Origin of the sequence: Streptomyces sp. NBC_00354 (assembly GCF_036106915.1) — a bacterium.
In the GTDB taxonomy this organism is placed as follows: Bacteria; Actinomycetota; Actinomycetes; order Streptomycetales; family Streptomycetaceae; genus Streptomyces.
This window is the reverse complement of the sequence record NZ_CP107983.1, coordinates 7,834,493-7,892,163: the sequence shown is the minus strand read 5'-3', so window position 1 is coordinate 7,892,163 and position 57,671 is coordinate 7,834,493. Positions and strand designations below refer to the sequence as shown.

Below are 57,671 nucleotides of genomic sequence, written 5' to 3'. Positions count from 1 at the left end.
CCGGAACACCGTGCGGCGCACGTCGGTCACCCCCACGTACGGCAGCACACAGGCGGCCCAGACCCGCGCCAGCGGGTCGCCGAACTCGCCCGTCTCCCGCTCCTCGGGTGTGTCCGAGGTGTTCAGCACCAGCGCCCGGCCGGCCCGGAGCAGGCCCGCCGGCTCGCCGTCGGCCCGCCCCAGCTTGTACGCCACCCCGGGCACCAGCACCCGCTGCACCCAGCCGGCCATTACGGCCGGCGGCATGCCCCACCAGTTGGGGTGGACGAAGACGAGCGCGTCGAGCGTCGCGACTTCGGCGCGGTGCTGCGCCACCAGCGGATCGGTCGACGCCCCCGCCGCGTCGACCGTCTCGGTCTCCTCGGCGGTCAGCACCGGAGGGAAACCCTGCGCGCAAAGGTCGTGCGCGGACACCTCGCACCCCTCGGCCGCCAAGGTGTCCGTCACCGCCTCGAACAGCGCGTGGTTGAAGCTCCCCGCCCGGGGGTGCGCCAGGTAGACCCCGACCTTCACATCCGTCAACTCCCCTCATCTGTAGGGCGATCCATCGTGCGACTCCAGTGCGGAACGGTATCGGCACCGCGGGCGAGTCACCGTCGGGGGGTGGTCAGCCGTCGAAGTGGGTCCGGTCGATGGCGAGGCCGGCCTGTGGCCGAGGCGGAGGCGGAGGCGGTACCAACCGGTAACGAACTGCTCCAGTGCCGCCGCGTGGTCTCCGTTGGCCTGCGCGAGCCACTTCAGGGCCCGGAGGTCCGTCGGGGGAAGCGGTGGGCGGGACCCGGTCGAGAAGCACCAGCCTGGCTTCTATCAAGATCGGCACCCGGCGTCAAGCCACGTATTCGAGTGGCGTGACGCACACGCCCCCACACGGTTTATTGGAAGTACGCCCCAACCGGGGAAACCCCGGGAGAAACAAAAGGCCAACCAAATCCCCCGGCCAAATCCGCAGGGCGATACACAAAACCTTATTCGTTGCCGAATGGAGAATTGCCATGTTCGAGCGTTTCCCGACCCGCCGCATCGTCCTCGCCGGAGCCTCCCTCGCCCTCCTCGGCGGCGGCATAGCGCTCCCCGCCACCGCCATGGCCGCACCCACCACCGCCCCGCAGGCCATCACCCTCCCCCAGGACAGCGCCGACGGCATCGGCACCGGCGGCGACGCCAACGCCGAGAACACCACCGTCGGCGGAACCGCCACCGGCGGCAACGCCAGCACCGGAGTCGGCAGCTGCAAGGGCAAGTGCGTCATCACCACCGGCAACGCCACCGGCGGCAACGCCAGCGCCGACGCCATCAACACCGGCGACGCCACCGCCGTAGGCGGCGACGGCACCGGCAAGGGTGGCCAGGTCAACAAGCAGACCATCAAGAACCAGGTCAAGAAGGACCTCAAGGCCAAGCTCGGCAAGTGACCACCACCCCCACACCACCCCACACAGCAGACGCCGGAGAGGCCCACAGCCCCTCCGGCATCCGCATGCCACGCCGCCGGGACGCGCGACCGCCCACCGTGGGGCCGCAGCTCCGCCGACAGCCTCCACCGGACACAGGCCCATCTCACCGCATCCCGACGAGGGCCCGGCTCCGACGGGGCGAAGCCGTCGGAGTGCGTACTCCGACGGCCAACAGAGGACTCGAACAACCTCGTTGGTGACACGGCAACGAGCAGTCATGGCAGGCCGTCACCGCTGAGCTGATGAAGCCCTGGGCGACGACAGTTGCGAGCCTCTCGTGTACCTCGTCCGGTCCTTCTGACCCCCGCAAGCGTGCGCGACTGCGGCTCCGCCGTCCGGACCGCCCGCCCCGCAGGGTGCCCGGTGCCACGGGTGGGCGCATGCTGGTTGGGGTGGGGCGGTGGGGGCTCCGGACGGGACGTGTCGATGAGCTTGGGCAAGGCGGAAACCGTGTCGTCCGGCCGCCGGCTGTTCTCCGGCCGCGATCGTGCGGTCATCGCGGCCGCATCGCTGTCCATGCTCCTGGTCCAGATGGACTGGTTCGCCCTCAACCTGATGCTGCCGGTGATCGCCCGGGAATTCTCCACACCGACCACGAATCTGCAGTGGCTGGTCAGCGGCTACATGCTGACCCTGGGCGCACTGATGATCACGGGCGGGAGGGCCGCCGACGTCCACGGGCGGCGCACGGTCATCGTGTGGGGCCTCATCGGCTTCGCCGTGGTGTCCGTCGTGTGCAGTGCCGCACAGAACGAGGTCTGGCTGGTCGTGGCGCGGGTGGTGCAGGGTGCCACAGCCGCGTTGATCTTCCCGGTGGCCGTGGCGGTCGTCAGCGGCTACTTCCGCGACGACCGCCAGGGCCGCGCGGTGGGCACGGTGCTGGCCTTCAGCGCGATCGGCGTCGCCCTCGGCCCGTTCGTGGGCGGCGTATTCGCCGAGCACGTCAGCTGGCGGGCGGTGTTCCTGCTGAACGTGCCGGTCTGCGCCGTCGCGGCCTTTCTGATGCTGCGGTTCGTCACCGACACCCGCGATGAAGAGGCCGGCAACGGCCTGGACCTGCCCGGAGCCGTCACCGTGGCGGGCGGTCTTACGGCGGTCATGATCGCCGTCGACCAGGGTGGCCACTGGGGCTGGGCCTCAGCGGCGACGCTGGCCTGCCTCGCCGCCGGAGCGGTGCTGCTGATCCTGTTCGTCGCGATCGAACGCCGGACCGCCGAACCGCTGATGGACCTGTCCCTGCTGCACAACGTGCCGTTCGTGACGGTCACCCTGGCGGGTTGCGTGTCCAACATCGGGTACTGCCTCGTGGCGGTCCTCTCCGCGCTCTACCTCCAGCAGGTCCGCGGCCTCTCCCCGCTGGACGCGGGGCTGGTCTTCCTCGCGCTGTCCGTCGGCGCCGGGGCCGCCAGCTATTGGTCCGGCCACCTCGCCCAGCGATGGCGGCCGGAAGCGCTGATGGCCGCCGGGCTCCTGCTGAGCGGGGCCAGCATTCTGGCGCTGACCTGGGCGGACCCGCTCGCCCTCTACACCGCCGTGTTCGCCGTCGTGGGCATCGGGCTCGGACTCGGCTGGGCGCTGACGAGCGTGGCCACCCAGTCGTACGTCCCCTCGAGCCGCCTCGCCGCCGCCTCCGGACTGGTGCTGACCTCTCTCGTCCTGGTGGGCGCGGTGGCCGTGGCGGTGGCTGCGACCGTACTCGAGGTTCTGAGCGGCTCGGAGCAGCAGGCGGCTTCGGACGGATCGGCCATCGAAAGCGTGCTGAGGGGCGCGGCGCTGCTGTCGCTCGTGGGCGCGGTCTCCCTGCTCCCGCTGATCCGCGCGCCGCGGAAACCCGGTCCGGCGCCGAGGGGCAACCTGCCCTCGCTCTGACGCCCCGCCGACGAGTGGTGAGGCGAGGTGCCGCCACTGCACCGCACCCGCCTTAGAACACCAGAACCGTGGACGTGAGCAGGTACGAAGAAACGGTAGGAGCGGCTGTTACACGACCCTGAACCCATTCGGCGCAGGATCGAAGGGCACCCCGACGAAAGGGCATTCACCAGCGAAGGCTTCCGTCCCCAAGCCTCCCACGGCCCGCTGCGCACGCTCCCGCAGTTCGCGTCAGCGCAGCCATGACACATGTCCGCTACAAGCAAGAGTCACTGGTATATCCGCATTGTGCAACACGCTCCGAATTAGTGGCTTTTGGTGGTGCTTCGGGGCCAGAGTGTGGCTCCTCGGCAGGACGCCGGGAACTGTTCGGAGCCCACCCGCCTCGTACGAGCCGGGACGGGCCGCTGTCTGTTGAAGGGGTCATCTTCATGTCTGCTTCTCTCGCCACCCGCCGCGTCGTCGCGACGTTCCTGGCCACAGGCGCCCTGGTCGGCGCCGCCGCCCTCCCGGCTGCCGCCGCCGACGACCACCACCGGCGTGACCACCGGGCCCCGCACTCCTCGATCGTCATCGGCGACGTCCAGTACGACAGCCCCGGCCGCAACGACCGCTCCGCCCGTGCCCTGAACGGGGAATGGGTCGAGGTGAAGAACACCGGCCGCCACAGCGTCAACCTGCGCGGCTTCACCCTCTCCGACCGGCAGGGCAACCGCTACCGCTTCAACGACTTCCGCCTGGACGGCCGTTCCAGCGTCAAGGTCCACACGGGCAAGGGTCGCGACACCCGCCACGACGTCTACCAGGACCGCCGCGACCAGGTGTGGGACGAGCGCGACAGCGCCACGCTCCGCGACAACCGCGGCAACGTCGTCGACAGCGACTCCTGGAACGGCCGCCGCCACCACCGCAACGGCTGACGCGGACCTGCTGCCCCTGAGGGGCTGACGGGGCCGCCAGTGTGAGCTGCCGGCCTACCGCGAACGGCGTGTCACGGCGATCCAGCCGCGACACGCCGTTCGCGCGTGCGCGCATCCTGCGGCCGTACTCGCTCCGGCTCCGGGGCCGCCCGTACCGTCAGCTGCGGCCCGGCGTCGCTTCCCACCCCGCACGAGCTCGCGGGGGGACGAGGGGATCGTCGCGGTGCACGTCGGCGGCCTGGCGGCCTCCTACCGGTCTGCCTGCGGTATCCGGACGACCACAATCCCCGTCTCCAGATCCACCGTTGTCCGATGCGGCGGTGCGCCGTCTTCCTCGTCGTCCCGCAGGACCAGTGCCGACTGCCGCTCCTTGAGCTCGTTCTGCTTCCCGGGCGAGAAACTCGCGTGGAGCTGCTCGAACCCGGTCGCTGATATCTGGCCCTGCCGGACGCTGTTCCGCCACGGCAGCGCCCCGGCCCGCCCGGCGCGGAGCAGCACCTGGTCTGCGAAGGCCAGGGCGGTCAGCACGACGACCAGGCCGGGCAAGGTCACGAAGACGGCGAATTCCATGCCCCCAGTATCCGGACCGGGATGTGATGCCGACAGGCCGGAGAGCGGGATCCCTCCTGGCGGTGGAGCAGGTCCCCGGTGTGCCCGTAGCCGTCGAGCGTCAGCAGCCGGGCGCGCCGCCGGCCCCACGGTTCACCACCCCTGAGGGTCTGCTCCCGAGCCGCGCCTCGCGATGGCGTCGGCACACCGGTCATCGCATCCCGGGGTGCACAAGTTCTGTCCGTGACCGGCCGTTGCGTCGAGGGGTGGCTGCAGACGCGTGAAGCCGGTTTCGGCTGAGGTCGGTTGAGCGGGTGAAGGCCGTCGCGGGTTCGGTGCGGATTACATCACCACCACCGACCGGCAGAAGGCCCTCACGTACGCGCCTATGCACTTCTGACCACCGAGGACCACGGTCCCGAGTTGGCGGTGCCGGCCGATGCTGTATCCCCAGGCGCCTGGGCCGCCGGGTCATCCGGACTGCTCCTCGTTGCCCTGCTGGCTGCTGCCCTGCTGGTCGTTGCCCTGCTGGTTGCCCTGCTCGTTGTTGCCCTGCTGGTTGTTGCCCTGCTGGTTGTTGCCCTGTTCGTTGGAAGGATTCTGGCCCGACTCCTTCTCGGAGTTCTGGCCTGTCCCCTTCTCGGAGTTCTGGCCTGTCCCGGTCTCAGAATTCTGGTTCGTGCCCTTCTCGGGGACCTTCTCCGTCTCCTGCTTAGGAGCCTCGTTCGTGCCCTTCTCGGGGACCTTCTCCGTCTCCTGCTTAGGGACCTCGTTCTTACCCTTCTCGGGGACCTTCTCCGTCTCCTGCTTAGGGACCTCGTTCTTACCCTTCTCGGGGACCTTCTCCGTCTCCTGCTTAGGGACCTCGTTCTTACCCTTCTCGGGGACCTTCTCCGTCTCCTGCTTAGGGACCTCGTTCTTACCCTTCTCGGGGACCTTCTCCGTCTCCTGCTTAGGGACCTCGTTCTTACCCTTCTCGGGGACCTTCTCCGTCTCCTGCTTAGGGACCTCGTTCTTACCCTTCTCGGGGACCTTCTCCGTCTCCTGCTTAGGAGCCTCGTTCTTACCCTTCTCGGGGACCTTCTCCGTCTCCTGCTTAGGGACCTCGTTCTTACCCTTCTCGGGGACCTTCTCCGTCTCCTGCTTAGGGACCTCGTTCTTACCCTTCTCGGGGACCTTCTCCGTCTCCTGCTTAGGGACCTCGTTCTTACCCTTCTCGGGGACCTTCTCCGTCTCCTGCTTAGGAGCCTCGTTCTTACCCTTCTCGGGGACCTTCTCCGTCTCCTGCTTAGGAGCCTCGTTCTTACCCTTCTCGGGGACCTTCTCCGTCTCCTGCTTAGGGACCTCGTTCTTACCCTTCTCGGGGACCTTCTCCGTCTCCTGCTTAGGGACCTCGTTCTTACCCTTCTCGGGGACCTTCTCCGTCTCCTGCTTAGGGACCTCGTTCTTACCCTTCTCGGGGACCTTCTCCGTCTCCTGCTTAGGGACCTCGTTCTTACCCTTCTCGGGGACCTTCTCCGTCTCCTGCCCAGGAACCTTCCCCGTCTCCTGCTTAGGAGCCTCGTCCTTACCCTTCCCAGGAACCTTCTCCGACTCCTGCCCAGGAACCTTCCCCGTCTCCTGCTTAGGAGCCTCGTCCTTACCCTTCCCAGGAACCTTCTCCGACTCCTGCCCAGGAACCTTCCCCGTCTCCTGCTTAGGAGCCTCGCCCTTACCCTTCCCAGGAACCTGGTTCGTGCCCTCCTCCGGGTTCTGGCCCGTCTGGGTTCCCTTGTCCGTTTCCCTTTCTTGCTGCCTGCCCTTGTCCGTCTCGGGGAGCTTCTGCACTGGTCCCGAATCGGTCGGGGGCAGGACCGGGTACGCCGCGTCGCGGGTTTGGCCCTTCGGGGGCGGGACGTCGTGGTCGTGCTTGCCCTGCACGTCGCCGCTGGACCGCTCGTACCAGCCCTTGCGGTCGTGATCGAACATCATGACCGTCTTCACCGGCTTCTCGGCGGGCTTGACCGCAACGAGGTCGGAGGACTGGAACGACGACCACTGCTTGCCGCTGTACGTCTGCTTGCCCTTGACGGCGACCGGCGGGGCCAGGGGGTTGCCGCAGGCGCAACGGACGCGAGGTACGCCGCGGTTGTCGACCAGGACGGGTGTGCCGGCCTGCAGCACCGCCTGATAGCTGGTGGGCGCGGCGTCCTTGTACCCGTGGTTGGTGACCCGGGTGTCCCAGCCGAGCCGGGCGGGAGTCAGCGACCGCAGGTACGAGGGGATGTCGGGCTGCTCGATCCTCAGGGGGGCGGCGAAGGCCTTCCCCTTGTCCTTGTGCTGCGAGAGGAACTGGATCTGCTTTTCGACGTCACAGCTCGCGAGGTTCCGCGTGCCGCCGTAGAGCCCCGGGTACGCACCGTTGACCTCGAGGGTGCGCGCACCGGCCGTGCCGTCCTTCGACCGAGCAGCAGCTACGGGTACGACTCCGGCGTCCGTGGATTCCGCGGACGTCGAGGGGGTGAACGGGTCGGGGCCGGCCGCCGAGGCGGGCTGCAGGAAGACCTCTCCGCCGACCGCCTTGTTTCCGCCCATGACGGTGAAGGCGAGGACCACTGCCGTGGCCATGGCCACGGCGGTGCCGGCACTCAGCAGGGTTCTGCGCGACCGCCACCCGTGAGCCGACTCCTCGCGGCGCCGGCCGGGCTCACCCGGCTCGCCACTGACGGTCGGCGGCCCAGGGGGCCCAGGGGGTGGCGGAGGCCCCGGCGGCGGAGCGTGCTCGTCTGTCGGCCGACCGGACAGCGGACCGGACGGGGGCCCGGTGGGGCGCTCGGACGAAGGAGGTAGGGAACTCACGACACACTCCCCCCGACGTGGGACATCGGGAAAACAATGGTCATTCGCATGTGCTCGCTCCTAATCGCCAGTATGACCTCCGAGTCCCGGAGGCGTGAATATTGGAAATTTCGCCCCCGCGAAAAAAGGTGAAGAGGCGGCCGGACGGGCCCGTCACTTCCCCGTGTTGACGCGGGTGGGGCCAGCCGGTGTGCGTGAGCCCTTGTCTTGAGTAAGCCCTCGACTTCGGATCGCGTCACGTTCCGAGTTTTCGTGACTTGACGACTGGCGATGGTGGTCCCGGTGGCTGGCAGACACGGCCGCTCTTGCCCTCTCCAGCGCCTGGGACATGACGGGGAGCAGGGTTTCGCCACACCGGCGGAGAGGCGCGGACGGCCCTGGAACGTGCAGCGTCGCAGAACGTGCAGCGTCAGCTGCACGAGTCGTGCAGCCGCAACAGGCTCTGACGGCCTGCGTAGCGCCACCCCACACAGCAGTAGCCGGAGAGGCTGTGGCCTCTCCGGCTACTGCTGTGTGGGGTGGTTCCCGGTGTGGAGGATTGTCAGACCTCACTGGCCGAGCTTCTGCTTCAGGTTCTCCTTGACCTGCAGCTTGATGTTCTGCTTGTTCACCTGGCCGCCCTTGCCCGTGCCGTCGCCGCCCACGGCGGTCGCATCGCCCGTGTTGATGGCATCGGCACTGGCGTCACCGCCACGTGCATTACCGGTGGTGATCACACACTTGCCCTTGCAGTTGCCGACTCCGGTGGAGGCAGAGCCGCCCTTGGCGGTACCGCCGACGGTGGTGTTCTCGGCGTTGGCGTCGCCGCCGGTACCGATGCCGTCGGCGCTGTCGTCCTGGAGGAGGTTGACGGCCTGCTGCGGGGCGGCGGTCGGTGCGGCCATGGCGGTCGCCGGCAGTGCGATGCCACCACCGACCAGTGCGACGGAAGCTCCGGCCAGGAAGATGCGACGGGTCCAAAAACGCTCAGACATGATGATTCTCCATTCGGTTTCAACAGGGTTTGTTTTCCGCCCCGCAGAAAAGGCCGGGATCATGTTCCGGCCTCGTGTTCTCCGGGAGTTCCCCGGTGAGGGCGTACTCCAAATAAACCCTGCAGGGGCGCGTGCGTCACGCCACTCGAATACGTGGCTTGACCCCTGGAACCGATCTTGGTAGAAGCTGCCGTCGGCCGGTGCGGCCCGGCCCGGCCCACGACTGTCCGTGCCGCAACGGGGCGGCATTGAACGCGTTCAAAGACTCTGACAGTATTGCCTGCGGGAACCCTCCGGAGCAGGGGACAAGGATCTGTCTGCCCGCGTGCACGGTTGCCTTGATACCCGGAGGTCAGCGCAACGTGATCATCGCCTTCTTCGTCTTCCTGCTGCTGGGCCTGATCGCGACCGCCACGCCGGGCGCGGCCCTCGGATACGCATTCGTCGCGGTGAGCGGCAGGCTCTCACGCGGGGCCAGGATCACGTGGCTGCTGGTCCTGGCGGCAGCGTCGTCAGCGGTGTGGTTCGACTGGGTGGGGGCCGCCAACATCTGGCGGCCCTCCATCATGGTGGTGTCGTTCACCGCGACCCTCGTCTCGGGAATCACCTTCCTCGCGCGCGAAGCACGCATGCGGCGCACACCCCGGTACCCCATGCCGGTGTGGCCCGCCTGGACTCCACCGACCGACTCGAGGTGAGCGCCGCGCGCCCAGGCGGGATCCGGGGTGTGCGCGCGTGGCAGCCCCCGGGTCCTGCTACTTCAGGCCGATCTCGTCACACGCGGCCCTGAACTTGTCGGTGCAGATCTCGTCGACCGTGTAGACGCCGTCGTCGATCACGGTGGACTTCACATTGCTCCTGGTCAGCGCGACGCCCGGGACGAGGACCGAGGGCACGCCCTTGGTGGTCGGGCTGTTGACGATCTGGTTGATGATTCCGTCGATCTTCTCGCCCTTGGCGAGGGCGACGGCCATCTCCGCGGCGGCGGCAGCCTCCGGCGCGTACCGCTTGTAGACGGACATGTACTGGTCGCCCGCGACGATCCGCTGCACACCGGCCAGTTCGGCATCCTGGCCCGTGACCGGGGGCAGGTTGGAGATTCCGGCTGCCTTGAGGGCGGCAATGATACCGCCGGCCATTCCGTCGTTGGCGGAGTAGACGCCGACGATCTTTCCCTTGCCGAGCGCCGACAGAGCGGCCGCCATGTTCGTGTTGGCGTTCTCCGGCTTCCAGTCGACGGTGTCGTACTCCTTGCCGACATTCACCTTGCCGTCGAGGACGGAGTGCGCACCGGACTTGAACTGCTTGGCGTTCGGGTCGGTGACCGAGCCGTTCATCATGACGATGTGGCCGTCCTTGGCCTTGTCGCCCAGCGCATCCAGCAGTGCCTTGCCCTGGACCTTGCCGACGTCTTCGTTGTCGAAGGAGGTGTAGGCGTCTATTGGACCTTCCGCCAGGCGGTCGTAGGCGATGACCGGAATGCCGGCGTCCTTGGCCTTCTTCACCGAGCCTGCGATGGCCTTGGCGTCCACCGCGTCGATGATGAGGACGTGCACCTTGTCGGCAATCATCGCTTCGACCTGGGAGTTCTGGGCGGCCGCGTCCTGCTTGGCGTTGGCATAAACCACTTTGCCCTTGCCTCGCGTGAATTTGCCGACTTCCTTCTCGATCAGCGGCTTGTCGAACTTCTCGTAGCGCGCCGTCTGGTCCTCGGGAAGCAGGAGGCCGACCTTGATCGCGTCACCCGAGGCCGAGGCCCCGGGTCTCGCGTCGGCGTCCTCATCCGTACTGCCGCAGGCAGTGAGGGAGACAGCGATCGCGGAAGCAGCGACTGCAGCGGCGACTCGACCCAGATATGTGTTCACGATGTAAACCTCCCTGACGAGGCCCTGTACTGGCGGCCGAGGTAGACGCAGTCAACTCGGCGTCGACACCACCGTCAAGAAGTGAACTATTAACGAGATGGCAACGTTGCCATCACGCTCCGCATCCTCACAATCCAGGAATTAGTACGTCTTTTCAGCACGATTGACCCTCCGATAGAAGTTCAACTTTTGAAGAGTGCACCCGGACTCCCACCACCTGCCGGTACTTGAACATCAGGGTCGGCCTGTAGAGGCGGTGTGAAAATCCGCCCTCAGGCCCCACCGATCGGCGACGCCGCATGCCGGAGCGGAACCGAACGTGACACCGTGGACACGTCTTGCAGTCGGCCATCACAGCTTGGAGGTATCCCGTGATGTACGCACGCCAGAAGAGGGTCCGGTCGGTGGCACCCACGCGGCGCCGATTGGCGACGGTCGCAGCGGCCCTCGCCGCAGCCTGTGCTTCGGCGTTGGTGACCGCCGCACCGGCGAGCGCCGAGGTCAAGTCCACGTGCGGGACCTATATCTGCGTGGCCACCGCCTATCAGGGGCGCGACTACGTCCAGGACATCACCGTCACCACCAGGGACGGACTGCCGGGGACGCTGCGCGCCTTCGTGGGCGACTACCGGGGGAGCAGGGCCGGCGTGTCGCGGGCCCGGTTCGTCATCAACCGAGAGTTCAGGGCGTATCCGCGGCTGGCCGTCTGCGGTGGCCTGGACCGCAGTGGCAGGGTGATCGAGAACCACTGCGTGATGATCCCCTGACCGTTCCCGGTGCCGGCGGCTCCGCTCCCCGCCATCCCGGTCGTTCCTCGCCCGGGCCCCGGCTGAAGCCGGGGCCCGCTCGACCCGTCGAAGATCATCGGGTGCAGAATGGCCGGTATGTCGATGACAAACACTCCCAAGACGGCATCGATCGACGACGCTTCACCGATCGGCCGCACCCTGGCCCGCGCCTTCGACGACGACCCGATGATGCGCTGGTTCTTCCCCGACGACGCCACACGCGAGGCGGGGCTGGGCCGCTACTTCAGCACGATCTTCACCCGGCAGTACGGCCGGCACGGCGTATGCGAACGCACCGAGGCGGCGGCAGCTTTCTGGGTGCCGCCGGGCGCACAGGACAAGGCCGTTCCCGACGCGGAGACCATCCAGGAGCTCGAGGAGATCCTGGGCGACCGGGCTCCGGTGTTCCGCGAAGCCGTGGCGGCGGCCGCCGGGCACGGACCCCAGGAGCCGCACTGGTACCTGGCCGTGGTCGGCGCAGACCCTGCCGCGCAGGGCCAGGGACACGGAGCCGCCCTCCTCCGCTCGGGCCTCGCCCAGGCCGACGCGGCCGGCCTGCCGACGTACCTGGAGTCCTCCAAGCCGTCCAACCTCCCCGTCTACGAGCACTTCGGCTTCACGGTGCTCGGCGAGTTCCGGCTCCCGGGCGGCGGACCGACCCTGTGGCCGATGCGCCGCGAGCCGCGCCACCCTGCCGGCGCCTGAAACCTTCCCAGCGGCCCGCGAAGATCGTGGGGGCCGGGCCGCGCGGTGAGTGCGCGGGGCTGGACGAATTCATCCGGAACAGCAGGAGTTCTCGGACGAGTACCAGCTCTGACCCCGCAGCCGGCCGGAGCCGAGGGCCGGGCCTCTGGGACCCGGCCCTCGGTACGTGCTGCGTCACATCTCCGCGACGGCCTCCAGCGGGCTCAGGGCGGCTGCCCGGCGGGCCGGGACGGCCGCCGCGATCGCGCCGATCGTGAGGGACAGCAGGCACACGAGGAGCAGCGTCCCCCAGGGCAGGGCCAGGGAGTACTGCGTCATCGCGCCGTTGGCCAGAGCGCCGACCGTCCAGGCTCCGAACAGCCCGCCTGCCAAGCCCAGGAGTGTGCCGAAGGCGGCGACGGTCACCGACTCCAGGCGGATCATCCGCCGGATGCCGCTGCGGTCCATGCCGATGGCGCGCAGTACGCCGATCTCGCGGGTGCGTTCCGAGACCGACATGGCCAGGGTGTTGACGATGCCGAGTGCGGAGATCACGGCCCCGATGGCGAGCAGCCCGTACATCAGGGTCAGCAGGTTGCCCAGGGAACCGGCGGCCTCCTGGACGAGTTCCTTCCGGTCCTTCACCTGCACCAGCGGGCTGTTGCCCACGGCGGTGCGCAGCCGGTCCTCGGTGGCCACGGATACCGCGCCGCTGTCGGTGCGGACGAGGATCCGCTGGATCGTGCCGGTCTTGAAGCTGTGCTGCTGGACCTCGGCGCGGTCGCCCAGTACCTCCCCGGCGGTGGGGTTGTCCTCGTAGACACCGACGACGGTGTACTGCTCGAGCTCCTGGCTGCGGCCGATGCGGGCGTCGAGTCGGCTGCCGGTGCTCAGGTGCTGTTCGCGGGCGGTGGTGCCGGAGACGGCGATCCGGCCCGGTCCGAGGTCTTTCAGTGAGCCGCTGACGAAGGCGAGCTTCATGACGGCGTTCACGGAGCCGCGGTCGACGCCGGCGATCGCCTGGACACCGCCGCCCACGGTGAACACGACGGAGTCCGCAACGGCGGCCGCCGTCTTCACCCCGGGGGTGTCGGCCACCCGCTTCTCGGCGGCCGGGTCGATGGACGTCATCGTCGTACGGCTGCTGATCACGTAGTCGGCGCCGAGGCCGGCCGCGGCCTGCCGGTCGAGGGCCTGCGCGCTGGAGTTGCCGATGACGGCGAGCCCGGCGACCAGTGCCGTACTGATCATCAGGGCGGAGGCGGTGGCCGCGGTTCGCCGCGGGTCACGCAGCGCGTTCTCCCTCGCGAGGTGCCCGGTGATCCCGAAGCGGCCGGTCAGTCGTCCGCTCAGCCGGATCACGGGGGCGGCCAGAAGCGGCGCCAGTACGATCATGGCGACGACGACGAGGGCGCAGCCGGACATCGCGTTCTGCAGGTTCTCCACCGAGGCGTCCTTCGCCCCCATGAGCGACACCAGCAGCCCGGCGCCGACGGCGAGCAGGACCAGCCCCACCGCACCGCGGACCCGGGACGCGGTGGCGGTGGGCGGCTGTTCCGCCGAGCGCAGCGCCTCGATGGGCGCGACCTTCGCCGCCCTGCGGGACGGCAGCCATGCGGCGAGCACCGTGACGCCCACGCCCACACCGAGCGCCGCCACGACGGGCAGCGGGCCGATCACCAGGGGGCCGCGGGGCAGGGTGTCCTGCGAGGTGCTCAGGATGTCGGGCAGTACGGAGGCGATGCCGAGGCCGAGCAGGAAGCCGGCCGCCGACGCGGCGAGGCCGACCAGTACGGCCTCCCAGAGGATGGAGCGGACCACCTGGCGGCGCGAGGAGCCGATCGCCCGCAGCAGTGCGATCTCCCGGGTGCGCCGGGAGACGAGCATGGTGAAGGTGTTGACGATGAGGAACGAGCCGATGAACAGCGAGACGCCGGCGAAGATCATCGGCATCTTCTGGTAGCCGCGGGTCAGCGTGTCGAGGTACGTGGCCTGCTGGGTGGCCTGGGCGGCGCCGCTGACGGCCTCGGCCCGGTCGGCCGGGAGCACGGCGGCGACCCGTTCGGAGAGCGTGAACCGGTCGGTGCCGGGCGTCGCGGACAGGTCGATCGAGGTGTACTGGCCCGGGGCGGCGAACAGCTGCTGGGCGGTCGCCTTGTCGAACAGGACGAGGGTGCCGCCGGCGGTCACCCGCGTGTCCTGGGTGGTGACGATTCCCACCAGCCGCTTCTTCATGACCGGGCCGTCGGTGGCCAGCGTGACCGTGTCGCCGATGCCGAACCCGCCTGCGGCGGCGGTGCCGCTGTCCACGGCGAGTTCGTCGCCGTTCCGGGGGGCGTGGCCCTTGACCAGCTGATGGCGGCTGTCCTTGCCGTCCTTGCCCGGTACGTAGGCGCCGGCCAGGTTCGCCCACGCCTTGCCTGCCCGCAGCGGAGCGCCGTCCGCGCCGTTCAGGGTTGCCGAGCCGTCGGCTGCGGGGCGCGCGGCGGCGACACCGGGCACATCGGCCAGTTTCCGTACGAGCGCGTCGTCGAGTGCTCCGGGCTTGTCGTCCGCGGCCCCGGGCGGGGAGTCCTTCGGGGTCACGGTGACCGCGATGTCCGCGAAGTTCTTAGACGCGGCGGCGCGGTAGGCCGCGGCGGAGGATTCCGCGAAGACGAGGGTGCCGCAGACGAACGCGACACCCAGGCAGACCGCGAGGACGGTCATGACCAGACGGGCCTTGTACGCCAGGACGTTGCGCAGGGCTGTTCTCAGCATGGGCTGCTTTCGGGGACGTGGGGGTACGGGAATGACTTGGGGGTACGGGAATGTGTGACGCAGGTGACGGGGTGAGGCCGGGTCAGCTGGTGCGGGAGCGTGCGTCGAACGCCTTCATCCGGTCCAGGACCCGGTCCGGGGTGGGGTGGGCCATCTCGTCCTCCAGACGGCCGTCGGAGAGGAACACCACGCGGTCGGCGTAGCCGGCGGCGACGGGGTCGTGGGTGACCATGACCACGGTCTGGCCGAGCTCGCGCACCGAGTCGCGCAGGAAGCCGAGGACCTCGGCCCCGGCGCGGGAGTCGAGGTTGCCGGTGGGCTCGTCGCCGAAGATGATCGCGGGGCGGGAGACCAGGGCCCGGGCCACGGCGACGCGCTGCTGCTGCCCGCCGGACAGCTGTCCGGGCCGGTGGCCGAGGCGCTGGGAGAGGCCGACCATGGAGACCACACGGTCCAGCCACTGCCGGTCGGGGCGGCGGCCGGCGATGGTCAGCGGAAGCGTGATGTTCTCCAGCGCGGTCAGCGTCGGCAGCAGATTGAACGCCTGGAAGATGAAGCCGACCCGGTCGCGGCGCAGCTCGGTGAGCTGCCGGTCGTTCAGCGTGCTCAGTTCGGTGGTCCCGATACGGACGGAGCCGGAGCTGACCGTGTCGAGCCCGGCGGCGCAGTGCATCAGGGTGGACTTGCCGCAGCCGGAGGGGCCCATGATCGCGGTGAACTCACCCTCCCGGAAGGCGATGCTGACCTGGTCCAGGGCGACGACACGGGTGTCGCCGCTGCCGTAGACCTTCGACAGGTCGCTGGTGGCGGCCGCCATCCCGGCGGTCGTCGGATACGGCGCGAGGGCGTCGAACGGTGCGGCGGTCACGGGGGACTCCTCTTCGGGTGCCAATGGGTGCACTTCGAAGGGTGTCGGGGGCGTGTATCGGAGCCGGGGCGGCCGGGTATCGGCGTCCGCGTCGCTTCGTATCGGTTCTGTAGGGGCGGGGGCCGGCGCCGATCGCGGTGGTCAGGCCGGCAGACGCAACGTGGCGACGGCGCCGCCGTCCGGGGCGTTGGCCAGGCGCAGCTCGGCGCCGAGGACCCGGGCCTGGCCGAGGGCGATGGTCAGGCCCAGGCCGTGGCCCGAGCCGCGCTCCGCCGCGCCCGTGTGGAAGCGGCGCGGACCGTCGCGCAGCAGGTCCGAGGGGAAGCCCGGGCCGTGGTCGCGTACGACGACCGTGCGGCCCTCGACGGTGACCTCGACTGTGACTTCGACGGGGGTCGCGCCGTGCCGGTGCGCGTTGACGACGAGGTTGCCGACGATCCGTTCGAGGCGGCGCGGGTCGGTCTCCACCGCCTCGGCGGGCTCTCCGCCCGGCGCATCGGCGACGGTGACCTCCGCATCGAGTCCGGTCCTCGCCACGGCCTCGCGGACGACCGCGCCGAGCGGCACACGGGCACGGACCGCCGCCTCCGCGCCCGCGTCCAGCCGGGAGATCTCCAGCAGGTCCTCGACCAGGCCGCGCAGGTCCCGTACGCGGCCCCGGAGCAGATCCTCGGTCTCACCGGGCGGCAGCAGGTCGGTGGCGACCAGCAGGCCGCCGACCGGGGTGCGCAGCTCGTGGGCCACGTCCGCGGTGAACTGGCGCTCGGCGCGCAGCCGTCGGCCGAGGCTGTCGGCCATCTGATCGACGGTGGCGGCGATGTCGGCCACCTCGTCGCCGCCCTTGATCGGCCCGGTACGGGCATCGAGATCCCCGGCGGAGATCCGGACCGCCGTCTCGGAGACACGCCGCAGCCGGCGGCCGAGCAGACCGGCCCCGTAGACCGCCAGGGGTACGGCCGCCGCGAGCGAGACCAGGGAGGCCACCGCCATGCTCACGTCGAGTCGGCGCAGCCCGTAGAGGTCCGAGTTCATGTTGAAGCGGACGGCCAGCACCGGGCTGCCCGGGCCGCCGACCCGCTGGGCGCCCCAGACGCTCGGGCCCAGATTGCCGCTGACGTATCCGTCGTAGGCCGTACGCCGGTTGCCGTCGGCCGGGTGGCGCAGGACGTCGGGCAGGCCGGCGGGATCGAGTTCGGCACCGTCCGCCAGCGTTCCGGTACGCCGGTAGGTGTCCATGGCCGAGTAGACGGTGTTGAACGCATCCCGTTCGGCCCGGCTGCGGATGTCGCTCGCGGTCCACAGATGGACCAGCACTCCCACCGCCGCCGCGACCAGGCAGGCGGTGGCCGCGGCCAGTGCGGCGATCTTCCGGCGCAGGGACGCGCGGGCCGGCCGCAGCCGGTCGAACGGGCGCACCTGCCTCAGCGCCTGAACTTGTAGCCGAAGCCGCGGACCGTCTCGATCCGGTCCCGGCCCAGTTTCCTGCGCAGCCGCTGCACGCACAGGTCCACGACCCGGCTGTCGCCGTCCCAGCCGTACTCCCAGACGTTGCGCAGCAGGGTGTGCCGCTCGAGCACGACGCCCGGGTGGGCGGCGAACTCCAGCAGGAGCTTCAGCTCGGTCGGGGTCAGCGCCACCGGGCTTCCGGAGACGAACACTTCCAGGCCGCCCGTGTCGATGGCCAGGTCCCCGAAGACCAGCCGGTCTCCGTCGGACGACGGTGCCTGCTCGCCCGCAGGGCGCCCGGTTCCGGCAGCAGGAGCGTAGGTGGCCCGGCGCAGCAGCGAGCGGATGCGCGCCACGAGCACGTAGGTGTCCACGGGCTTCACGACGTAGTCGTCCGCGCCGGCCTCCAGGCCGGCGACGACGTCGAGCCCTTCGCCGCGGGCGGACATCATCAAGATCGGCACCAGGCTGGTTTCCCGGACTCTGCGGCACAGGCCGATCCCGTCCAGAGCGGGCAGCATCACGTCCAGGATCAGCAGGTCGAAGCTGTCGTCGCGGAAGAGCTCCAGCCCCGCGAGCCCGTCGGCCGCCGCCTTCACCTCGTAGCCGTAGCGCTCGAGGGCGACGGCGAAGGACCGGCGCATCAGCTCGTCGTCCTCCACCAGCAACACGCGAACGGGGCGCGGAGAGGCCGGAGCAGGGGTGGGCGAGGACACGGGGACGACTCCTGTTCGGGCGGGCTGGGTGCGGCATCGGCCCCGTGTGCGCTCACGCACGGCCGGCGACCTGAAGGGAACGATACGGCAGGCACCGGGCGCGGGGACCGCGTCGCCCGCCGGACGCGCATCGCCTCCCGGGAACCTCCTCCATCCGAGAACATGCAGGTCAGATGGGGTGGCGGGGATCGGGCAGACGGCGGATCCAGGGCCGTCCGGCGCTCCGTGGGCCCTTCATCGCTCAGGGCCTGCACGTCGTTTCGATGGGCAACCAAGCGCTGCCTGATACGCCCCGGATACAAAGCCCGCCCCCGCAGCGCGGCGCCCGGGGCCGTCGGTTGACATGGAGCGCACTCCAACACCTAGCGTCCTGGGCAGATGATTCCGGCATCAGGAGGCAACACCATGAGCGACGTCCCCACCCGGCACCTGGGCAACCTCGCGGTCTCGGCGCAAGGCCTGGGGTGCATGGGCATGAGCCACGGCTACGGCGCCTCGGACGACACGCAGTCGATCGCGACGCTGCACCATGCCCTCGACCTCGGGGTGACCTTCCTGGACACCGCCGACTTCTACGGCGCCGGGCACAACGAGGAGCTGATCGGACGGGCCGTCGCCGGACGCCGCGACGAGGTGGTGCTGGCCACGAAGTTCGGCTTCGCCAACCGCCTCGGCGAGCCGACCCTGGTCCGCGGTGACTCCGCGTACGTACGGCAGGCGTGCGAGGCGTCGCTGCGCCGGCTCGGGGTCGACCACATCGACCTCTACTACCAGCACCGGGTCGATCCGCAGGTGCCGATCGAAGAGACCGTCGGCGCCATGGCCGAGCTGGTGCAGGCCGGCAAGGTCCGTCACCTCGGTCTGTCCGAGGCCGGCGCGGGCACCATCCGCCGGGCGCACACGGTGCACCCGATCGCCGCGCTGCAGAGCGAGTGGTCGCTGTGGACCCGCGACCTGGAGGCGGAGATCGCCCTGGTCTGCCGCGAGCTCGGCATCGGCCTGGTCCCGTTCTCCCCGCTCGGGCGCGGTTTTCTGACCGGCCGGTACAGCTCGGTCGAGGGGCTGGCCGAGAACGACGTCCGGCGCACTCAGCCGCGGTTCGCCGACGGCAACCTCGAACGGAACCTGGCCATCGTCGCGAAGCTGAACGAGCTGGCGGCGGCGAAGGGAGTCACCGCCGGCCAGCTCGCCCTGGCGTGGGTGCAGCACCGGGGGGACGACGTGGTGCCGATCCCCGGCACTCGGCGGCAGCGGTACCTGGAGGAGAACCTCGCGGCCCTGGCCGTCGAGCTGTCACCCGAGGACCTCGCGGCCATCGAGGCCGCAGCCCCGCCCTCGGAGATCGCGGGCACCCGCTACGACGCGACCAGCCTCACCTTCGTCAACAGCTGAGCCCGCCGCGGCGGCGGGTCTTCATGCCCGGCTCCGGCCGCGGCGTCGGGCCGGCTCGCTGTCGGCGGTGTCGAGGATGTTGCGGAACGTGCGGGTGATGACCGGCCGCGCGAGGCGTCGGGTGAGGAAGGCACCGAGCAGCGGATCGCGCCGACACCGTAGGGCGCGCCCTCGCCGTGCCGGGTCAGGCGGCAGTGCAGGATCAGCGGCGACTTCGTGTAGTGGGTGGTCGTGGTGAGCCAGCCGAACACCTCCTCGATCGGAGCGGCGATGACGCGTTCAACGGTCATGGTTTCCATGGCTGGTTGCCTCCTCTGTCGAGTGGGAGCACCGTCTCGGCCCGGTGCAGCTTGTCGGGGTTGCGCACGCCGTAGAGGCCGGCGATCCGTCCGCCGTCGATCTCGAATGCGACCAGCCAGTCGAGTTCGCCGTCGGTGACGAACCGTGCCGCGGCCATGCCGTTGTACGTGGCGTGCTCGACCCTCGTCGCCGCGGTGGTGGTACGGAGCACGCCGAGGACGAACCGGGCGACGTCGGCGCGGCCGGTGATCGGACGGCGGGCGGCGACGACCTTCCCGCCACCGTCCGGGACCTGCACGACGTCGGGCGCCAACAGGTCCATCAGCGCCTGGACTTCACCGGTCGTCGCCGCGAGCAGGAAGCGTTGGACGATCTGTCGGGTGTCGTCGGAGGTTGAGCGCCTGGCGGGTCACCGTACGGACCAGGTAGGCACGCGGATGCCCGACCGCGGCCCGGTCGACCGAGCTCCACCGCAGGTAGCTCTCCTGCAGCACGTCCTCGGCGTCGGTGGCGCTGCCCAGCATCTCGTAGGCGATGGTGAACAGCAGCGGACGGTGCTCGGTGAAGGCTTCCTCAGCCATGACCCGCCCCCACCACGTACGTGCGCCGGCACCTCGGCATCACACCCTGCTCGTCTCGTCGGACGCCCATCGAGACACTCCGCGCCGAGGAACCGTGACACCCCTCCGCTGTGATTCAGGCCACAGTCCGGGTTCGGTGTGGGGGTCAGGCGAGCCGGCGGCCGAGGAAGTCCAGCATCCGCTCCGCAGCGACGGTCCAGTACGGCCAGCCGTGGCCGCCCGGTTCCAGGACCACCTCGGCGTCCACGCCGCGGGCCGCGAATACGCTGCGCAGATCTTCGGTCCCCGGGAGGTAGTTGGTGTCCTCGGTCCCACAGCCGAGGTGGTAGCGGGTGCGCCGGAGCCGGTCGGGGGCGGTGCGCCGGACGATGTCGGCCAGGTTGTACTCCCGGGCGCGGTCCGTCAGCCGGGCGGATCCGGCCAGGTCGCGGCCGAAGGCATGGCCGAAGAAGCGGTTCCACTCCCCCATCGGCATCGCGCGGTAGCCCTCGTCGGTGAAGTGTGCCGTGCTCAGCCCGGCAGCGGCGCCGAACCGGCCCGGGTACCGCAGGGCGTACATCAGCGCGCCGTAGCCGCCCATGGAGAGCCCGGCGACGGCCCTCCTCTCCGCCCGGCCGCCCAGTCCGTGGGTCTGTTCGACGGAAGGGACGAACTCCTCGATGAACATGTCCTCGTAGCGCAGGGCGCCGGCGCCGGATCCGGCGTCGTTGATGTAGAACGTCTCGTCCTGGCCTCCCCCCGGCATGCCGGGGTCCCGCCGGGCGTCGGGCATGACGAGGGCGCACGCCGGGATCCGGCGGGCCGCGACGGCCCGTTCCAGGATCGGCACGATGCCGCCCTTGACGACCCAGTCGGTGTGCTTCCCGCTCGCTCCGTGCAGCAGGAAGAGGGCCGGGATCCCGCCGTCGGGCCCGCCGCCCCGGGGCGCGGAGCTCACCCCGGCGGGCAGGTAGAGGCTGTACGGGACGTCCCGGCCGAGCAGCCGGCTGCGTACGGCCAGGTCGGTGCGCAGCGAGGCGGGCGGGGTGGGGGACGGCTCCGGTCCCGGCGCCCCGGGGGCGGCCCGCAGCAGGAAGGCCGCGGATGCGGCCGCGAACGTTCCGCCGGCCCCGGCCGCGAGCAGGGAACGGCGCGCAGGAAGTTTCACCATGGTTCCCTCACGCGGCCGGGCGTTCACAGGACCAGGCACATGACACGGACCTCACACATGACACGCCCGGCATCCGCATCGGGGCAAGCAGCCGCGCCGGAGAACCCGCCCAGGTCATCACCCGGTGGGCTGCCGGCTCCGGCCGAGTGGAGGCACGTACGACGCCCGCGGGGTCAGTGGTTGCGGGTCAGGGCGGCGGGGGCTCCGGCCGACTGCGCGCCTTCCGACTGGAGCGTCAGCCGGTCCGGTGCCTCCAGGGTCAGTACGTAGAGATTGCCGCGGGGGCAGTCGAAGGTGGCCGCGCGGTCGGTCGGGTGGGTGGTCGCTGCCGCCAGGACCGCGGTGTTTCCCTTGATCTGCCGCAGCTCGAGGGCCTCGGTGCACCCCAGGTTGCGCCCGCCGGCAACCTCCTTGACGTCGCTGACCTGCCGGCCCACGATCTCGCCCGCAGCTCCGGCCTGCAGCGTGACCGTGACGGCGAACTCACCCGTCCGCGCCAGGGTTACGCCGTCCGCGTCCGGCGTGCCGGGCCCGACGCCGGACCACGTGCCGACCCATGACGCCGGCAACACCGCTGCGGCGGACGGCGGTACGGACGGGGTCAGCGAGGCGGTGGGGGGTGCGGCCTTGCCACCGCCGCCGTCGTCCCCGGGAAGGGTGATCGCGAGCGTGACGACCACCGCGAGCACGGCGGCACCGGCGGCCGCGCCGATCACCAGGGGCCTCCGGGAGGAGAGCGGAGTACCGGGAGCCGTGGCCGGCGGCACCCGTGCGACGCCAGGGGGAAGGTCCGGCGGCTGCGGCGGCGGAACCGGTGAAGTGCCGGGCCCCGCAGGGGTGTGGGCAGGTGGCTGCGGTGCGGTCAGGAGTCGCGTGAGTTCGGCCTCCCGGTGGCCGACGTCGGCGGCGAGGGCCGGTGGCACGGCCGTGCTCCAGTCCTCCTCCGCTGCGGCGCCGAGCCGCGCCCGTACGTCCTCGGCGGTCGGGCGCCGGTCGGGGTCCTTGGCCAGGCACTCCCCCACCAGTGGGAGGAGCGCTTCGGGTACGCCGTCGAGCTGGGGCTCGTCGTGGACGATCCGGTACAGGAGGCCCGGCAGTTGCAGCTCCTCCCCGCGCGCCAGGAAGGGGCTGCGGCCCGTCGCCGCGTACACGAGGACCGCGGCGAGGGAGAACACGTCGGCCGGCGCCCCGGCCACGGCGCCGGTCGCCTGCTCCGGCGCGAGGAAGCCGGGCGTGCCGATGACCGCGCCCGTCCGGGTGTGGCGCGGGTCGCGTACGGCGCGGGCGATGCCGAAGTCGATCAGGAAGGGCCGCTCCGGGCCGAGCAGTACGTTCGCCGGCTTGATGTCCCGGTGGACGACCCCCGCCGCTCGCACGGCGACGAGCGCGGAGGACAGCTCCCGGGCCAGGCACCACACGGCCGGCTCCGCCAGCGGCCCGTGCCCGTGCACCCAGTCGCCCAGCGACGGTGCGGCGATGTACTCCGTCGCCAGCCACTGGGGCAACACGCCGGGCGGGCTGAAGTCCACCACCGAGACCGTCCACGCGCTGCGCACCCGGTCGTTGGTGCGGATCTCCCGGGCGAACCGTTCGGCGAAGTCCGGCTCCCGGCTCAGCTCCCGGTGCACGGTCTTCAGGGCCAGCGGCCGGCCGGACGGCGTCCGGGCCAGGAACACCTCGCCCATTCCACCCTCGCCGAGTCGCGCCAGCAGGCGGTACCCGCCGATCTCCGGCAGGTCACCGGGCCGCAAAGACTCCACCGACTCCCCCGTCCCCATGGCCGTTCGCCGACCCGCGGTGAACGGACCGTCCGGTGGGCCAATTTATCGGACGATCTCACGGAACCGGAGGGTCACCGGAGGCGGTGTCCGGCCGGCCCGACGGCCGGACACCGCCCGTGGGTCAGGAGATGGTGACGAACTTCGCGATGCTGGGTACCCCCTGGGCGTCGAGGGCGAAGAGCATGTAGTTCCCCGGCAGGACCACACCGGTGTCAGCGGGGATGGACACGGTGTACGCGCCGGTTCCCGTGGCCGTGGATGCGAGGGGGACCCGCCGCTGGTCGTTGTCGGTGGAGTGGGTCGCGGCCGCGGCCCGCATCAGGACGAAGGACGCCACCGGGGCCTGGGTACTCACCGTGAGCGATGTGCCCGGGGCCGTCCTGGAGGGCACGCCTGCGGTGATGACGGGACGCGGCTTCGGCGATCCGTCCGCGCCCAGCAGGTACGGCGGTGTGAAGACGGCCCCGTCGGCGTGGTTGGTCGCGCAGTCCCCGCACAGGCCCCCGCCGCCGGAGAAGATCCGCCCGTCCGGCAACAGGTTGGCCGCGCTGTGGTAGTTGCGCGGGATGGCCATGGTGGCGAGCGGGGTGAAGAGGCCGGTCGACGGGTCCCAGAGCTCCGGGGCCAGCACCGAGGTCGCGTCGCTGAAGGGCACCGGATACGCCTGTCCGCCGAAGACGGCCACCTTGCCGTCGGGCAGGACGACGCTGTTGCTGAAGGCGCGGGCGTGCTCCATGTCGCCCGTACGGGCGGCCTGCACCTCCTGGCCTCCCGAGATGCTCACGGTGTAGGCGCGCCGCGTGGCCGGGGTCTTCTCGTAGGCGGGCGAGCCGCCCAGGGTGAGCAGTTTGCCGATGTCGTACGCGACGGCGTTGCCGGTCATGGCGTCCTGGCTGTCGGCCCGGGTGCCGGCGCCGGTGATGTTGCCCCGGCCGCTGGTGGAGATCCAGTTCATCTGCCGGCTCGGGCCGAGCTGCAGCACTTTGCCGCCGGAAGTGGCGTACAGCCACATGTGGTTGTCGGCCCGGTACGGTCCGGCCGGGTCGGCGGTCAGCGCCGGGACGGCCGAGACCCCGGGGAGCCCCCGCCACGTACGGGTGTCCGGCGACCAGGCCTCACCGGCCTTGTCGCCTGCGGCTCCGCTCCAGGATCCGCCGAGGACGAAGGCCTCGCCGGTGGAGAGCAGCGTCATGGCCTGGTAGCCGCGGGCGATGTTCATGCTGGTGGTGGCGGACCAGGCGTCGGTGGCCGGGTCGTAGATGCTCGCCTTCTCCGCGTTGCTGCCGCCGGTGACCAGCACCCGGCCGTCGGCCAGCATGGCGATGCCGGGACAGAACATGTCGTGGCCGGTGTTGTCGATGCGGCGCTGCGTGACCTTGCCGGTCTTCAGGTCCAGGATCGCGGTCTGGGTGTAGCCGTTGCTGCCACCGAAGCGGTCGACGGCGTACGCGGACCAGGCCAGCAGCTTGTCGCCGGGCAGGGCGGCGGTGGCCACGGGTACCAGGGGGAAGCCGGTGATCCGGTCCCAGGCGCCGTGGGCGCCCGGGCTGGCCGGTCCGCTCAGGCGTATTTCACCGGCCGAGGTCCACGGGCCGCGGCCGCCGGCCTCGGTGGTCACGGTCAGACGTATGTAGCGGGCGGTCTCGGTGCGGGTGAAGGTGGCGGTCTTGACGGTGTCGTCGTCGCGCCAGGTGCCCGCGGCGACCGGTGCGGCGAAGGCCGTGCCGTCGGCGCTGGTGGTGACGGTGTACGCGCCTGCCCGGCCGTTGGGTCCGTCCGGGCGGGGGTGGTAGACGAGGGCGGAGACGGCCGTCGTGCGGTGCATGTCGATGGTGATGGTGTGCGGCAAGGGGGCGGGGGTGCCGGCCCACTTGCTGTGCCAGATGGTGCTGTCGTTGCCGTCGAGCACGTTGGCCGCGCGGCCGTTCTCGCCGCCCGCCTCCTCGTCGCTCGCCGTGGCCGTCCAGCCGGTCCGGGACAGGTCGACGGTGGCTGCGGGGGTGCCGGGGTCGCCCAGCAGATTGATCTCGGCAGCCGAGGTCCAGGGGCCGCGGCCGCCGGCCTCGGTGAGCGCCGTCAGCCGTACGAACCGGGCTCCTTGCGGGGCGAACCCGAGCGTCTTGGCGCTGCCGTCGTCGGCCAGCGTGCCCGAGGCGACCGGGCTCGCCCAGGCCTGTCCGTCCGTACTGACACTGATGCTGTACTCGCCGACGCGCCCGTTGGCCCCGTCGGCGCGGGGGCGGTAGAGGAGGGCGGAGACGACGGCCGTGCGGTGCATGTCGATGGTGATGCTGTGCGGCAAGGGGGCGGGGGTGCCGGCCCACTTGCTGTGCCAGATGGTGCTGTCATTGCCGTCGAGCACGTTGGCCGCGCGGCCGTTCTCGCCGCCCGCCTCCTCGTCGCTCGCCGTGGCCGTCCAGCCGGTCCGGTCGAGGACGGGTGCCGTGGGTCCCATGGCGTCCGCCGGCGCGATGCCGTGGTGCGGTGAGTGCTTCGCCGTCTGCTGGTCGAACGGAACGGGTGCGGGCCGGGGTATCGGGGCACGGCCGGCCGCTGCCGGGCCATCGACCCCGAGCCACGGCATCAGACCGACCAGCAGCGAGCCGAGGCCGAGGGCGATGAGCAGGTGGGAACGGCGTAACGCGCGGAAAGAGGCGAGGAAGCGTCGCCTGTTCTGCAATCTGACCTCCTGGGGCGAACCGGTGAACCTCATGGAACATAGGTCCACACAGCCACAACCCGCCTGAAATGGCAGAGAGTTGGCGCGAAACCGCATCGCCGGACGGCAAGTACCCGACGGTTCCCCGCGGTGGTGCGGCATCCGCACGAGGTGGACACGGAACAGGTCGTCCTGCGGACCGGGCTTCTCGTTGTTTTCGCTGGTCAGGGCGCCGCCGGCCGACCACCGAAAAGTTTCTCGAAGAAGTACCAATCCAACGGCGTGGACGCTCCGAAGTAGTGGCGAGACCCTCTCCGGGAGCTCACGTCAAACCCGTACGATCTGCGATTCCCCACGACGGGAACCGCGGAACAGGAGCGAATGTGATAGCCAAGCGCACTGGTCGCCTCGTGGTGCTCGCCACCGTGCCCGCCGCCGCCGCCGTGTTCCTGACCGTAGGGCTTTCCGGCCCGGCTCTCGCGGAAAGCGGGAAGGCGTACCAGATCGATCTGGCACAGCTCAACAACTCCGGTTCCCGGGGTACGGCCATGCTCAGCCTCAAGGGCACTCAGCTGACCGTGCAGATCGAGTCCGAGGGCATGGTGCCCGGGTCGCCGTCGGCCCAGCACTTGCACGGCTCGACCAACGGGCACGACTTCCAGTGCCCGGACGCCACTGACGACACCAACGGCGACGGGATCCTCAGCAACACCGAGGCCACCGTCGACTACGGCGACATCAACATCTCGCTCACCACGACCGGGGACACACAGGCAGCCAGCGGGCTCGCCGTGGAGCGCATGCCCATCGCCAACAAGCAGGGCAAGGTCTCGTACAAGCGGACGATCACCGTCTCGCAGGCCGTGGTCGACCACATCAAGGACCTGCACATCGTGCAGCACGGCATCGACCGCAACAAGAACGGCAAGTACGACTTCGAGGGGGCCGGCAAGAGCGAGCTCGACCCGAAGCTGCCCCAGGAGGCCACGGCTCCGACCAACTGCGGCATGGTGATGGGCGCGTCCGTTGGTGCCCTTCCCGTCGGCGGCGTCGAGACCGGTGGCGGCGCTCCGCAGAGTGCGGCGGCGCCGGCGACGGTGATCAGCGGGGCGGCGCTCGCCGTATCCGCGGCGCTGGCGGGTGCTGCGACCGGCGCGTTGTTCGTCGCGCGGAGGCGGGCCGCCTCGGCCCGCGTCCGTACGCAGACCACGGCGGCCGCCGCGTGAAGGCCGGCCGGACCTCCGTATCAACCGTGCTTCGCGCACCCGCCGCATCCACCGCGCGGCCGGGCCGCCGCCGGGCCGCCGCCTCCTTGGCCGCCGCCGCCCTCGCCACGCTGCTTCTCGCGGGGTGCGGGGGGCAGGATCCGGCGGCGCCCGCCGGATCTCAGGGTCAGGCTCCGCAGGGCGGGGCGCCGGCGAGCGGCAGCGCCGGAGGCGCTCCCACCGGGCAGCCGTCCGCCGGCGGCCACCACGCGTCGCCGGAGGGCGGGGCGCAGAACGGTTCGGGTGCGGGCCAGGCCAAGCCCGCCCTCGCCCGGTCGGAGCCGCAGAGCATCTCGATCCCGTCCCTCGGCGTCTCCAGTTCCTTGGAGACACTGCGGCAGAACACGGACGGAACGATGCAGACCCCCAAGGACCCCGGTCTCGCGGGCTGGTACGAGCCGGGGCCGACACCCGGCTCCCAGGGGCCCGCCGTGATCGCCGGCCATGTCACCTGGAACGGCGCGGCGGCAGTGTTCGAGAAGCTGAAGACGATGAAGGCCGGTGACACGATCAAGGTGACCCGGCGGGACAACAAGACGGCCACGTTCACGGTGGAGCGGGTCGCCGAGTACCCGAAGGCCGAGTTCCCGACGCTCGAGGTCTACAAGAACCTCGACCACGCAGGCCTTCGCCTGGTCACCTGTGGCGGCGAGTTCGACCCGAAGAAGCACTACTACAACAGCAATGTGGTCGTGTTCGCCAGCATGACGGGCACCGCGTAGCCGCTGACGCGGTGCGGGAGACCCCGACTTCCCCCGGGGTCTCCCGCTGTCAGCGCTGTGCGGATCAGCGGGAGTTGTTACCGTCCCGGCTCGGCGGAAGATGACGGGATCATCCGGGGTGCGGTACGAAGTCCCTCGTGAACGAAGAGATCCAGCCCGCAACCGTCCGTGTGTTCATCGCCCTCGCCCCGCCCGACGACGCCAAGGCGGAACTGGCCCGGGAACTGCGGCCCGCCTACCACGCCTACCCGGGCATGCGGTGGAACCGCATCGAGGACTGGCACATCACGCTGGCCTTCCTCGGTGAACTCCCGGTCGCCGCGGTCCCGCTGCTGCAGCCGCCGCTCGCCGCCCTCGCCGCAGCGCACCGACCCCTGGAGCTGGCCCTGCGCGGCAGCGGGCATTTCGACCACCGGGTGCTGTGGAGCGGGATCGACGGGGAGCTCGACGGACTGCACGGGCTCACCGCGCAGGTGCGTACGGTCGTCAAGGAATGCGGTATCGCCTTCGAAGACCGGCTGCTGCGGCCGCACCTGACGCTGGCCCGCTCCCGCCGCAGCGACGCCTCCAGCACGGTGGAAGTCGCTGCCACACTCGCCGAGTTCACCGGCCGCCCATGGCAGGCCGAACGCCTCCACCTGGTCGGCAGCAACATAGGCCGCGGCCCCGGCCCGATCCACTACCGCGACATCCGGGCCTGGGAATTCACCGGTCGCGGCTGAAACCGTTCAGCACAACCCTGCATCGCACATCACACCGCCCGCGGAGCCACCCTCCCGCACAATGGAGGCCGGCGAGCGGGAGGATGCGGCATGGCGGACGAGCAGGCCTCGGTGCGGGTGGAGCGGGACGGCCCGGTGTTCACGGTGATCCTGAGCAGGCCGGGGGTCCGCAACGCCGTGGACGGTCCGACGGCGGCACAGCTCGCCGATGCCTTCCGCCGGTTCGATGCCGACGAGGACGCGGCCGTCGCCGTGCTGTGGGGCGAGGGCGGGACCTTCTGCGCGGGCGCCGACCTCAAGGCCATCGGCACCGAGCGCGGCAATCAGGTGCTCGCGTCGGGGGACGGGCCCATGGGGCCGACCCGGATGCGGCTCGGCAAGCCGGTGATCGCGGCGGTCGCGGGGCACGCGGTGGCCGGGGGCCTGGAGCTGGCCCTCTGGTGCGATCTGCGGGTGGCGGAGGAGGACGCGGTCTTCGGCGTGTTCTGCCGGCGCTGGGGCGTACCCCTCATCGACGGCGGAACGGTACGGCTGCCCCGCCTGATCGGCGAGAGCCGCGCCATGGACCTGATCCTGACGGGTCGTCCGGTCACCGCCGCCGAGGCGCACGGGATCGGGCTCGCCAACCGTGTGGTGCCCACGGGGCAGTCCCGGCAGGCCGCGGAGGCGCTGGCCCGCGAGATCGCCGCGTTTCCCCAACTGTGCCTGCGCCACGACCGGCTGTCCGTCCTGGAACAGCACGGGCTGGGCGAGGCGGAGGCGCTGGCGGGAGAGTACCGGCACGGTCTGGTGCCGCTGGCCGCGGGCGAGACCCAGGCGGGAGCGGGCCGGTTCGCCTCGGGTGCGGGGCGGCACGGCGCGTTCGGGGAGTGAGCGGATCGTGCCGGACCCGGCGGCGGGCCGCGCCCGCCGGGGCGAGCGGACTCAGACGACCGGCTCGCCCACACCCAGCAGGTTTCCCTCGCTGTCACGGAACCAGGCGGCTCGCTCTCCCCGCGCGCCCTTGCTCGGGTAGTTCCCCTCGATCTCGGCGATCCCGTCCTTCGTCCGGAACCCCGGCACATCGACCTCTTCGAAGACCACTCCGCGCTGCTCGAGTTCCGACACGGCGGTCTCGATGTCGTCGACCTCCAACGCCATCTGGGTGAAGGTGCCGGGTGAGGCGCCCATCGACCTGAACAGGACGAACTCCGTGCCTGCGCACCGGTACAGCAGCCCGCCGGGCCGTTCGTCGACGGGCTCCAGACCGAGCTGCTCGGCGTAGAAACGCCGCGCCCGGTCCAGGTCCTGGGCCGGAAGCCTGGTCGACACGCGTGCCCGGGCAAGAATGTTCCTGTCGTCAGCGCTCATGGCTCCACTGTGCCGTGAGCCGTGGCCGAACGGACGTGCCACAGGCGCGTGTCACCGGGCGAATCCGGTACGGCGGTCGGCCGCGTCGAAGCGGGTCAGGGACAGGGCTCCGGCGTGCAGGGCGCCCTCCAGCGCGCGCCGTGCGGCCCGGTCCAGCCCGCCCAGCGCCTCCTCCGTCTCGTCCGCGGCGTCCCGGGCGATCTCGGCAGCCACCTCCCGTTCCGGGGTACGGGGCCCCAGCTTGCTCACCGCCGACGCGGCCCGGGCCGGTGTGAGGAGTCCGGTGGCGTGGGCCAGCAGCCAGCCGGGTACGCCGGCCGCGCCCTCGGCGGGCGCCCGGTAGGGGCGGGACCCGGCGAAGCGCTCGTCCTCGGCGAAGGCGGGCTGCTTGAGCTTGGCCATCGGCGGGGCGACCGTCCATGACTCCCCGGCGGGTTTGAGGACGATGCCCTCGGCGAGGTTGTCCGGCAGGGCGGGCAGACCCAGGAGCGCGGGCAGCCTGGTCGGGAAGACCACCGGCAGCTGCCCGACCCGGGCGAGGGTGCCCCGCGCCAGCAGGGGCGCGCAGTGCAGACCGGCCGCATCCGCCGCGGCGCGCAGCACCTGGTCGGAGACCCAGCACAGGCCGTCGTCGGTGGCGACGGTCGCGTCGAACGGCAGCCACAGCAGCTCCGGTGCGTACCAGACGCCGGTCTGCACGGGCTCGGCTCCCGGCACCGGGGGTGTGTCGGGGTGCGGATAGCGGCCGCCCGCGAGTTCACCGTAGACGGTCACGGCGGCCGAGGCCGCAGCGCCGTACCGCTCCCGCAGCAGCGCGGCGCACCGGCTCGCGGCGACGGCCAGGGCCGGCCAGATCCGGCCGACGCCGAAGAAGTCGTCCAGGCCGCCGTCCGCGAGGAGTTCGCGGCGTTTGGCCGGCCGCGGGCCGCTCCCGTCGCAGACGACGGCGAAGTTGGCGCCATGGATCTTCTCCTGGGCGACCCACTCCCGCCCGCCGGTCTCGCCCAGCCGGCGGCCGGCGGGGATCTTCGGATACGGGGACCAGGGGCGGGTTTCGGCGTGCACCGGGCGATGCTAACTGCCGGGCCGGGCGCGGGCCGGGGGATTTACCTCCCGGAGCCCCCGGGCGGGGTGCCCGGGTGAGCCGTCCGCCGGCTGAGCACCGCGGCCTCCGGCCCGAACGCGACCACCAGCGCTCCGCCCGGCGCGACGACGAGCGCTCCGACCGGCAGCGGGAGCACGTACTCGGTCCCCACCTCGCAGCCGGTCGTGAGATCCCAGAGCTCGACCGTCCGCTCCTGGCCGACGGCCACCACGGCCCGCCCCGCGATACCGGTGACGGCCATGGCCCGGCCCGAGCCCGTGTGGCGTGCCGGGGCGCTGCCGGTCTGCCGCCCGGCGGCCAGGTCCCACAGGCGCACGGTGTCGTCCCGGCTTCTGGTGACCGCGACGGGCCGCCCGTCCACCACCGCGGTCGCCACCGAGGTCACCCAGTCGGTGTGTCCGGCCAGGGGTTCGCCGACCTGCTGTCCGGTGGCGAGGTCCCACACGCGGACCGTCCGGTCCCAGCTCCCCGTGACCGCGACGGGCCGTCCCGCCAGCTCGGTGGTGGCCACGGCCAGGATCCTGCTGGAGTGACCGACGAGGGGTTCGCCGACCTGGCGCCCGGTGGCGAGGTCCCAGATGCCCACGGTCCGGTCGGAGCCTGCGGTGACGGCGACGGGCCGGCCGTCCAGCACTGCGGTGGCCAGGGCCAGCACCCTGCCCTGGTGACTCGGGAAGGGCTCATGGAGGTACCGGCCGCCCAGCAGTTCCCGGACATGCACCCTCGCGTCCGGCGCCGCGGTGACGACGACGACCCGGCCGTCCACCACTGCGGTGGCCAGGGCGGACACCTCGCCCTCGAAGCCGGTGAGGGCCCGGGCGGCCTGCCGCCCGGTGGCCAGGTCCCAGGCCCGCACGGCCTGGTCGGCGCCCGCCGTCACGGCGACGGGCCGCCCTTCGAGATCGGCGGTGGCGACCGCCAGGACCGAACCGGTGTTCCCCGAAAGGGGTTGGCCGCCCTGCAGGGTGCGGGTGAGGTCCCAGGTCTTCACCGTGTGGTCCGCGCCTGCGGTGACGGCTACGGGTCGTCCGTCCACGACCGCGGTGGCCACGTCCCAGACCTGGCCCGTGTGGCCGCCGAGCGGTGCTCCCTCCTGTTGCCGGGTCGTCATGTCCCACACCCGTACCGTCCGGTCGAGGCCGGCGGTGACGGCGGTGACGGCGAGAGTGCGCTGATCGGCGTTCGCGGCGGTGACGGCCCAGACGCGATCCGTGTGGCCGGTGAGCGGTCGGCCCACGGGCAGCCCGGTGGCCGCGTCCCGTACCTGTACCAGCCCGTCGTTCTCGGCGGTGAGGGTGACCGGCTGCCCGTCGAGCACCATGCTCTCCGCGGCGCCGGTCGAGCCGGCTGCGCCGGTGCTGCTGCCCAGGTGCGACCGGCTGTCGCGATGGCCGGTGATCAGCTCCCAGACGCGTGCTTCCCGGCCGGCCCCGACGGCGGGGGCGAGGTGCTGTCCGCCCGGCACGAGTGTCTCCACGACCCGTACGCCGTCCGCCCCTTGACGACAGGTGGCCAGGTCCCAGATGCGCAGGGTCCCGTCGGCACCGGCCACGAGCGCGACGCGCCGGCCTCCGATCACGGCGGTCTCCACCCCGCGCGCGGCTGCGCCGATCCTGTGACCGGTCGTCACGTCCTCGAGAAGCGTCTCTTCTCCTGTGTCGACCGTGACGGCGACGACTCGCCCGTTCAGCACCGTCACCGCGGATACGTACGGTATGGCCTCGGCGTCCGGACCCTGCAGGTCTGCAGGGGCGGTCCCGGGGTCGTCGACGGGGTCGCCGGTGGTCAGGTCCCACAGCCGCGGCGCCTGGTCCGCCCCCTCGGTGAGTGCGAGGGAGCGCCCGGCGAGCGATGCGGCGCTCACCACTTCCAGGGACTCCCCCACCTGCAGGCCGGTGGCCACGTCCCACGCACGGATCGCCCCGTCCGCTGCGGAAGTGAGCACCACTCGGCGCCCGTCCAGCACCGCCACGTCCGTCACGTGCGCGAATGCGCCGACCCGGCGGCCCGTTGCCATGTCCCACAGGCACGCGGTCCGGTCCACCCCGATCGTGAGAACGGCGCTGCGACCGTCCACCGTCGTGCTCTCCAGGACTCGGACGAACTCCCCGGTCTGACGGCCGGTCGCCAGGTCGAACAGGAGCACCGACGTGTCGGTGTTCAGCGTGACGGCCACGGGTTGCCGGCCCGCCACCGCCGTGGTCACGGATATGACCTCTGCCGTCGTGGACGAGACCGGGTCGGTGCGGCCGGTCACCGGCTCGTGGAGCGGGCGGCCCGTGGCCAGGTCCCACATGCGCACGGTCTTGTCCCGGCCGCCCGTGACGGCGACGGGCCGGCCGTCGACCACCGCCGTCGCCACGGCCAGCACCGGGCCGCTGTGGCCGGTCAGGGAACGCAGCAGCCGATGGTCCACCGGAGAGCCGCCGGCCCAGTCCACCGCCCACTCCGCAGGAGGTTCCCCGGTCACCTCGGCAGCGGCCAGCCACGCGGCCACGTCGCGGTCACCCAGCCGGGCCGCGTCCAGAGCCAGTACCTGCCGGCGGCGGGCGGCGTCGAAGTGCCGGTGCACGTCTGCCGAAGCCCGGTACACCGCAGCCACGAACCGGGCGCGCGGACCACGCGCCCGGCCCAACAGCGCCAGGATCCCATCGGGTTCGGCGGAGACGAGACGCCCCGCATCCGCGAACAACTCATCCACGTCGCAGGGCAAGCCCTCGGAAGACTCGATCATGGCCCGAAGACTAGTAGCGGGCTCTGACACCGACCCCGGGCACCGTGACCCGAGGCTCAGAGCGTCTCGCTCAGGGAGTCCGCCAGTCTGCGCCGGGCCGTCCGTGTCGCCGGTACCAGCGCCGCCGCCACCGCGCCCAGGACAGCCCCGGCGACCACCGTCAACAGCACAGAAAATGGCGGCAGTTGGGCGATGCCCGCGCCGATCCCGCTCGACGCGCCCTGGGTGTCCACCAGCCAGCTGCCGGACAGCGCCCCCACCGTCGTCCCCACCACGGCGGATGCCAGCGCGGTCAGTCCGGCGGCGGTCACGATCATCGCGCCGATCTGCCGGGGCGTCAGCCCGATCGCCTTGAGCGCGAGCAGGTCCCGCCCCCGGTCACGTACGCCCGTGCTGATCAGTGTCAGCAGTTCGATCAGCCCGATCAGCGCGAGCACCGCGATCAGGGCGGCGATCACTCCACGCGCCGGTTCCAGCCGGTCCACCGGATTGGGCGTCTCCCTGACCTCCAGCGTTCCGCCCGCCGCCACGGCGAGCGCGGCGCTCACCGACCGCGGGTCCGCGCCCTTGCGCAGCACCAGGGCGTGGAAGTCGGGCCGCAGCCCCGGATCGCGCTCCCGCAGGGCGTCGATGGTCGTGGTGATCACCCGGCCCCCGGATTCGGGTTCGATGGTGCGGCCGACGAGGTGCAGGATCTGCGGCCGTCCCTCGACGGTCATCCGCACCCACGCGCCGACCCGCACCCCGAGGAGGTCGAGCAGCCCCTGCCCGGCCACTGCCTCGTCCGGACCGCGGACCGCGCGTCCTTCCACCACCTTGGACGGGTACGGGTCCCGGGCCGTGCCCAGCCCGCGGAGCGTGATGGTGCCGGTCTGCCCCGGTACGAGCGCCGCCATCTCGGCGCCCGGATGGACCGCGGCGATGTCGGGGAGCGCCGCGAGGGTCTTCTCCAGTTCCACGTCGGACGACCCTGCGGGCTGTTCGGCCCGTACGGTCAGCGCCGCGGGCAGTCCCATCTGCGCGGGCCGGCTGCGGAACTGGTCCAGCGTCGACCAGGCGACGAGCGCGACCGTGATGAGGACCAGCGGCAGGGCGAGCCGGGCCACCGGTACCAGCGTCCGGCCGCGGCGCGGGAACGCCGCCCGCCACCCCAGGACCAGGGCGGGAGGCACCCGTATCCCCAGGGCCCGGCGGCCGAGCGCGGTCATCGGCGCGGCGGACGGCAGCGCCGCGCGGGCCACCGGTACCGGTGGCACCCGTCCGGCCCGCCAGGCCGACAGCCCGGTGGCGGCCGCGATCAGCAGCACCGCCCCGCAGGGGACGCCGATCATGAGCGCGGTGTGGCCGGGCAGGTCCTGCCAGACCGCTGCCGCCTCCCCGATCCGCCCGGGTATCCGGGCGCCGAGCAGGGCGATCGCCGCCGTGCCGAGGGCCACGCCGAGCAGCGCGAAGGCCAGGTGCTGTACGAGGAAGCCGCGGGTCACCTGGCCGGGGGTGAAGCCGACGGCCTTGAGGACGGCGATGTCCCTGAGCTGGCCGCGCACCCGGGCGCCGATCGCACCGGCTGCGGCGAGGGCCGCCGCGAGCAGCGCACCGAGGCCGAAGACGGCGAACATCTGGCCGAGGAGCCGGTCGTCGCCACCCGCCTCGGCCCGTGCTTGCTGCCACTTGGTGACCTGGGCCACCCGGTCGGCGCCGAGGACGGTCACGGCTCGCTGGACGATGAAGTCGGTGTCGTCCGGATCCTCCAGGCGCAGGCCCACGCTCTGCCCGGTGTCTCCGTGGGCGATCCCGTCGAGGGTGCCGGGGAGCACCCAGCCGATGCCGGGCCCGCCGCCCGGGTGGTAGCGGGGCTCGGCCACCTCGGCGATCCCGCTCACCTGCAGTACGTGCGGGGCGCCGTCCGGCCCGGTGACCCGTACGGTGTCGCCCGGCTCGGCCCAGAGCGCCCGCGCGACCGAGGTCTCCAGCACGACGGCGCCGCTGCCGGTGTCGGCGGCGACCCCGGTGCCGCTGTCGCCGCGTACGCCGTCGTCCGGCCGGGGGAACCAGCTGCCGTCGGTGACGAGCGGCCGGCCCGTCTCCGGGGGCGCCGCCGGGACCGCGCGCAGCGTCACGCCGACCCGCGCGCCGCGCGACTCGACCGTCGTCGCCGCGGTGCGGTAGGGCCCGGCGAGGGCTGCGACCCCGTCCACGCCGGACAGCGCGTCCATGTCCGCCCCGGCGCGGGTCTGCAGCCAGATGTGCGCGCCGTGGGACTGGTTGAAGATCCGCTGCCAGGGGTTCGCGGCGTAGCTGAACAGTGCGCCGGCGAGCAGGAGCGAGGCGATGATCCCGGCGCTGGCCAGCACGACGAAGAGGGCCTCGCCGCGGTGTGCCCGGAAGTCGGCGTGCGCCCAGCGCAGAGTGGCCCGCACGGTCACCGCTTCGGTTCCGGATCCAGGTCCAGTACGCCGGACACGCCGCGGGCGGGCCCGCGGCGCCCGCCGCCGTCGAGCTGCGCGTCGTCGGCTATGCGCCCGTCGAAGAAGCTGATGACGCGGTCGGCGGCACTGGCCATCCGGGCGTCGTGGGTGACCATCATGATCGTCTGGCCGCGCTGGTGGAACCGGGAGAGCAGTCGCAGCACCTCGCGGGTGCCCTTGCTGTCGAGGCTGCCGGCCGGTTCGTCGGCGAGCAGCAGCGTGGGGTGGTTGACCAGGGCGCGGGCGAGCGCGACCCGCTGCTGTTCGCCGCCGGACAGTTCGCCGGGCATCGAGCGCTCACGGCCTTCGAGGCCGAGTTCGGCGAGCAGTTCGGCGCGGGATGCGCGGGCGGCCTTCGGGGAGGCGCCGGCGAGCAGGGCGGGCAGTTCGACGTTGTCTGCGACGGTGAGGTTGGAGACGAGGTTGAAGAACTGGAAGACGACGCCGATGCTGCGGCGCCTGAGGACCGCCCAGCGTGCCTCGCGGTACTCGTCGACCCGCTCTCCGCCGAGCCACAGCTTCCCGCTGTCCGGCCGCTGGAGGCCGCCGATCAGATGCAGCAGCGTGGACTTGCCGGCTCCCGACGGCCCGGTGACGGCGACGAACTCGCCCGGCTGGACGGACAGGTCCACCCCGCGCACGGCATGCACCGCCGCGCCCTCGCCGTGGTGCGTCTTGGTCAGGCCCTCGGCGCGCACGATGGGCCGGGCGGACACGGCAGGAGTGGTGGTGGCGTCGGTGGTCGCGTCGCCGCTCATTCCAGCTCCTCCTGACAGCGTTCCAGCCAGTCGAGGTCGGCCTGCAGGTGCAGCATGGCGCCCTCGATCAGCAGTTGGGAGATCTTGTTGTCGCGGTCCTCGGCCGCCGCCAGCTTGGACAGGTCCCGCATGGTGTTGAGGTACTGCCGCCGCTGCTTGTTGATCAGCGCTATCGGATCGGCCAGACCCGACTGCGGTGCGAGTGCGAGCTTCATGAAGAACTCGTCCCGTACCCGGGGCTCCTCGGCGGTTTCCTCGAACCAGGCCAGCACGGCCTCGCGCCCGGCGTCGGTCAGCCGGTACGTGCGCTTGTTGGGCCGGCCCGACTGCTCGACGTCCTCGCCCTCGATGAGGCCGTTCTTCTCCAGCCTGCCGAGGGTGACGTAGATCTGGCCGACGTTGGGCTGAGGGTACGCGGCACCCAGGAGCTTCTCAAGGTCCTGCTTCAGCTCGTAACCGTGCGCAGGGCTACGGGTGAGGAGCGCAAGGAGCGCCAGCCGCACTCGCTCCCCCTCCTTCCCGCTCCGTAGTCAACGGTTCACTCGGCAGCGGACCGGGGGCAGCCGCCGTACGCCTCGTCTGCCTGGACGTCTAGTATCGCCCATGCCTAACGGGTATATATAGGCCACGATGGTCGGCAGCGCAGCCGGATCGTGCACTGGGAGGAATCTATGCGGTGGATGCGTGCCGCGGGTAGAGCTCTCCTGGTGGGAGCGGTGGTGCTGGCGGGGTACGCCGGCTTCGGCGTACACGCCGACGCGAGCCTGGCCGCGGAGGGCCGCGGTCCCCTGACGCTCGTGACGGCGGGCGATCTGACCGACTACCTCTCCCCGCTCCTCGACGACTGGAACGACGGCCATCCCGGCGAGCGCGTCACGCTCGTCGAGCTGCCCGATTCGGCGGACGAGACCCGGGCCCAGATGATCAGCGAATTGCGGTCGGGCCGTGACCGGTTCGACGTACTGAACATCGACGTCGCCTGGACGTCCGAGTTCGCGGCGGCCGGATGGATCTCCCCGCTCGAGCGCGACCGCTTCCCCCTGGACACCTTCCTGCGTCCGGTCGTCGACACCGCGACCTTCGACGGCCGGCTGTACGCCGTGCCGTACGTCACGAACGCGGGTCTCCTCTACTACCGCAAGGACGTCCTGGAGCAGGAAGGCGAGCAACCGCCGCGCACCTGGGCCGAGCTGGTCCGCCAGGCGCGCACGATCGCCCCGAAGTACGGACTGGACGGCTACGCAGGCCAGTTCCTGCCGTACGAGGGGCTCACCGTCAACGTCACCGAGGCCGTGCAGTCGGCGGGCGGTTCGATCCTGCGCGACGACGGCGCGCGCGTGACGGTGGACTCCGATGCGGCGCGCGCCGGACTGCGGTTCCTCGCGGACGGGGTGCGGGACGGCTGGATCTCGCGCGAGGCGCTCGGCTACAAGGAGGAGGAGTCGCGGCAGGCGTTCCAGGACGGCCAGCTGCTCTTCCTGCGGAACTGGCCGTACGTGTACGCGGACGCCGGCGCGGCCGGATCGAAGGTCGCGGGCAGGTTCGGTGCCGTGCCGCTGCCCGGACCCGACGGCCCCGGCACCAGCGTGCTGGGCGGCTCCAACCTCGCCGTGAGCAGCCATGCGCGACATCCGGCGTCGGCGGCCGATCTGATCTCCTACCTCACCAGCGAACGGGTCCAGCGGCAGGTGCTCACCGAGGGCTCGCTGCCACCGGTGCGCGCCGCGCTGTACGAGGACCCCGAGCTGATCCGCGCGTATCCGTACCTGCCCACGCTCCGCCAGAGCGTGCTGTCGGCGGCGCCACGCCCGAAGAGTCCGCGCTACGACCAGGTGAGCCTCGCGGTGCAGGCCGTGGCACAGGACGTGATGGCGCAGCGCCAGACGCCCGAGCAGGCGACGGCGCGGCTTGCGCGTGAGCTCGGGCCCCTGTCCCGCAAGGGCTGATCGCACCACTCCACTTCCTCCGCTCCGCCGACACTCCCCGACACTCCCCGAGGGCCTCTACTTACATGTTAAGTAGAGGCCCTTCGTCGTGCATGTGGGCACTTCGGTACAAACCATCCCAGCTTTTCGCTGTTTCTGGACACATCGTTGACACCTTCCCGTCGCTGCTACTTAACATGCATGCATAACAGCGCACCGATCCGGGGCGCTCTCGCATTCAGCAGAACAGGTCGACGCGAGATGCTCAGCACCCTTCCGGCCGACACCGGCCACCCCTCCCGCACCACCACCCCGGCTGCCCCCTGGTGGCGCGACGCGGTGATCTACCAGGTCTACGTCCGCAGCTTCCTCGACAGCACCGGGGACGGCATCGGCGACCTGGCCGGCGTCCGGGCCGGGCTCCCCTACCTGCGCAAGCTCGGTGTCGACGGCATCTGGCTCAGCCCCTTCTACCCGTCGCCGCAGCACGACCACGGCTACGACGTCGCCGACTACTGCGGCGTCGACCCCGTCTACGGCGACCTCGCCGAGTTCGACCGGTTGGTCGCCGATGCCCGCCGGCTCGGGCTCAAGCTGCTGCTCGACATCGTCCCCAACCACTGCTCGAGCGAGCACCCGTGGTTCCGCGCCGCGCTCGCCGCGCAGCCGGGCAGTGCGGCGCGCTCCCGTTTCCACTTCGCGCCCGGCCGCGGCCCGGAGGGGGCCGAGCCGCCCAACAACTGGCGCGCCATGTTCGGCGGTCCCGCCTGGAGCCGGATCACCGAGCCCGACGGCACGCCCGGCGAGTGGTACCTGCACCTGTTCACGCCCGAGCAGCCGGACCTGAACTGGCGGGACCCGGCCGTGGGCGACGACTTCGAGCGGGTGCTGCGCTTCTGGCTGGACCGCGGAGTCGACGGCTTCCGCATCGACGTCGCCGCCGGACTGTTCAAGCACCCCGAGCTGCCCGATTCGGACGACCCCGGAGCCGACGAGCGCGCCCGCGACGCCGTCAACCAGCTGGCCTGGAACCAGCCCGCGGTGCACGACGTGTGGCGCCGCTGGCGCTCGGTGTGCGAGGAGTACACCGCCCGGGACGGCGACGAGCGGCTGCTGGTCGGTGAGGTGTCCGTGCCCACCGCACGCGAACACGCCGCGTACGTCCGCCCCGACGAGCTGCACCAGGCGTTCTTCTTCGACCTGCTCAGCGCCCCCTGGGACGCCGACGCCTTCCGCTCGACCATCACCGAGGCGATACGCGACATCGCCGGCACCGGCTCGACCGTCACCTGGGTGCTCAACAACCACGATCAGGTCCGTACGGTCACCCGGTACGCGGGCGAGCCCGGGGTGGGGGGCAGCGGACTGGGAGCCGCCCGGGCCCGCGCCGCCGCCCTGCTGATGCTCGCACTGCCCGGCGCCGCGTACGTCTACCAGGGCGAGGAGCTCGGCCTTCCCGAGGTGCTCGACCTGCCGGACGAGGTGCTCACCGACCCGATCTTCCACCGCACCGGCAACCGCAAGCACGTCCGGGACGGCTGCCGCGTGCCGCTGCCCTGGTCGGGACACGCCTCCCCGTTCGGCTTCAGCCAGGGCGTGGCCGACGCCAGACCGTGGCTGCCGCAGCCCGAGTGGTTCGCCGAGCACGCCACCGACCGCGCCCTGGCCGACACCCGTTCCTTCTGGCACCTCTACCGCGAGGGCCTCCAGCTGCGGCGCAGCCTGCCCCAGCTCGGCGAGGGCGCCCTGCGCTGGCTGGACGCACCCCCGCAGGTGCTGGCGATCGCCCGCGGCGACGGCCTGATCTGCGCGGTCAACTTCGGCACGGAGCCGGTGCCCGCGCCGGTCGCCGGGACCCCACTGCTCGCCAGCGGACCCTGTCCCGACGGTGTGCTCCCCGCGGCGACCGCCGCCTGGTGGACGGCCGAGTGCCCGACCCCCTGACACCCACCTGCCGACGTCCCCACCTCCTGACCTCCCATGTGCCGACCTCCAGAAACGGACCTCATCATGCGACGACCCAGCAAGACGACCCGGCGGACCGCTGCCACCGCATCGGCGGCCCTCGCCCTCGCCCTCGGCGCCACCGCCTGCGGCGGCGGCACCACCGGGCCCGCGAGCGGCGGTGAACTGAGCGGCCAGACCGTGACCGTGGCCGGTGTCTGGACCGGCAGTGAGCAGAAGAACTTCAAGAAGGTCCTGGACGCCTTCACCGAGAAGACCGGCGCCAAGACGGTGTTCGTCCCCTCCGGCGACAACGTCTCCACCTTCGTCGGAAGCAAGATCGAGGGCGGCAACGCGCCCGACGTGGTGATGGTTCCCCAGGTGGGCGTGCTCCGGCAGTTCGCCAAGGAGGGCTGGCTCCTCCCCCTGTCCGACCAGGCCGCCAAGACGGCCGGCTCCTCCCTCGCCCCGGTGTGGAAGGACTACGGCACCGTGGACGGCCAGTACTACGGCCTGTACTTCAAGGCCGCCCACAAGTCGACCGTCTGGTACGCCCCCGACGCCTTCGCCCAGGCCGGTGTCAGCGAGCCCAAGAGCTACGCCGACCTGCTGAAGGCCGGCCGTACGCTTGCCGACTCCGGCCGCCCGGCCTTCGCCATAGCCGGCGAGGACGGCTGGACCCTCACCGACTGGTTCGAGAACATCTACCTCTCGCAGGCCGGGCCGGAGAAGTACGACCAGCTCGCCCAGCACAAGATCAAGTGGACCGACGACAGCATCGTCAAGGCGCTGACCACCCTCGGTGAACTGTTCAAGGACAAGCAGCTCGTCGCCGGCGGCGCCCAGACGGCGCTGGGCACCGACTTCCCCTCGTCGGTCGAGCAGGTCTTCGGCCCTCAGCCCAAGGCGGGCATGGTCTACGAGGGTGACTTCGTCGGCGGGGTCGCCAAGGAACAGTTCGGCAAGAAGCTCGGGGAGGACGCCAAGTTCTTCCCCTTCCCCGCGGTCGACGGCGGCACGACGCCGGTGGTCAGCGGCGGTGATGCGGCCGTCGTCCTCAAAGACGCCAAGAACAACAAGGCCGGCATGAAGCTGCTCGAGTTCCTGGCCGGGCCCGAGGCGGCCGCGGTCTGGGCCGGCGCGGGCGGCTTCCTGTCCCCGAACAACCAGGTCGACCTCGCCGCGTACGGCGACGACACCACCCGCAGCACCGCCAAGTCGCTGGTCGCAGCGGGCAACTCGGTCCGCTTCGACATGTCGGACCAGGCCCCGGCCGCGTTCGGCGGTACCAAGGGCGCGGGCGAATGGAAGCTCCTCCAGGACTTCCTGCGCGACCCCTCGAACCCCCAGGGCACGGCCGCGGAGCTCGAGGCCGCTGCCGCCAAGGCGTACGGGAACTGAGGCGGCCCACCATGGCTGACACCCTGACCGCCCACACCCGGGCCGCCCGCGCCGCGGCGAACCCGCGGCGCCGGGCCCAGCGAAGGAAACGCCGCCTGGCGATCGCCTTCGTACTGCCCGCCCTGCTGCTGCTCGGCGCGCTGGTCGTCTATCCCGTCGTCTTCTCCTTCGGCCGCAGTCTCTTCGACGCCAGCGGCGACCGATTCGTCGGCGCCGGGAACTACTCGGCGATCATCGACGACCCGGCCACCCTCAAGGCGATCCGCAACAGCACCATCTGGGTCGTCGTCGCCCCTCTCCTGCTGACCGGACTCGGGCTGATGCTCGCCGTGCTCACCGAGAAGGTGCGCTGGGCGACCGCGTTCAAGCTGGTGCTCTTCCTGCCGATGGCCGTGTCGTTCCTCGCCGCGGGCATCGTCTTCCGGCTCGCCTACGAGCAGGACCCGAACCGGGGCGTGCTCAACGCGGCCATCGTGGGCGTGCACGACACCTTCGACGACACCGCCGCCTATCCGACGGCCCGTGCTCGCGAGGGCCAGGGCCTGACCGGCAGGGCGGGCGGCCCGTACGGCACCGAGCAGACCGTACGTCCCGGCGGTACGGTCAGCCTCGGCTTCGTCGGGGTGGCGCCCGGCGCGATACCTGCCGACGCGAAGGCCGCCGCTGCCGCAACGCCCGGCGCGGACGGAATCGGGGGCGTGGTCTACCTCGACTTCGCCCCCGGCGGCGCCGGCACACCGGGCAAGGTCGACCCGGGCGAGAAGGGCCTGCCCGGCATGACGGTCGAGGCCGTACGGGACGACGGCCGGGTGGCCGCGACCACGACCGCCTCCGCCGACGGGTCGTTCCGCTTCACCGGGCTGGCCGACGGCTCGTACACCGTACGGCTGCCCGCGGCCAACTTCGCGGCGCCGTACCAGGGCGTGAACTGGCTCGGCCCGGCGCTGGTGACGCCGGCCATCATCGGTGCGTACCTGTGGGTGTGGACCGGCTTCGCGATGGTCCTGATCGGCGCCGGACTCGCGGCGATCCCGCGCGATGCGCTGGAGGCCGCGCGGATGGACGGTGCCAGCGAGGGCCAGATCTTCCGCAGGATCACCGTGCCGCTGCTCGCGCCCGTGCTCACCGTGGTGTTCGTGACCCTGGTGATCAACGTGATGAAGGTCTTCGACCTCGTCTACATCATTGCGCCGGGACCGGTGCAGGAGGAGGCGAACGTACTGGCCACGCGGATGTGGCTGGTCTCCTTCGGCGGCGGCAACGACCAGGGGCTCGGCAGCGCGCTGAGCGTGGTGCTCCTGCTGCTGGTGGTCCCGGCGATGGTCTTCAACATCCGGCGTTTCCGAAGGAGCGGAGCATGAGCAGCCACAGCACCATCGAGCGTCGGCGGTCCCGGCGGGCGACACCGCCCGTGAGGCCCGTCCCGGCCCCGTCCGCGCCGGGACCGCGTCGCAGGAGCCGGCTGTCGCGCTGGCTGAGCAGCTCGGTCGTCCAGGGCCTGCTGATCCTGGTCGCCCTGGTATGGATCACCCCGCTGGCCGGTCTGTTCCTGTCCTCGATGCGTACCGAGCAGGACAACGCCTCCGACGGCTGGTGGACCGCGCTGACCGACCCGTCCCAGCTGTCCCTGGACAACTACAGCGCCCTGTTGAAGGACTCCGGCATCGCGGAGGCGTTCGGGAACACCGTCCTGATCTCGGTCCCCACCACCGTCCTGGTGGTCGCCATCGCGGCACTCGCCGGGTACGCCTTCGCCTGGCTGGACTTCCCCGGCCGGGACGGCATCTTCCTCGTGGTCGTCGGGCTGCTGGTCGTGCCCGTGCAGATCGGGCTGCTGCCCGTGGCCAAACTCTTCGGCGCGGTGGGACTGTTCGGCACGATCGCCGGAGTCGTCCTGTTCCACGTCGCCTACGGGCTGCCGTTCGCGGTCTTCCTGCTGCGCAACTACTTCGCCGAGATACCGCGCGAGATGCTGGAAGCCGCCCGGATGGACGGCGGCAGCGAGTGGCGGATCTTCTCGCGGCTCGTGCTGCCGCTCGGCCGGCCGGCCATCGCGAGCCTGGCCATCTTCCAGTTCCTCTGGGTCTGGAACGACATGCTCGTGGCGCTGCTCTTCGCGGACAGCGGGTCCCAGCCGCTCACGGTCGCATTGCAGTCCCAGATGCGGCAGTTCGGAAGCAACATCGGCGTCCTCGCGCCGGGTGCGTTCCTGTCGCTGGTGGTCCCGCTCATCGTCTTCTTCGCCTTCCAGCGGCACTTCGTCCAGGGGGTGATGGCCGGCTCGGTGAAGTGACGGATCAGCGAGCCGGCCCCCGGCATCCGCGCATGCAGGCGGTGCGGCTACGCAGTGGCCGGGGCCGGTGTGCGGGGCATGATCCGCATGCGGTCCCCGTCGAACGACACCGTCTCGCCCGGCAGGATCAGCAGGCCGGATTCACCCTCCTGGCAGGTGCGGCCGATGCGGCGGACCTGGACTGCCGGGCCCAGCACTCCGGCCATGAAAATGGTCGGGTCGACCTCCCACCCCCGCGCATCCAGCCAGCGCTCCAGCGCCTCGCTGTCCGCACTCTCCGCTCCGCGCGGCCAGTCGTACGTGCTCGCCATGCCTACCCCCTGTAGCTGGTCTGATCACCGCGCCAGATGGTGCCACCCGCCTCCGACAGCCGCACGGCAATACCGAGGCTCCCCTACTCAGTGGTACCGGCGGAGCCTGCTGGATCCATGGCGGCAGCCGGGACTGCTCTGGGGATCGAAGGCACAGCACCGATTCGCCTTGATTTCGTCAACGCCCCCTGTGAGCGACACCACTGACGGCCTGAAAGGCATCCGTTCGGGGCGAGGTCCCGTGCGTCGGCCGCCGCAAACGTGACAGAGACGACAGGAGGAGCCAACTGGTCGGGGCCCTGCCGCTGCCCGCGGAACCGGCCTCGGGCCGGACGAGGGCACCGCGCGTCTGATCACGGTCGTGGTGCTGTTCGTCCAGGTCCTGATCGCAGTGGCCTCGACCCGCCTCGTCAGCCTGGTCAACTCGGTCGCGGTGGGACTCGAACTGGCGCTCGTCGTGGTGGTGGCGATCGCGCTCGTCATCGCCGTGGCGGTCACCGGCGACGGCTGGTCGGGATCACGTTCGCGTTCTTCGGCGCCGGGATCGTGGTGATGGTCGCGTGCTCGCGGCTCGTCTACGCGATGTCGCGCGACGGGCGCTTCCCCGCCCATCGCTTGATGCGCCGGGTCGACCCCCGTACGCAGACGCCGATCCCGGCGACGATCCTGGTCTTCGCCCTCGGGGTCGTCCTGATGGTCGCTCTGCCCGGCGCCGCACTGCTGGAACTGATCACGGCGTCCACGATCCTCCCCGCGGTCATGTACGGCGCCACGATCGTCCTCTATCTGGCGGTCCGCAGACGACTGGGGCGCAAGAAGGGCGCGTTCGACCTCGGGCGCTTCGAGCTGCCGGTCGCCATCTGTGCGCTGGTGTGGACGCTCGTCGCGCTGTTCGTGCTGGTGACACCCGGGGAGGCGCTCGTCTCCGTCGTGATCGTGGTCGGACTGCTCCTCGTGGGCGGGCTGTTCTTCCTCCTCATGCTGAAAGTCGACCGCGAGGCGCTGGAGACCGAGCCGGGAGACGCGGGCGCCTTCATGCACTGACGCGAAGGCTCCCTTGTCAGTCGGACGTGCAACGATCCAAGGCATGATCGTCTCGCTGGAACCCCTGCTCCCCATCACCGGCCCGCACGCTTCGACCACGTACGCCGACTGGGTCGCCGCACACGACCCGGCTGCGGTCGACGGCGCGCGCGACCTGATGGAGGGCATGCGCAACGAACTCGGCCGGTCCTGGACCAAGCCCGGCCGGTTCGTGGACACGATGGCGGCGCGGGCGCGGCGGCTGCCGCCTGCGCACCTGCCGTGGTTCTGGGACACCGTGGGCCACCGGTTGATCGGCTACGGGAGCCGGCCCGGCGGGCGGGCCTACGCCGCGGCGCGGGCAGCCGAGGCCCAGCACGGGCTCCCGGTGGATCCCGGATACCGCAGGGCCAATGCGCTGCTGTTCGCGGCGGGCGGGGCCATGCCGGCCAAGGAGTTCGGGGCCCATCAGCGGTTCCTCGCCGAGACGCTGGAGCCGGCCGCCGCGCACACGGCGCTCGAGGCGTTCCTGACCGCGTGGGCGGGATCGGCGGCGGACCTGCCGGCGGATCTGGTGCGCCGGGTGCGGGCCTCCGCCAAGGCTGCCGGGCACGGGGACGGGGAGATCGCGCGGATGGTGGGCGCGATCCTGTCGGTCACCCGGAAGAAGTCCGTGCCGGACGCACTGCTGGATGCCGCTGGCCCGGTCCTGTCCGCCCATCCGCCGGCGGACGCGATCGCGGCGGGGCTGGTCGAGGTCTTCCCGGACGGGACCACCGACGGCGGGGCCTGGCTGCGGATGCTGATCGGCTGCGGTGCGGCCGAGGCCATGGCGGCCGGGCGGGTGGTACCGGAGGGCGGACTGCACCGCTGGGTGGGGCACTTCGTGCACATGTACCAGTACGCGGCGCAGTCCGGCGGCGGGGTCGCGCGTCAGCCGCTGCCCGTGGAATTCCTCGACCTGGTGGGCCGCTTGGGACCGCGGCTGCGGTCGGAGGGTATTGCGGTGACGGTGCACACCACCCGGCACCACTACCAGGGCTTCGACGCGGACGTGTTGGACGCCTGTCTGGCGGCCGGGGTGGCGGTCGTGGACCCCGGCCCGGAGATGCAGATGCGCTTCTGGGCGGAGCGGTCCCGGCGGGACCTGTCCTCGCTGGCCTCCGACCCGGTGTTCGGCCCGCGTCTGGAGGGGACCGTACACGCGGACCTGCTGCCGCGGTGGGCGCAGCGGCGGCGCCGGGCCGGGTCGGCGGTCACGCTGCTGCCGGGCAACGAGGGCATCGCCCACGAGGTCGCGGGGCGCGTGGGCAAGCTCGTCGACACCGTCGCGGGCGGCGGCATGGCAGGCGCCGAGGAGGCCGTGGCCGAACTGGAGACGCTGCTGGACCGGCCGACGGTGTCGGCGCTCGGCGGGATCTGCGATGCCCTCGCCGAGGCGGGAGCGGCGGGGGCGCTGCGACGCTCGCTCGCGGCCGGTCTGCCGGAAGAACTGGCCTGGCCTGCCCTGGAGTCGGTGTACGCGGATTTCGCGGCGGGCGCCGGGCCCGAAGAGGCGGCCGGGGCGCTGCCGGGGGTGGCGGGGGTCACCAGCACGTGGCCGGTGCTCACGGTGTTCGGGCGGGACCGGGCGGTCGCCGTCGACCCGGACGGGGTGCGGGGATCCTGCCGGTTCACGGTGCCCGACGACGCGACCATCTATGCGGTCCACTACGTGGGCGGCTCCTTCCTGGTGAGCTGGACGCCCGGGAAGAACGGCTACCACTGCGACACCGCCGTGTGGGCCGACCACCCCGAAGAGCCGTTCACACCCGACGAGGCCGGCGGGCTGGTGCCGTACGGCGGCCTGCTGGACGGGGCGTACGGTTTCCAGTTCGAGACGGCCGACGGGGGCGGGCGGCACGGCGGCGCCCGGGTGCTGCGGCCCGGCGGGACGGAGGGGATCGACCGGGACGAGCTGCAGCTCGGCGACGGCGCCCGGATCTGGACCAACGCCGTCTTCGGGCGGCGCCCTTGGGAACTCGCCGACCCGGTCACCGGGGAGCCGCGGGGCTCGGTGGAACTGCCTGCCTTCCCGGGTCGCGTCGCGAGCGCCGATCCGGCCGCGGAGCCGTCCGAGGCCGGCATGGCCCTGGCCGTGGAGGCCCTCCAGCTGGCGCCGCTGCCCGCGGGGCTGCCCGGCTCCCCGCTGGGCAGCCGCGACGGGCTGGTCGGGACCCGCGTCCTCTTCCGCACCGGGCACCGCGACCCCGCACCCAACCACTACCTGGTGGAGAGCGTGGACGGGCGCTCCGCCCGCTTCGACATCGACCGGCAGGGCCAGCGCCCGTGGGGCCTGTGGGCACCGCCGGAGGGGGCAGTGGAGGACGTGGTCCTCGCCGAGGCGCAGACCCGGACGGGGGTGCGCGCGTACACGGCGGGCGGAGTGCTGCTGTGGGAGCTGGACGGGCACGACGCGCCCGGGCACTCGCAGGGCGGGCCGGCCCGGCAGGTCACCGTGTCGGGGGGCGTGGCCCTGCCGCCGGCCTTCTGGTACCTGCTGCGCACCCGGGACACCGCGGGTTCCCGGGCGTTGCGGACGGTCGGGCTCACGGCGGCGGAGGCCTTGCTGGAGGGCGCCCTCGACGGTCCGGGTGCGCTGCGCACGGCCGTGGGCCGGGAGTTGCCGGAGGTCACCGACCCGGTGCTGGTCGAGGCCGTGGTGGCGCTCGCCGGGCGGGCCACCCGGGTGGAGGAGCGCAGGCTCGCCCTGCACCGGCGGGTCACCTTGCTCGCGGAGGCGCCGCCGGCGCTGCCGGGCCGGTCCGCGCCGGACACCGAGCTGCTGCCCGCGCTGTTCGGGCTGGTCTCGGACGGTGAGCGGGACCCGTGGCGACGGAGCCCGGTCGTGCCCTTGGCGGCGACGCTGACCGCGTTGGCCTCCGACGGCGCCTGCTTGGCGGGGACCCTCGTGGAGGAGGTGCGCCGGCTCTCGCCGCCGGCGCCGCCGCACGACTGGTCGCAGCTGATGGGCTCGATCGACGCCGCCGCCTGGCGGGCGGCCGTGGCACCGACCCCGGACGGGGCCCGGGCCGCCCTGGTCGCGCTGCTGGACACCTGGGCCGACCAGCCGTTCGCCCGCGCGGGCACCCGGTGGTGGGTCGGCCGCGCGTCCGCCGGGCTCCTGGACGGGCTGCGCGAGCAGGGGGTCGCGGTGGCGTCCTGCGCGGTGCGGGCCGGCGGGTCGGAGTGCTGGTTCGTGGCGGCCGCCGCCGAGGACCCGACGGGCGACCCGGTCCCCGCGGCGGAGCCGCAGGCGCGCTGCGTCCGCGTGGAGCGGGACGACGCCGCCCGGCTGCGGGCCCTGGTCGCGGCGGTCGAGGCGCACGGGCCGGTCCCGGTGCCGGAGTCGGCTGCCGCGCGCTTCGCCGAACTGACGGGCGTACGACGGGCGGTGGCCCGGCTGGTGGTGTCAGGTCTGGACGGCCGGCCCGACCGCGACGAGGACCGCGCCTTGGTGCGCAAGGCCCCGTACAAGGCCACGCCGATGACGGCCGAGTCCTACGACCGGCTGCGCGCGCAGCTCGGTGGCACGGGCCGGCGGGCCGTCCTGGCGGCGGCACTGCCCGAGGATCCGGCAGAGCTGTGGCGGCCCGGCGGGGTCGAGGCTGCCGTGGAGCGGATGGCCGAGGTGTGGCGGGAGCGCATCGGGGTGCAGCCGGCCGTGCACGACGAGGCGGCCGACGCCCTGGAGGCCGAGCTGGAACTCCCCGAGGTGTGGGCCCGGCGGCTGGCGGGCGGGTACGAGGCGGCCGAGGACACGACCGTGGAGGCGGCCGGCTGGGAGCTGGCGGCAACCCCGTACGGCATCGGGGTCGAGGTCCGGGCCGTGCCGCCGGCCGGGCCGAAGCTGCCCCGCCGCACCCCGGTGGGGCTCTCGTGCCGGCGGATCGCGAGCGCGCTGGTGTGGGCGTGGACGGACCGGCCCGTCGGCGATCCGGCGGTGGCCGACGCGATGGCCCTGTACGAGCGCCTGCGCGCCGAACTGGACCGTCCGGAGCTGCTGGTGGCGCTGCCCGGCGGGCGGGTCCAGGACACCTCGGCGCGGATCGCCGAGCGGTTCGGGCCCGGGCAGCTGCCGGTGGCGATGGACGGCCGCAAGGAGGAGGGGCCGGTCCCGGTGACCGCGTACGACTCCGGGCCACTGGTGGTGTGCGCGCCCGGCGGTGCCTCCTTCCTGCGGCCCGCGGCGGTGGCCGACCCGGAGGTGTGGCAGCGGGTCCGGGAGGTCACCGACCTGGCCGAGGAGCTGGACCGGGTGGCACCGCTGCTGACCGGCGGCGGGCTGGAGCGGATGATGCTCCGGGCCCGATCGGGAGCAGTGCCGGCCGGGGCGTACGAGGCGGATCCGCGGCAGTCCTGCCCGGAGCTGGTCGCGCGGGCGGCGCAGCAGCTGGGCACCGGCCCGGACGCGGCGGCGCTCTACCTCCAGCTGGTGACGCTGGCTGCACCCACCGACCGGAACGTACGGCGGTGGAACGGCTGGTCGGCCAAGCAGCACACGCAGGCCCGGACGCAACTGCTCGGCACGGGCGCGGTGGTGGAGGCCAAGCGGGCGCGGGCGGGCCGGACCCTGTTCCTGCCCGGGGAGTGGACCGAGCTGAAGGCCCCGCACCTGCCCTTGGAGACCGTGAAGCTGGCGGCGCACGCGGTACGGCCGCTGTGGCGCGACCAGATCCACAGCCCGTTCGGGCGGGTCCTGCCGACGGCGCCGCTGCACGAGATGTTCACGGCGGCCTGGGAACGGGTCTGCGGCGGCGCGGCAGGCGGTGCCGAGGGAGGCGGGGGCAGCTGAGGCCCGGCGGCGGCCGGCCCGGTGGGCGGGTCAGCCGAGGACGAGCGGCAGTTTTGCGGCCAGCTCGCCGAGTTCGGCCCGCTCCGCTTCGGTCGGGGCCCGGCGGCCGGTGCCGATCAGCAGGGCGTCCTTGTCGGTGAACGACGCGGGGAACGCGGCGCCGGCGATCTCCTCCAGCACGGCGCGGGATCGAGCCGGCCCCTCCGGGGGCGGTTCCGCCATGTCCGGGAGGTGCGCGATCAGGTCGAGGTGGTGCAGCGTCCATTCGAGGACGTACGCGGTGAGGTAGTCGCCGACGGTGAGGACCTCACCGCGGGTGCTCACCCGTGCGCCGGGATCGGCGAGTTCCGCGGCGCGTCCGGCGGCGGAGCCGACGTCGTCGAGGTGGAACGTGAGCAGGCGCGGCTCCTCGTACGCGGCGGCCAGCCGGACGGTCAGCGCGTCGAGCGGATCCTCGCCGGTCGGCGGCCGGTCCTCGACGTTCCAGTAGGTCACCGCGTCGACGGTCGGTTCCGCTTCGGCGGGGGTGACGAGGGTGATCAGGACGTCCTGCGCGTCGATGATCAGGTGGCACACCAGGTCCCGCACGAGCCAGCCGGTGCAGCCGGACGGCTGCTCGAAGGCCGTGTCCGGGAGCGCGGCGACCGCCGTGCGCAACGCCGTCCAGGAGCGTGAGAAGAGATCCACACCGGCACCGTAGTGGGGGGCCGGAATGCCGGACAAGTCCGCACCTTCGACGGACGCTACCGGCCGATCAGCGGCAGCACGGGGAAGGTGTGGTCCTGCCAGATCAGGCGGGAGGGGTCTTCCGGATAGGCGGTGACGGCCGGCCGGTTGTCGAACAGCTGGGCAAGGCGGCGACCGGTGTCGTACGCGGGCCACCCGGGGTCGCCGTGGGCGGCGAACGAGGTCCAGGCGGCGCGCATCCGGGTGGACAGGGCCTCCGCCTCCGCGGAGGGCGCCTCGCCGATCAGCATGGCCGGCTGGCCGCGGTCCAGGTTTCCGAAGACGAGGGGTACGTCGAGGCCGTGGCAGGCGCCGAACGCGCCGCCCATGCCGGGGGCGGGCCAGGTCAGCTCGTAGACGTGTGCTCGGCTGCCGGCGGCCGCCTGGGCCTCGGCGAGGTGGAGCGTCGGCATGCGGAACAGCCAGTCGGAATGGACCAGCTCGTACAGCTCGTCCGGGCCCGCCGCCGGGAACGCGTCGCGATAACGGCGCTCGCCGTCCGGGCCTGGGGCGAAGAGGCGGAGGTCGGTCGCCGCCTGCTCGTCCGTCACCTGGCCGAGGAGACCGTCGAGGGCGGTGAACAGGCGCTGCTCCTCGCGGGTGTGGCCGACGAGGAGTTCCACATCGCGGCCGGCGCCGTCGGTCAGGGCCTGCCACGGGGTGACGGCCAGGAGGTCGCCGTCGACGACGGGCGAGAAGGGGATCGACCTGTGCGCAGCCAGGCCCCAGCGATGCACCCACCGGTCCATCTTGGCGCTGACCGCATCACCGGCCGCGGTCAGCCGATGCGGAGCGATGCCGGACAGGTCGGCCACCGTGGGCCGCAGCCCCAGCTCGGCGGCGCAGGCGGCGGTGATGTCCGTGGCGAGCTCCGGCGAGAAGAGCGTGCCCGGCGCGCTCTGCGCGATGGCCCGGCGGAAGAGCCCGGCTGCACGGTCCGTCGCCAGCAGCGCGGCGACCGATCCGGCCCCCGCCGACTGGCCGAAGACCGTGACCCGGTCCGGGTCGCCGCCGAACGCCCGGATGTTGTCGCGCACCCACTCGAGAGCGGCGACCTGGTCGAGGAGACCCCGGTTCGCGGGAGCCCCCTCGATCTGCGCGAAGCCCTCCATGCCCACGCGGTAGTTGAACGTCACCACGACGACGCCGCCGTCCCGCGCGAGCCGGCCGCCGTCGTACTCGGGGAGGCCGGACATGCCGATCACGTAGGCACCGCCGTGGATCCACACCATCACCGGCAGCCCGGCGCCCGGGCCGGGTTCGGGCGACCAGACGTTGAGCGTGAGCCAGTCGTCGCCCGCCGCGTCCTGCGCGAGCGCGTCCATGCCGAACACACCGGCCTGCGGGGGCGGCGGACCGTACGAGACCGCCTCCCGTACCCCGCTCCAGCCCTCCACCCGCCGTGGCGCGGCGAAGCGCAGCGCGCCGACCGGGGGCTCGGCGTACGGAATGCCGCGGAAGACCGCCACGCCCGCTTCCCGGCTGCCGCGCAGCGCGCCGGCGGCCGCCCGGACTTCGGGCCGGGGCCCGGAGGGCTCGTACGCGGCAGGGGTCATCACGATTCTCCTCAGGCGGGTCGACGGGGCTCACGGCTGCCCCGCCTGCGCATCCTCCGCCCTCCCTGGATGCGGCGCTAACCATTTACGAACGACGCGCACCGCTGCATCGGCTCTCCCGCCGTGAGCCGGTACCGGGCCCGGCCGTCGAGGAGCAGGGGCACGAGGGCCCGCAGGGGCTGGCGCAGCGGGACGAACGCACCACCGTCGGCGGCGGAGCGTACGACGTGTACGCCGTGGAGGGCGAGCCGGTCTGCGACCTTGGTGTACTGGGTGGCTGTGAGGCGGTAGCCACAGGGTGGATCGGTCAGGGTCTCGTCCTCGGTCGCCGGGCGGTCGTCGGTGCCGCCCAGCAGGATCGGGCCCTCGTCCTGGTAGCCGGCCAGTCGGGCGGAAGCCGTCACCGCCACCGGCGTGCCCGCACGCTCGGATAGGTAGGCGAACAGACCACGGAGGCCTGTGAGTTGGGAGTTCACCCGGCGCCGATGGTTGAGGGCCGGGTCAGCCTTTTCCGCGTCGCCGGCCGCTTCGATGCGGCTTTCGACGAGCAGCGTGACGGCGTGTTTGATGCTGGCCGTGTTGCGCAGGATCCGCTCCTGTTCGTCGCCTGCGGTCTGCTTGACGGGGGCGCCGGTCACGGGGTCGGTCCGGATGCCGTACGTGCCGGTGGAGTACCCGGCGGCGTGCGCCGCCTTCCGTACGAAGGCCCCGGACAGCTCGCGGGCCTGCGCGTACACCCCGGGGTCGGTGTTGAGGTTGCGCGGCCAGAGGTCGAAGAGGTCCTTGTCGTACGTGCGGGGCGTCGCCCGGTACTCGTGCAGGTCGTAGACGACGTCCGGTCGCCGGTCGCGCAGTACGGCGGCGATCGCGCGCGCCTCGGGCGAAGTCAGGGCGATGTGATCGCGGTTGATGTCGGTGCCGTCCGCGTTGGCCCGGGTGGCGGCGGCCCGCCCGTCCGGGTTGGCGGTGGGGACGACGAGGACCGTGGTGCGCGCCAGGAGCCGCCGGGTCGCCGGGTCACGGGCGTACGCGAGGTCGCGGACGGTGGTCAGACAGGCCTCGCGTCCCGCCGGCTCGTCGCCGTGCTGGCTGCACACCAGCAGGACGGTGACCGCTGCACGGGTGCTGCCCAAGCTCACGAGCCACAGCGGGCGGCCGCGCGGGCTGGTGCCGATACGCCGTAGGGCAGCGCCCTCGCCGTGCCGGTCGACGGCGTCCAGCAGGGCCTTCTCCTCGGACTCCGTGGTCCAGCGCGCCCCGTACGTGGCCTCGAATCCCGTGCGGGGTGCGGCGTCGGCCGCCCGGGCAGGGGCGGCCGTCAGGGGCACGGCGAGAGCGACCGCGGCGAGGCCCAGGGCCGATGCGGCGAGAGCGAGCCGGTGGAAGGGCACAGGGGGCTCCAGCACGGTCGAAAGGATCACGATGTGATGGCAACGGCCCTGGTGATCGATAGGTCACGCCCGCCCGGCGTGAGCCGGTGGACCACTCCTCCGGGCTCTTCTCCGGAACATCATCCATAAGTACAAACTTGGATGATTTTACCCAACCGAGATGCTTGAAGCCGTGTTCGGTGTTCGCAACTTCCGGCCTGTCGGAGAAAACTGGTCCGCCATCGAGAGCCAATACGCATGTCACCGACGCAGAACCTCAGCGGGGACTGTTTCAGCAAAGCAATGCGGAGGTATCACGATTGAGCTGCATCAGGACGGACAACCGAAAACCTGCAAACGGCCACCTGACGAACCGCCGCATCGCCGTGGGGTTCACGTTCTTCCTCATAATCTCGCTGGCCAGCTTCACCGGTTCCGCCGCCCAGGCCGAGGCGGCTTCGCCGTACGGCGCCAAGGCCGTCGCAATTGCCGCCTCCAAGCGGGGCGCGCCGTACGTCTACGGAGCGACGGGGCCGAAGGAATTCGACTGCTCGGGCCTCACGCTCTACGCCTTTGAAAAGGCCGGCCGGAAGCTTCCCCGTACGGCCGACGAACAATATGAAGGTACGCGCCACATCCCACGCGTTCAGCGCGTGCCGGGCGATCTCGTCTTCTTCCCCGCAGGCGCGACCATAGGACATGTGGGAATCTACGCCGGTCATGACAAGATCTGGCACGCCCCACGGCCGGGCACGCGCGTCCGGCTCGAGCGCATCTGGAGCGGAAACGTCCGCTACACCCGTGCCATCTGAGCAGGAGGCGGAGCGATGACCGATGCACCCGCGCCCAAGCACTACGCACTCCGATGGAACGGCGACACCCGCACGGCCCCACCTGCCGTGGGGAGCGAGCGGGACACACTGGCCGCGGTCCTGGACTGGCAGCGGGCCACCTTCGAGCTCAAGTGCGCCGGCCTGTCCCCGGAGCAGCTGTCCGAGAAGGCCGTGCCGGCGTCCGCGCTGTCCCTGCACGGCCTGGTCCGGCACCTGGCCGGCGTCGAGCGCTGGTGGTTCCGCATCCAGTTCGCCCACGAGGACGTCCCGCTGCTCTACTACTCCGACGACGACCCCGACCAGGACTTCGACAGCCTGGACGGTGACGTCGAGGAGGCCTTCGCCGTGTGGCGGGCGGAATGCGAGCGATCCCGGCAGATCACTGCCGCCGCTTCGCTGGACGGGACGGGGATCCGCAAGAGGACAGGCGAGCCGATCTCACTGCGCAGGATCATGGTCGACATGATCGCGGAGTACGCCCGGCACAACGGCCATGCGGACCTCCTCCGCGAAGGCATCGACGGCGCGACGGGGATGTGACCTGGCAAGCTGTCCCGGTCGGGATGCCGCCGGGCATCCCGGAGCCGAGGGGAGGTCCTTGCGTGGGAGTCGGTGGAGTACCGTGGGAGCACGGCCCCGTCTCAACGGCTCGGCACGCGCCTCCCTTCGACCCGGAGCTGGGTGCCGCGCTGGCGGCCATGGGCGAGGGGGCGAAGGAGCCGGTCACCGTGGAGGGCCTCGCGGCCAGGCAGGAGCGCGACGCTGCGGCCCGGCCCAGGCCGACGGTTCGGGACCTCCGGGCCGGCGGCCGGTTCGAGGTGGAGGAACTCCGGGCGCCGGGACTCCGGGACGGGAGGGAGGTCACGCTCGTCAGTGCCCGGCCCGCCGGGACCACCGGGCCGCTGCCGCTCCTGCACTACGTGCACGGCGGCGGAATGATCATGGGTACTGCATGGTCCGTCCTTCCGCGGCTGCTGCGCGGATGGGCCCTGCCGCCGCAGCTCGCGGCTACGCGGCCCCTGCTCGCGCCACGGATCTTTCCGGGCTGCCCTTCGCCTACATCGACGTCGGGTCGGCCGAGACCTTCCGGGACGAGGGCGTGGCCTATGCCGATGCGATCTGGCAGTCCGGCGGGGATGCCGAACTCCACGTATGGCCCGGCGCGTTCCACGGCTCCGACACACTCGCACCGCGGGCAGCCCTCAGCCAGGAGGCCCGCGACGCCCGCTCCCGCCGGCTCCGGCGGATCGTCGGTCGCTGACGGCTCCGGGCATGGCGCCGCGGCCCGTCCCCCGCCGGGCCGCGACGCCTCGCTTCAGCTCATCGCCGGGTCAGGTCAGGCGGCCGGGTACCAGACGGTCCCGCTGCCGCCGTGCCCGGTGAGGGTGGCCTCGATGATGCTGCCCTCCGCGAAGTAGCGCGGGTGCTGCTGCAGGAAGCCGGCGAACGAGTCCAGGGACGTGGCGTCACAGACGCCGTCCGTCTGGATGCAGTGGCGCTGGACCGGGACGCCGGGGAACTCCTCCGGCCCGGTGCCGGGCGAGTACGCCACGAACGGGATGAGAACCCCCTCGGGGACTAAGTGCCAGAAGCCGGTGCCGGGCTGCATCGGGTCGGAGTAGAGCATGCCGTCGACCTGCGAACGGGGTACCTCGGTGCCGTTGTCGGCGATCGTCTGGAGCAACAGGTCGCCGACCCAGGCGCCCTGGGAGTAGCCCGCGATCGTGAAGTGCGCCGTGGGGTCGGCGCGGTACGTGCTCTCCAGGGCGGCCAAGGCGTTCCAGTAGCCCTGGTTCACGCTGTCGCCGAAGCTCGGCGCGAACGGCGCAGGCATCTCGTTGTGGCTCCCGACGAACGGGCCACCGCTGGCCACGTAGCAGACCGGAACCGCGATGCCGCCGTTCAGATGCTGGTTCGCGGCCGCGAAGCTCGTGGTGCAGTCGGGGGCGTCGGCGGCCGCGCCGGTTCCGCCGATCTCGATGTAGTAGTGGTTCACCGGGGCGGCGTGTGCGGCGGGTGGCACGGCGGCGGCGCCGGCGAGCACCAGGGCCGTCGACGCGAGGACGGACTTGAGGCGGCGGGCGAGCCTGCTCGGCTTCTTGGTGGACATACCGGTCAACTCCCTTGGGTTCGGGGTGAGCGCCGCGTCGGGTGCGGCGACCGGTGCCCATCGTGCCGTTCACGCTGGTCAGCGGACCATGCCAACGACCGGCCATATGTGGCCGGTCGCCCAAGTACAGTGTTCCCACAGGGATCTGACAGGGATCTGACAGGAAATCCGACACGTGGTCCGACACGGATGGCAGGCCGGAACATGGCCGGTGCGAGGGGCGTCTGAGTGACCAACCAGTTCGGCGCACTGCTCCGCGGGTTACGGCTCGAGGCGGGGATGACGCAGGAGCAGTTGGCCGAGCGCTCCCGGCTGGGGGTGCGTACCATCCACCGGCTGGAGACCGGCAAACCCACCGATGCCCGAATGGGAACGGTGAAGCAGGTCGCGCACGCCCTGGCCGACGCGTTGCGGCGCGACCGCGACGAGGTCTGGACGGCGCTGCTGGCCGCGCAGCGCGCTCACGGTGCCCCCGCCGAGGGCGTCCCCGCGACGCGCGCTCCCGTGCCCGATCCTCCGGAAGCACCCGAGCCGGTGCAGCAGGACCAGCCGCTGCCACCCGCCACGCTGTCGCCGTCCCGGGGGGCCCTGGCCGAGGTCGCCGAGTCGCTCGCCCTCGATGTGTACAGC

Annotated in this window: 46 protein-coding genes and 2 pseudogenes (2 of these 48 running past the window's edge); 23 read left to right on the top strand and 25 right to left on the bottom strand. The window is 71.8% G+C overall.

The window, feature by feature from the left end; genetic code table 11:
- Nucleotides 1–513, bottom strand: partial view of an NAD(P)H-dependent oxidoreductase gene (locus tag OHT74_RS36145; RefSeq protein WP_328623461.1) — the 5' portion only. The gene continues 126 nt to the left of window position 1, outside the view; only the first 513 of its 639 coding nucleotides appear in the window; its start codon is at nucleotides 511–513; its stop codon lies off the left edge, out of view.
- A 479-nt stretch (nucleotides 514–992) separates the two neighbouring features.
- On the opposite strand from OHT74_RS36145, the gene OHT74_RS36140 reads away from it, so the two are divergent.
- From OHT74_RS36140 to OHT74_RS36130, 3 genes are all read left to right on the top strand, one after another.
- Nucleotides 993–1,412: a hypothetical protein gene (locus tag OHT74_RS36140; RefSeq protein WP_266670749.1), complete on the top strand. Its 420-nt coding sequence runs from the start codon at nucleotides 993–995 to the stop codon at nucleotides 1,410–1,412.
- Between the two features lie 468 nt (nucleotides 1,413–1,880).
- Nucleotides 1,881–3,323, top strand: a complete 1,443-nt coding sequence (locus OHT74_RS36135) for an MFS transporter (RefSeq protein ID WP_328622576.1) — start codon at nucleotides 1,881–1,883, stop codon at nucleotides 3,321–3,323.
- A 431-nt stretch (nucleotides 3,324–3,754) separates the two neighbouring features.
- Nucleotides 3,755–4,243 (top strand): lamin tail domain-containing protein, encoded by a 489-nt coding sequence (locus tag OHT74_RS36130; RefSeq protein WP_328622575.1) that lies wholly within the window; start codon nucleotides 3,755–3,757, stop codon nucleotides 4,241–4,243.
- Nucleotides 4,244–4,492: 249 nt separating this feature from the next.
- Here OHT74_RS36130 and OHT74_RS36125 read toward each other — a convergent pair whose 3' ends face one another.
- From OHT74_RS36125 to OHT74_RS36115, 3 genes are all read right to left on the bottom strand, one after another.
- Nucleotides 4,493–4,813 (bottom strand): DUF6191 domain-containing protein, encoded by a 321-nt coding sequence (locus tag OHT74_RS36125; RefSeq protein WP_266670717.1) that lies wholly within the window; start codon nucleotides 4,811–4,813, stop codon nucleotides 4,493–4,495.
- Nucleotides 4,814–5,263: 450 nt separating this feature from the next.
- Nucleotides 5,264–7,399: a DUF6777 domain-containing protein gene (locus OHT74_RS36120; RefSeq protein WP_328622574.1), complete on the bottom strand. Its 2,136-nt coding sequence runs from the start codon at nucleotides 7,397–7,399 to the stop codon at nucleotides 5,264–5,266.
- A gap of 779 nt (nucleotides 7,400–8,178) precedes the next feature.
- Nucleotides 8,179–8,604 (bottom strand): hypothetical protein, encoded by a 426-nt coding sequence (locus tag OHT74_RS36115; protein ID WP_266670713.1) that lies wholly within the window; start codon nucleotides 8,602–8,604, stop codon nucleotides 8,179–8,181.
- Nucleotides 8,605–8,966: 362 nt separating this feature from the next.
- Between OHT74_RS36115 and OHT74_RS36110 the strand changes: the two genes are divergently transcribed.
- Nucleotides 8,967–9,302: a hypothetical protein gene (locus tag OHT74_RS36110; protein WP_328622573.1), complete on the top strand. Its 336-nt coding sequence runs from the start codon at nucleotides 8,967–8,969 to the stop codon at nucleotides 9,300–9,302.
- 57 nt (nucleotides 9,303–9,359) lie between these two features.
- Here OHT74_RS36110 and OHT74_RS36105 read toward each other — a convergent pair whose 3' ends face one another.
- Nucleotides 9,360–10,457 (bottom strand): substrate-binding domain-containing protein, encoded by a 1,098-nt coding sequence (locus OHT74_RS36105; RefSeq protein ID WP_443047756.1) that lies wholly within the window; start codon nucleotides 10,455–10,457, stop codon nucleotides 9,360–9,362.
- 416 nt (nucleotides 10,458–10,873) lie between these two features.
- Here OHT74_RS36105 and OHT74_RS36100 point away from each other — a divergent pair, with 416 nt between their 5' ends.
- Together OHT74_RS36100 and OHT74_RS36095 are read left to right on the top strand one after the other, a co-directional pair.
- The gene (locus OHT74_RS36100) at nucleotides 10,874–11,236 is read left to right on the top strand and encodes a hypothetical protein (protein ID WP_328622572.1); all 363 of its coding nucleotides are present in this window, start codon (nucleotides 10,874–10,876) and stop codon (nucleotides 11,234–11,236) included.
- Between the two features lie 117 nt (nucleotides 11,237–11,353).
- On the top strand, nucleotides 11,354–11,962 hold the full coding sequence (locus OHT74_RS36095; protein WP_443047627.1) for a GNAT family N-acetyltransferase: 609 nt from the start codon (nucleotides 11,354–11,356) through the stop codon (nucleotides 11,960–11,962).
- 174 nt (nucleotides 11,963–12,136) lie between these two features.
- Here OHT74_RS36095 and OHT74_RS36090 read toward each other — a convergent pair whose 3' ends face one another.
- The 4 genes from OHT74_RS36090 to cseB form a co-directional block, all read right to left on the bottom strand.
- On the bottom strand, nucleotides 12,137–14,701 hold the full coding sequence (locus tag OHT74_RS36090) for an ABC transporter permease (RefSeq protein WP_328622570.1): 2,565 nt from the start codon (nucleotides 14,699–14,701) through the stop codon (nucleotides 12,137–12,139).
- An 82-nt stretch (nucleotides 14,702–14,783) separates the two neighbouring features.
- Nucleotides 14,784–15,518 (bottom strand): ABC transporter ATP-binding protein, encoded by a 735-nt coding sequence (locus tag OHT74_RS36085; protein ID WP_266673334.1) that lies wholly within the window; start codon nucleotides 15,516–15,518, stop codon nucleotides 14,784–14,786.
- A gap of 192 nt (nucleotides 15,519–15,710) precedes the next feature.
- Nucleotides 15,711–16,985, bottom strand: a complete 1,275-nt coding sequence (locus OHT74_RS36080) for a sensor histidine kinase (RefSeq protein ID WP_266670701.1) — start codon at nucleotides 16,983–16,985, stop codon at nucleotides 15,711–15,713.
- A gap of 5 nt (nucleotides 16,986–16,990) precedes the next feature.
- A complete protein-coding gene (cseB, locus tag OHT74_RS36075) occupies nucleotides 16,991–17,659 on the bottom strand; it encodes a two-component system response regulator CseB (protein WP_443047755.1) in 669 nt (222 codons plus the stop codon).
- Nucleotides 17,660–18,136: 477 nt separating this feature from the next.
- On the opposite strand from cseB, the gene OHT74_RS36070 reads away from it, so the two are divergent.
- Nucleotides 18,137–19,123, top strand: coding sequence for an aldo/keto reductase (locus tag OHT74_RS36070; protein ID WP_328622569.1), 987 nt, complete (start codon nucleotides 18,137–18,139; stop codon nucleotides 19,121–19,123).
- Here the strand turns inward: OHT74_RS36070 and OHT74_RS36065 are convergent.
- From OHT74_RS36065 to OHT74_RS36045, 5 genes and pseudogenes are all read right to left on the bottom strand, one after another.
- Nucleotides 19,087–19,422: a hypothetical protein gene (locus OHT74_RS36065; RefSeq protein ID WP_328622568.1), complete on the bottom strand. Its 336-nt coding sequence runs from the start codon at nucleotides 19,420–19,422 to the stop codon at nucleotides 19,087–19,089. The two genes, OHT74_RS36070 and OHT74_RS36065, sit on opposite strands and share 37 nt — an antisense overlap.
- Nucleotides 19,410–20,004 (bottom strand): annotated as a pseudogene (locus OHT74_RS36060) (sigma factor). Before OHT74_RS36060 ends, OHT74_RS36065 begins: the two are co-directional and overlap by 13 nt.
- 145 nt (nucleotides 20,005–20,149) lie before the next feature.
- On the bottom strand, nucleotides 20,150–21,154 hold the full coding sequence (locus tag OHT74_RS36055; RefSeq protein ID WP_328622567.1) for an alpha/beta hydrolase: 1,005 nt from the start codon (nucleotides 21,152–21,154) through the stop codon (nucleotides 20,150–20,152).
- Between the two features lie 173 nt (nucleotides 21,155–21,327).
- Nucleotides 21,328–22,914: a serine/threonine-protein kinase gene (locus tag OHT74_RS36050; RefSeq protein ID WP_328622566.1), complete on the bottom strand. Its 1,587-nt coding sequence runs from the start codon at nucleotides 22,912–22,914 to the stop codon at nucleotides 21,328–21,330.
- 142 nt (nucleotides 22,915–23,056) lie between these two features.
- Entirely contained in the window at nucleotides 23,057–25,615 is a 2,559-nt protein-coding gene (locus tag OHT74_RS36045; protein ID WP_328622565.1) for a discoidin domain-containing protein, read from the bottom strand.
- Between the two features lie 362 nt (nucleotides 25,616–25,977).
- On the opposite strand from OHT74_RS36045, the gene OHT74_RS36040 reads away from it, so the two are divergent.
- The 4 genes from OHT74_RS36040 to OHT74_RS36025 all read left to right on the top strand — a co-directional run bounded on the left by OHT74_RS36040 (nucleotide 25,978) and on the right by OHT74_RS36025 (nucleotide 29,176).
- Entirely contained in the window at nucleotides 25,978–26,820 is an 843-nt protein-coding gene (locus OHT74_RS36040) for a hypothetical protein (protein WP_266670654.1), read from the top strand.
- A 26-nt stretch (nucleotides 26,821–26,846) separates the two neighbouring features.
- Nucleotides 26,847–27,581: a class F sortase gene (locus OHT74_RS36035; protein WP_266670652.1), complete on the top strand. Its 735-nt coding sequence runs from the start codon at nucleotides 26,847–26,849 to the stop codon at nucleotides 27,579–27,581.
- A 137-nt stretch (nucleotides 27,582–27,718) separates the two neighbouring features.
- Nucleotides 27,719–28,303 (top strand): RNA 2',3'-cyclic phosphodiesterase, encoded by a 585-nt coding sequence (thpR, locus tag OHT74_RS36030; protein WP_328622564.1) that lies wholly within the window; start codon nucleotides 27,719–27,721, stop codon nucleotides 28,301–28,303.
- A 90-nt stretch (nucleotides 28,304–28,393) separates the two neighbouring features.
- Entirely contained in the window at nucleotides 28,394–29,176 is a 783-nt protein-coding gene (locus OHT74_RS36025) for a crotonase/enoyl-CoA hydratase family protein (RefSeq protein ID WP_266670648.1), read from the top strand.
- Nucleotides 29,177–29,227: 51 nt separating this feature from the next.
- Here the strand turns inward: OHT74_RS36025 and OHT74_RS36020 are convergent, their stop codons facing one another.
- Genes OHT74_RS36020 through OHT74_RS35995 form a run of 6 tightly spaced genes read right to left on the bottom strand, consistent with a single transcriptional unit; the run spans nucleotide 29,228 to nucleotide 37,218 of the window.
- Nucleotides 29,228–29,653 (bottom strand): VOC family protein, encoded by a 426-nt coding sequence (locus OHT74_RS36020; protein WP_328622563.1) that lies wholly within the window; start codon nucleotides 29,651–29,653, stop codon nucleotides 29,228–29,230.
- A 51-nt stretch (nucleotides 29,654–29,704) separates the two neighbouring features.
- Nucleotides 29,705–30,718: an RNA ligase family protein gene (locus tag OHT74_RS36015; RefSeq protein ID WP_328622562.1), complete on the bottom strand. Its 1,014-nt coding sequence runs from the start codon at nucleotides 30,716–30,718 to the stop codon at nucleotides 29,705–29,707.
- Between the two features lie 41 nt (nucleotides 30,719–30,759).
- On the bottom strand, nucleotides 30,760–33,492 hold the full coding sequence (locus OHT74_RS36010; protein WP_328622561.1) for a WD40 repeat domain-containing protein: 2,733 nt from the start codon (nucleotides 33,490–33,492) through the stop codon (nucleotides 30,760–30,762).
- A 56-nt stretch (nucleotides 33,493–33,548) separates the two neighbouring features.
- Nucleotides 33,549–35,909, bottom strand: coding sequence for an ABC transporter permease (locus OHT74_RS36005; protein WP_328622560.1), 2,361 nt, complete (start codon nucleotides 35,907–35,909; stop codon nucleotides 33,549–33,551).
- A 2-nt stretch (nucleotides 35,910–35,911) separates the two neighbouring features.
- Nucleotides 35,912–36,715, bottom strand: a complete 804-nt coding sequence (locus OHT74_RS36000) for an ABC transporter ATP-binding protein (protein WP_328622559.1) — start codon at nucleotides 36,713–36,715, stop codon at nucleotides 35,912–35,914.
- A complete protein-coding gene (locus tag OHT74_RS35995; protein WP_328622558.1) occupies nucleotides 36,712–37,218 on the bottom strand; it encodes a PadR family transcriptional regulator in 507 nt (168 codons plus the stop codon). The genes OHT74_RS36000 and OHT74_RS35995 overlap by 4 nt, the downstream gene beginning before the upstream one ends.
- A 168-nt stretch (nucleotides 37,219–37,386) precedes the next feature.
- On the opposite strand from OHT74_RS35995, the gene OHT74_RS35990 reads away from it, so the two are divergent.
- From OHT74_RS35990 to OHT74_RS35970, 5 genes are all read left to right on the top strand, one after another.
- Complete coding sequence (locus tag OHT74_RS35990; protein WP_328622557.1) at nucleotides 37,387–38,661, top strand: ABC transporter substrate-binding protein; 1,275 nt, start codon at nucleotides 37,387–37,389, stop codon at nucleotides 38,659–38,661.
- A gap of 240 nt (nucleotides 38,662–38,901) precedes the next feature.
- Nucleotides 38,902–40,584 carry a glycoside hydrolase family 13 protein gene (locus tag OHT74_RS35985; protein WP_328622556.1) on the top strand — a complete coding sequence of 561 codons (1,683 nt, stop codon included), beginning with the start codon at nucleotides 38,902–38,904 and terminating at the stop codon, nucleotides 40,582–40,584.
- A gap of 66 nt (nucleotides 40,585–40,650) precedes the next feature.
- Nucleotides 40,651–41,985 (top strand): ABC transporter substrate-binding protein, encoded by a 1,335-nt coding sequence (locus OHT74_RS35980; protein ID WP_328622555.1) that lies wholly within the window; start codon nucleotides 40,651–40,653, stop codon nucleotides 41,983–41,985.
- A gap of 11 nt (nucleotides 41,986–41,996) precedes the next feature.
- Nucleotides 41,997–43,346: an ABC transporter permease subunit gene (locus OHT74_RS35975; RefSeq protein ID WP_328622554.1), complete on the top strand. Its 1,350-nt coding sequence runs from the start codon at nucleotides 41,997–41,999 to the stop codon at nucleotides 43,344–43,346.
- Nucleotides 43,343–44,278, top strand: coding sequence for a carbohydrate ABC transporter permease (locus OHT74_RS35970; RefSeq protein ID WP_328622553.1), 936 nt, complete (start codon nucleotides 43,343–43,345; stop codon nucleotides 44,276–44,278). The genes OHT74_RS35975 and OHT74_RS35970 overlap by 4 nt, the downstream gene beginning before the upstream one ends.
- Nucleotides 44,279–44,325: 47 nt before the next feature.
- Here the strand turns inward: OHT74_RS35970 and OHT74_RS35965 are convergent, their stop codons facing one another.
- A complete protein-coding gene (locus OHT74_RS35965) occupies nucleotides 44,326–44,589 on the bottom strand; it encodes a hypothetical protein (RefSeq protein ID WP_266670629.1) in 264 nt (87 codons plus the stop codon).
- Nucleotides 44,590–44,950: 361 nt separating this feature from the next.
- Between OHT74_RS35965 and OHT74_RS35960 the strand changes: the two genes are divergently transcribed.
- Genes OHT74_RS35960 through OHT74_RS35950 form a run of 3 tightly spaced genes read left to right on the top strand, consistent with a single transcriptional unit; the run spans nucleotide 44,951 to nucleotide 50,446 of the window.
- The gene (locus tag OHT74_RS35960; protein WP_328622552.1) at nucleotides 44,951–45,142 is read left to right on the top strand and encodes a hypothetical protein; all 192 of its coding nucleotides are present in this window, start codon (nucleotides 44,951–44,953) and stop codon (nucleotides 45,140–45,142) included.
- Nucleotides 45,142–45,633: an amino acid permease gene (locus OHT74_RS35955; protein WP_328622551.1), complete on the top strand. Its 492-nt coding sequence runs from the start codon at nucleotides 45,142–45,144 to the stop codon at nucleotides 45,631–45,633. The genes OHT74_RS35960 and OHT74_RS35955 overlap by 1 nt, the downstream gene beginning before the upstream one ends.
- A 43-nt stretch (nucleotides 45,634–45,676) precedes the next feature.
- Nucleotides 45,677–50,446 carry a hypothetical protein gene (locus tag OHT74_RS35950; RefSeq protein ID WP_328622550.1) on the top strand — a complete coding sequence of 1,590 codons (4,770 nt, stop codon included), beginning with the start codon at nucleotides 45,677–45,679 and terminating at the stop codon, nucleotides 50,444–50,446.
- A 30-nt stretch (nucleotides 50,447–50,476) separates the two neighbouring features.
- Here the strand turns inward: OHT74_RS35950 and OHT74_RS35945 are convergent, their stop codons facing one another.
- From OHT74_RS35945 to OHT74_RS35935, 3 genes are all read right to left on the bottom strand, one after another.
- Nucleotides 50,477–51,133 (bottom strand): maleylpyruvate isomerase N-terminal domain-containing protein, encoded by a 657-nt coding sequence (locus OHT74_RS35945; protein WP_266670623.1) that lies wholly within the window; start codon nucleotides 51,131–51,133, stop codon nucleotides 50,477–50,479.
- Between the two features lie 56 nt (nucleotides 51,134–51,189).
- Entirely contained in the window at nucleotides 51,190–52,728 is a 1,539-nt protein-coding gene (locus OHT74_RS35940; RefSeq protein WP_328622549.1) for a carboxylesterase/lipase family protein, read from the bottom strand.
- 77 nt (nucleotides 52,729–52,805) lie between these two features.
- Nucleotides 52,806–54,134 (bottom strand): M14 family metallopeptidase, encoded by a 1,329-nt coding sequence (locus OHT74_RS35935; RefSeq protein WP_328622548.1) that lies wholly within the window; start codon nucleotides 54,132–54,134, stop codon nucleotides 52,806–52,808.
- 350 nt (nucleotides 54,135–54,484) lie between these two features.
- On the opposite strand from OHT74_RS35935, the gene OHT74_RS35930 reads away from it, so the two are divergent.
- The 3 genes and pseudogenes from OHT74_RS35930 to OHT74_RS42225 all read left to right on the top strand — a co-directional run bounded on the left by OHT74_RS35930 (nucleotide 54,485) and on the right by OHT74_RS42225 (nucleotide 56,192).
- Entirely contained in the window at nucleotides 54,485–54,910 is a 426-nt protein-coding gene (locus OHT74_RS35930; RefSeq protein WP_443047753.1) for a C40 family peptidase, read from the top strand.
- Nucleotides 54,911–54,925: 15 nt separating this feature from the next.
- Nucleotides 54,926–55,471, top strand: coding sequence for a DinB family protein (locus tag OHT74_RS35925; protein ID WP_266670619.1), 546 nt, complete (start codon nucleotides 54,926–54,928; stop codon nucleotides 55,469–55,471).
- A gap of 158 nt (nucleotides 55,472–55,629) precedes the next feature.
- Nucleotides 55,630–56,192 (top strand): annotated as a pseudogene (locus tag OHT74_RS42225) (alpha/beta hydrolase).
- Between the two features lie 75 nt (nucleotides 56,193–56,267).
- Here OHT74_RS42225 and OHT74_RS35915 read toward each other — a convergent pair.
- The gene (locus OHT74_RS35915; RefSeq protein WP_328622546.1) at nucleotides 56,268–57,041 is read right to left on the bottom strand and encodes a PE-PPE domain-containing protein; all 774 of its coding nucleotides are present in this window, start codon (nucleotides 57,039–57,041) and stop codon (nucleotides 56,268–56,270) included.
- Nucleotides 57,042–57,269: 228 nt separating this feature from the next.
- Between OHT74_RS35915 and OHT74_RS35910 the strand changes: the two genes are divergently transcribed.
- Nucleotides 57,270–57,671, top strand: the beginning of a protein-coding gene (locus tag OHT74_RS35910; RefSeq protein WP_328622545.1) for a helix-turn-helix domain-containing protein. It continues 2,019 nt past the right edge of the window; the window shows 402 of its 2,421 coding nt (coding positions 1–402); it begins with the start codon at nucleotides 57,270–57,272; the stop codon falls past the right edge of the window.

Coding starts and splice junctions, on each gene's coding strand:
- OHT74_RS35950 (WP_328622550.1), top strand. CDS start 45,677: ATGATCGTCTCGCTGGAACCCCTGCTCCCCATCACCGGCCCGCACGCT.
- OHT74_RS36025 (WP_266670648.1), top strand. CDS start 28,394: ATGGCGGACGAGCAGGCCTCGGTGCGGGTGGAGCGGGACGGCCCGGTG.
- OHT74_RS36140 (WP_266670749.1), top strand. CDS start 993: ATGTTCGAGCGTTTCCCGACCCGCCGCATCGTCCTCGCCGGAGCCTCC.
- OHT74_RS35970 (WP_328622553.1), top strand. CDS start 43,343: ATGAGCAGCCACAGCACCATCGAGCGTCGGCGGTCCCGGCGGGCGACA.
- OHT74_RS35985 (WP_328622556.1), top strand. CDS start 38,902: ATGCTCAGCACCCTTCCGGCCGACACCGGCCACCCCTCCCGCACCACC.
- OHT74_RS36055 (WP_328622567.1), bottom strand. CDS start 21,154: ATGGTGAAACTTCCTGCGCGCCGTTCCCTGCTCGCGGCCGGGGCCGGC.
- OHT74_RS35990 (WP_328622557.1), top strand. CDS start 37,387: ATGCGGTGGATGCGTGCCGCGGGTAGAGCTCTCCTGGTGGGAGCGGTG.
- OHT74_RS36120 (WP_328622574.1), bottom strand. CDS start 7,399: ATGGCCACGGCAGTGGTCCTCGCCTTCACCGTCATGGGCGGAAACAAG.
- OHT74_RS36090 (WP_328622570.1), bottom strand. CDS start 14,701: ATGCTGAGAACAGCCCTGCGCAACGTCCTGGCGTACAAGGCCCGTCTG.
- OHT74_RS36065 (WP_328622568.1), bottom strand. CDS start 19,422: ATGGAAACCATGACCGTTGAACGCGTCATCGCCGCTCCGATCGAGGAG.
- OHT74_RS35925 (WP_266670619.1), top strand. CDS start 54,926: ATGACCGATGCACCCGCGCCCAAGCACTACGCACTCCGATGGAACGGC.
- OHT74_RS36070 (WP_328622569.1), top strand. CDS start 18,137: ATGAGCGACGTCCCCACCCGGCACCTGGGCAACCTCGCGGTCTCGGCG.
- OHT74_RS35965 (WP_266670629.1), bottom strand. CDS start 44,589: ATGGCGAGCACGTACGACTGGCCGCGCGGAGCGGAGAGTGCGGACAGC.
- OHT74_RS35915 (WP_328622546.1), bottom strand. CDS start 57,041: ATGTCCACCAAGAAGCCGAGCAGGCTCGCCCGCCGCCTCAAGTCCGTC.
- OHT74_RS36115 (WP_266670713.1), bottom strand. CDS start 8,604: ATGTCTGAGCGTTTTTGGACCCGTCGCATCTTCCTGGCCGGAGCTTCC.
- OHT74_RS36000 (WP_328622559.1), bottom strand. CDS start 36,715: ATGAGCGGCGACGCGACCACCGACGCCACCACCACTCCTGCCGTGTCC.
- OHT74_RS36125 (WP_266670717.1), bottom strand. CDS start 4,813: ATGGAATTCGCCGTCTTCGTGACCTTGCCCGGCCTGGTCGTCGTGCTG.
- OHT74_RS36010 (WP_328622561.1), bottom strand. CDS start 33,492: ATGATCGAGTCTTCCGAGGGCTTGCCCTGCGACGTGGATGAGTTGTTC.
- OHT74_RS35975 (WP_328622554.1), top strand. CDS start 41,997: ATGGCTGACACCCTGACCGCCCACACCCGGGCCGCCCGCGCCGCGGCG.
- OHT74_RS35955 (WP_328622551.1), top strand. CDS start 45,142: ATGGTCGCGTGCTCGCGGCTCGTCTACGCGATGTCGCGCGACGGGCGC.
- OHT74_RS36085 (WP_266673334.1), bottom strand. CDS start 15,518: ATGGCGGCCGCCACCAGCGACCTGTCGAAGGTCTACGGCAGCGGCGAC.
- OHT74_RS36130 (WP_328622575.1), top strand. CDS start 3,755: ATGTCTGCTTCTCTCGCCACCCGCCGCGTCGTCGCGACGTTCCTGGCC.
- OHT74_RS35940 (WP_328622549.1), bottom strand. CDS start 52,728: ATGACCCCTGCCGCGTACGAGCCCTCCGGGCCCCGGCCCGAAGTCCGG.
- cseB (WP_443047755.1), bottom strand. CDS start 17,659: ATGCGCCGGTCCTTCGCCGTCGCCCTCGAGCGCTACGGCTACGAGGTG.
- OHT74_RS36095 (WP_443047627.1), top strand. CDS start 11,354: ATGTCGATGACAAACACTCCCAAGACGGCATCGATCGACGACGCTTCA.
- OHT74_RS36135 (WP_328622576.1), top strand. CDS start 1,881: ATGAGCTTGGGCAAGGCGGAAACCGTGTCGTCCGGCCGCCGGCTGTTC.
- OHT74_RS35980 (WP_328622555.1), top strand. CDS start 40,651: ATGCGACGACCCAGCAAGACGACCCGGCGGACCGCTGCCACCGCATCG.
- OHT74_RS36020 (WP_328622563.1), bottom strand. CDS start 29,653: ATGAGCGCTGACGACAGGAACATTCTTGCCCGGGCACGCGTGTCGACC.